At 31.7% G+C, this 57,671-nt stretch carries 41 protein-coding genes, 1 tRNA gene, 2 other RNA genes and 3 pseudogenes (2 of these 47 only partly in view); 26 read left to right on the top strand and 21 right to left on the bottom strand.

The genetic code is table 11. From position 1 onward, the window contains the following. Positions 1–801 carry the 3' portion of a malate dehydrogenase gene (gene mdh / locus WOO_RS02565; protein ID WP_014869118.1) on the top strand. 150 nt of this gene lie to the left of the window's left edge, so the window shows 801 of its 951 coding nt (coding positions 151–951); its start codon lies off the left edge, out of view; it ends in the stop codon at positions 799–801. A gap of 13 nt (positions 802–814) precedes the next feature. On the opposite strand, the gene WOO_RS02560 is transcribed toward mdh, so the two are convergent. The 3 genes from WOO_RS02560 to WOO_RS04280 form a co-directional block, all read right to left on the bottom strand. Then, on the bottom strand, positions 815–1,606 hold the full coding sequence (locus tag WOO_RS02560) for a TatD family hydrolase (protein WP_014869117.1): 792 nt from the start codon (positions 1,604–1,606) through the stop codon (positions 815–817). A gap of 15 nt (positions 1,607–1,621) precedes the next feature. Next, positions 1,622–2,107: an RNA pyrophosphohydrolase gene (locus tag WOO_RS02555; RefSeq protein WP_014869116.1), complete on the bottom strand. Its 486-nt coding sequence runs from the start codon at positions 2,105–2,107 to the stop codon at positions 1,622–1,624. Between the two features lie 149 nt (positions 2,108–2,256). Further along, positions 2,257–2,385, bottom strand: coding sequence for a hypothetical protein (locus tag WOO_RS04280; protein ID WP_255325496.1), 129 nt, complete (start codon positions 2,383–2,385; stop codon positions 2,257–2,259). Between the two features lie 472 nt (positions 2,386–2,857). Between WOO_RS04280 and rsfS the strand changes: the two genes are divergently transcribed. Both rsfS and tyrS read left to right on the top strand, forming a co-directional pair. After that, a complete protein-coding gene (gene rsfS / locus WOO_RS02545; protein WP_044135495.1) occupies positions 2,858–3,175 on the top strand; it encodes a ribosome silencing factor in 318 nt (105 codons plus the stop codon). A 251-nt stretch (positions 3,176–3,426) separates the two neighbouring features. Further along, complete coding sequence (tyrS, locus tag WOO_RS02540; protein WP_014869114.1) at positions 3,427–4,689, top strand: tyrosine--tRNA ligase; 1,263 nt, start codon at positions 3,427–3,429, stop codon at positions 4,687–4,689. A 1,722-nt stretch (positions 4,690–6,411) separates the two neighbouring features. On the opposite strand, the gene WOO_RS02535 is transcribed toward tyrS, so the two are convergent. Together WOO_RS02535 and WOO_RS02525 are read right to left on the bottom strand one after the other, a co-directional pair. Further along, a complete protein-coding gene (locus tag WOO_RS02535) occupies positions 6,412–7,575 on the bottom strand; it encodes an aspartate kinase (RefSeq protein WP_014869113.1) in 1,164 nt (387 codons plus the stop codon). Positions 7,576–8,758: 1,183 nt separating this feature from the next. Beyond that, complete coding sequence (locus WOO_RS02525) at positions 8,759–10,060, bottom strand: bifunctional folylpolyglutamate synthase/dihydrofolate synthase (RefSeq protein ID WP_014869112.1); 1,302 nt, start codon at positions 10,058–10,060, stop codon at positions 8,759–8,761. A gap of 699 nt (positions 10,061–10,759) precedes the next feature. On the opposite strand from WOO_RS02525, the gene ssrS reads away from it, so the two are divergent. The 3 genes and pseudogenes from ssrS to WOO_RS02515 form a co-directional block, all read left to right on the top strand. Beyond that, positions 10,760–10,921, top strand: a non-coding RNA gene (ssrS, locus tag WOO_RS03850) — 6S RNA. Positions 10,922–10,937: 16 nt separating this feature from the next. After that, positions 10,938–11,386: pseudogene (locus WOO_RS02520) on the top strand (type II toxin-antitoxin system RatA family toxin). Between the two features lie 63 nt (positions 11,387–11,449). After that, positions 11,450–12,150 (top strand): annotated as a pseudogene (locus WOO_RS02515) (thioredoxin domain-containing protein); the annotation flags it as partial. Positions 12,151–12,183: 33 nt separating this feature from the next. Here WOO_RS02515 and WOO_RS02510 read toward each other — a convergent pair. Continuing rightward, positions 12,184–12,462 (bottom strand): DUF2671 domain-containing protein, encoded by a 279-nt coding sequence (locus WOO_RS02510; RefSeq protein ID WP_014869110.1) that lies wholly within the window; start codon positions 12,460–12,462, stop codon positions 12,184–12,186. A gap of 236 nt (positions 12,463–12,698) precedes the next feature. Between WOO_RS02510 and WOO_RS02505 the strand changes: the two genes are divergently transcribed. Further along, entirely contained in the window at positions 12,699–13,349 is a 651-nt protein-coding gene (locus WOO_RS02505) for an O-methyltransferase (protein WP_014869109.1), read from the top strand. 1 nt (position 13,350) lies between these two features. Here the strand turns inward: WOO_RS02505 and WOO_RS02500 are convergent, their stop codons facing one another. Further along, positions 13,351–14,004, bottom strand: coding sequence for a glutathione S-transferase family protein (locus WOO_RS02500; protein ID WP_014869108.1), 654 nt, complete (start codon positions 14,002–14,004; stop codon positions 13,351–13,353). A gap of 248 nt (positions 14,005–14,252) precedes the next feature. On the opposite strand from WOO_RS02500, the gene ffs reads away from it, so the two are divergent. The 6 genes from ffs to WOO_RS02475 all read left to right on the top strand — a co-directional run bounded on the left by ffs (position 14,253) and on the right by WOO_RS02475 (position 18,877). After that, an RNA gene (gene ffs / locus WOO_RS03845) (signal recognition particle sRNA small type) lies at positions 14,253–14,345 on the top strand. 23 nt (positions 14,346–14,368) lie between these two features. Continuing rightward, positions 14,369–15,853 carry a DNA polymerase III subunit gamma/tau gene (gene dnaX, locus WOO_RS02495; RefSeq protein WP_014869107.1) on the top strand — a complete coding sequence of 495 codons (1,485 nt, stop codon included), beginning with the start codon at positions 14,369–14,371 and terminating at the stop codon, positions 15,851–15,853. Positions 15,854–15,856: 3 nt separating this feature from the next. Continuing rightward, a complete protein-coding gene (locus WOO_RS02490; protein ID WP_014869106.1) occupies positions 15,857–16,189 on the top strand; it encodes a YbaB/EbfC family nucleoid-associated protein in 333 nt (110 codons plus the stop codon). A 311-nt stretch (positions 16,190–16,500) separates the two neighbouring features. Then, on the top strand, positions 16,501–17,211 hold the full coding sequence (locus WOO_RS02485) for a P44/Msp2 family outer membrane protein (protein WP_014869105.1): 711 nt from the start codon (positions 16,501–16,503) through the stop codon (positions 17,209–17,211). A gap of 282 nt (positions 17,212–17,493) precedes the next feature. Next, on the top strand, positions 17,494–18,387 hold the full coding sequence (locus WOO_RS02480) for an RNA polymerase factor sigma-32 (protein WP_014869104.1): 894 nt from the start codon (positions 17,494–17,496) through the stop codon (positions 18,385–18,387). After that, entirely contained in the window at positions 18,380–18,877 is a 498-nt protein-coding gene (locus WOO_RS02475) for an invasion associated locus B family protein (protein WP_014869103.1), read from the top strand. The genes WOO_RS02480 and WOO_RS02475 overlap by 8 nt, the downstream gene beginning before the upstream one ends. 16 nt (positions 18,878–18,893) lie before the next feature. Here the strand turns inward: WOO_RS02475 and hisS are convergent, their stop codons facing one another. The 4 genes from hisS to WOO_RS02455 form a co-directional block, all read right to left on the bottom strand. Beyond that, complete coding sequence (gene hisS, locus WOO_RS02470; RefSeq protein ID WP_014869102.1) at positions 18,894–20,135, bottom strand: histidine--tRNA ligase; 1,242 nt, start codon at positions 20,133–20,135, stop codon at positions 18,894–18,896. Next, positions 20,132–20,704 (bottom strand): NifU family protein, encoded by a 573-nt coding sequence (locus WOO_RS02465; protein ID WP_044135421.1) that lies wholly within the window; start codon positions 20,702–20,704, stop codon positions 20,132–20,134. Before WOO_RS02465 ends, hisS begins: the two co-directional genes overlap by 4 nt. Before the next feature lie 446 nt (positions 20,705–21,150). Further along, positions 21,151–22,536 (bottom strand): amidophosphoribosyltransferase, encoded by a 1,386-nt coding sequence (purF, locus tag WOO_RS02460; protein WP_014869100.1) that lies wholly within the window; start codon positions 22,534–22,536, stop codon positions 21,151–21,153. Between the two features lie 2,096 nt (positions 22,537–24,632). Continuing rightward, positions 24,633–27,320, bottom strand: coding sequence for a PD-(D/E)XK nuclease family protein (locus WOO_RS02455; RefSeq protein WP_014869099.1), 2,688 nt, complete (start codon positions 27,318–27,320; stop codon positions 24,633–24,635). Between the two features lie 98 nt (positions 27,321–27,418). On the opposite strand from WOO_RS02455, the gene WOO_RS02450 reads away from it, so the two are divergent. Further along, positions 27,419–30,460, top strand: coding sequence for a phosphoribosylformylglycinamidine synthase subunit PurL (locus WOO_RS02450; protein WP_014869098.1), 3,042 nt, complete (start codon positions 27,419–27,421; stop codon positions 30,458–30,460). Between the two features lie 1,187 nt (positions 30,461–31,647). On the opposite strand, the gene WOO_RS02445 is transcribed toward WOO_RS02450, so the two are convergent. After that, a complete protein-coding gene (locus tag WOO_RS02445; RefSeq protein WP_014869097.1) occupies positions 31,648–32,901 on the bottom strand; it encodes a metallophosphoesterase in 1,254 nt (417 codons plus the stop codon). Between the two features lie 190 nt (positions 32,902–33,091). Here WOO_RS02445 and WOO_RS02440 point away from each other — a divergent pair. From WOO_RS02440 to WOO_RS04275, 10 genes are all read left to right on the top strand, one after another. After that, a tRNA-Leu gene (locus WOO_RS02440) sits at positions 33,092–33,179 on the top strand. Between the two features lie 29 nt (positions 33,180–33,208). Next, positions 33,209–34,291, top strand: coding sequence for a GTP cyclohydrolase II (locus WOO_RS02435; RefSeq protein ID WP_014869096.1), 1,083 nt, complete (start codon positions 33,209–33,211; stop codon positions 34,289–34,291). Between the two features lie 62 nt (positions 34,292–34,353). Beyond that, a complete protein-coding gene (locus WOO_RS02430; protein ID WP_014869095.1) occupies positions 34,354–35,037 on the top strand; it encodes a VirB8 family type IV secretion system protein in 684 nt (227 codons plus the stop codon). Then, complete coding sequence (gene virB9, locus WOO_RS02425) at positions 35,024–35,830, top strand: P-type conjugative transfer protein VirB9 (RefSeq protein ID WP_014869094.1); 807 nt, start codon at positions 35,024–35,026, stop codon at positions 35,828–35,830. The genes WOO_RS02430 and virB9 overlap by 14 nt, the downstream gene beginning before the upstream one ends. Before the next feature lie 16 nt (positions 35,831–35,846). Then, the gene (locus WOO_RS02420) at positions 35,847–37,340 is read left to right on the top strand and encodes a TraB/TrbI/VirB10 family type IV secretion system protein (RefSeq protein ID WP_014869093.1); all 1,494 of its coding nucleotides are present in this window, start codon (positions 35,847–35,849) and stop codon (positions 37,338–37,340) included. Next, positions 37,337–38,329, top strand: coding sequence for a P-type DNA transfer ATPase VirB11 (virB11, locus tag WOO_RS02415; RefSeq protein ID WP_014869092.1), 993 nt, complete (start codon positions 37,337–37,339; stop codon positions 38,327–38,329). Before WOO_RS02420 ends, virB11 begins: the two co-directional genes overlap by 4 nt. Positions 38,330–38,356: 27 nt before the next feature. Continuing rightward, the gene (locus tag WOO_RS02410) at positions 38,357–40,396 is read left to right on the top strand and encodes a type IV secretory system conjugative DNA transfer family protein (RefSeq protein WP_014869091.1); all 2,040 of its coding nucleotides are present in this window, start codon (positions 38,357–38,359) and stop codon (positions 40,394–40,396) included. Positions 40,397–40,508: 112 nt separating this feature from the next. Continuing rightward, a complete protein-coding gene (locus tag WOO_RS02405; protein ID WP_014869090.1) occupies positions 40,509–41,378 on the top strand; it encodes a P44/Msp2 family outer membrane protein in 870 nt (289 codons plus the stop codon). 219 nt (positions 41,379–41,597) lie between these two features. After that, positions 41,598–42,929 carry an alanine:cation symporter family protein gene (locus tag WOO_RS02400; protein ID WP_014869089.1) on the top strand — a complete coding sequence of 444 codons (1,332 nt, stop codon included), beginning with the start codon at positions 41,598–41,600 and terminating at the stop codon, positions 42,927–42,929. A 942-nt stretch (positions 42,930–43,871) separates the two neighbouring features. Beyond that, complete coding sequence (locus WOO_RS04275; protein ID WP_255325495.1) at positions 43,872–43,997, top strand: hypothetical protein; 126 nt, start codon at positions 43,872–43,874, stop codon at positions 43,995–43,997. Positions 43,998–44,062: 65 nt separating this feature from the next. Here the strand turns inward: WOO_RS04275 and WOO_RS02395 are convergent, their stop codons facing one another. The 8 genes and pseudogenes from WOO_RS02395 to WOO_RS02365 form a co-directional block, all read right to left on the bottom strand. Beyond that, positions 44,063–44,659 (bottom strand): Maf family nucleotide pyrophosphatase, encoded by a 597-nt coding sequence (locus tag WOO_RS02395; protein WP_014869088.1) that lies wholly within the window; start codon positions 44,657–44,659, stop codon positions 44,063–44,065. Further along, the gene (infA, locus tag WOO_RS02390) at positions 44,637–44,900 is read right to left on the bottom strand and encodes a translation initiation factor IF-1 (RefSeq protein WP_014869087.1); all 264 of its coding nucleotides are present in this window, start codon (positions 44,898–44,900) and stop codon (positions 44,637–44,639) included. The genes WOO_RS02395 and infA overlap by 23 nt, the downstream gene beginning before the upstream one ends. A 114-nt stretch (positions 44,901–45,014) precedes the next feature. Continuing rightward, complete coding sequence (gene nusB, locus WOO_RS02385; protein WP_014869086.1) at positions 45,015–45,497, bottom strand: transcription antitermination factor NusB; 483 nt, start codon at positions 45,495–45,497, stop codon at positions 45,015–45,017. Beyond that, positions 45,497–45,927: pseudogene (locus WOO_RS02380) on the bottom strand (6,7-dimethyl-8-ribityllumazine synthase). The gene nusB and the pseudogene WOO_RS02380 overlap by 1 nt, the downstream one beginning before the upstream one ends. Continuing rightward, positions 45,905–47,623, bottom strand: coding sequence for a membrane protein insertase YidC (gene yidC / locus WOO_RS02375; RefSeq protein ID WP_014869085.1), 1,719 nt, complete (start codon positions 47,621–47,623; stop codon positions 45,905–45,907). Before yidC ends, WOO_RS02380 begins: the two are co-directional and overlap by 23 nt. Positions 47,624–48,079: 456 nt before the next feature. Beyond that, positions 48,080–48,961 (bottom strand): protein translocase subunit SecF, encoded by an 882-nt coding sequence (secF, locus tag WOO_RS02370; protein ID WP_014869084.1) that lies wholly within the window; start codon positions 48,959–48,961, stop codon positions 48,080–48,082. Between the two features lie 795 nt (positions 48,962–49,756). Further along, the gene (locus WOO_RS04270) at positions 49,757–49,882 is read right to left on the bottom strand and encodes a hypothetical protein (RefSeq protein WP_255325494.1); all 126 of its coding nucleotides are present in this window, start codon (positions 49,880–49,882) and stop codon (positions 49,757–49,759) included. A 366-nt stretch (positions 49,883–50,248) separates the two neighbouring features. Continuing rightward, positions 50,249–52,231 (bottom strand): heme lyase CcmF/NrfE family subunit, encoded by a 1,983-nt coding sequence (locus tag WOO_RS02365; protein ID WP_014869083.1) that lies wholly within the window; start codon positions 52,229–52,231, stop codon positions 50,249–50,251. 1,792 nt (positions 52,232–54,023) lie between these two features. Here WOO_RS02365 and prmC point away from each other — a divergent pair. Continuing rightward, entirely contained in the window at positions 54,024–54,860 is an 837-nt protein-coding gene (gene prmC, locus WOO_RS02360) for a peptide chain release factor N(5)-glutamine methyltransferase (protein ID WP_014869082.1), read from the top strand. A 457-nt stretch (positions 54,861–55,317) separates the two neighbouring features. Here prmC and tkt read toward each other — a convergent pair whose 3' ends face one another. Continuing rightward, the gene (gene tkt, locus WOO_RS02355; RefSeq protein WP_014869081.1) at positions 55,318–57,342 is read right to left on the bottom strand and encodes a transketolase; all 2,025 of its coding nucleotides are present in this window, start codon (positions 57,340–57,342) and stop codon (positions 55,318–55,320) included. 117 nt (positions 57,343–57,459) lie between these two features. Here tkt and rpsD point away from each other — a divergent pair, with 117 nt between their 5' ends. Next, positions 57,460–57,671: the beginning of a 30S ribosomal protein S4 gene (gene rpsD / locus WOO_RS02350; RefSeq protein WP_014869080.1), read on the top strand. 403 nt of this gene lie beyond the right edge of the window; 212 of the gene's 615 nt are visible here — the first part of the coding sequence; it begins with the start codon at positions 57,460–57,462; its stop codon lies beyond the right edge, outside the window.

The following is a 57,671-nucleotide window of genomic DNA, read 5'->3' as shown; positions in this document are numbered from 1 at the left end:
GAGTCATCTCCTATTGACAGGCTTAATGTCAGCATTATCGGTACAAATAGGTACGAAGATATAAAAAACTCCGATGCGATTATAATAACTGCTGGCGTTGCAAGAAAACCTGGAATGAACAGAGATGATCTTCTCCAACCTAACGCTAAAGTAATGAAAGAGGCTGGTGAAAACATTAAAAAATATTCTCCAAATGCGTTTGTAATAGTGGTTACTAACCCTTTGGATGCCATGGTTTCAGTGGTGCACAAGTATTCTGGCCTTTCAACTAATATGATTGTCGGAATGGCAGGAGTGCTTGATTCTGCCCGTTTTTGTTATTTTCTTGCAAGAGAACTAGATATTTCCATTGAGGATGTATCTGCTTTTGTGCTTGGAGGACATGGTGACACTATGGTACCTCTAATCAATTGCGCTTCAGTTGCTGGTATTCCTCTTACCCAAATTATCGATATGGGCCTCATTACACAGGAAAAAGTTGATGAAATAGTTAAACGCACTCGCAATGGCGGCAAAGAAATAGTCGATTTACTTAAGTCTGGATCCGCGTATTACTCTGCTGCATCTTCAGTTATATGCATGCTAGAATCATATCTAAAAGATAGAAGACGTATATTACCATGTGCTGCCTATCTTAATGGTGAATATGGTGCAGAGGGCTTATTTGTTGGTGTTCCTATAATTATTGGAAAAAATGGGATCGAAAAAGTCTTAGAAATTAAGATGAACAGTAATGAACAAGAAATGTTCAATAAATCTGTGAATGCAATAAAAGAACTGATGAAATCTTTAGCTTCGTAAGCAGATCAATAATTTATAGATTTTTCTTCTCAGGGTTAAGTTTCACAAACAGCCTAGAAAAGTTATTTGTAGTTATTTCTGCTACTTTATTAGGTGATTCATTCCATAACTCCGCTAGACAATTTATAATATATTTTATCATTGCTGGCTCATTTTTTTTCCCTCTATAAGGCTCAGGTGACAAATATGGAGCATCAGTTTCAACTAAAACAAGTCCACGTAGCACATTTTGTGCAATTTTTCTGAGTGAATTAGCACTTTTAAAAGTAATAATTCCAGAAAATGAAATGTACAATCCCAAATCCATAGCTTGGTAAGCAAGCTCCTTAGAGGAAGCAAAACAGTGCACTACTCCACTAAAAGCACCAATTTTCATTTCTGATTTTAACATATCAATCATCTCACAATCAGCATTTCTAGTATGAATAACTAAAGGTAACCCTGTTATCCTTGCCGCCTCTATGTGCGATGCAAAGCTTTTTCTCTGATTATTTTTATTATCAAGCTCATAAAAATCTAACCCAGTTTCACCGATGCTAATTATCTTTTGATTCTTAGCAAATTCAACTAATTCATCAACATGTATAAATTCGCCGTTCCCTACAGTAGCATCAAGCGGATGTACACCAACAGAGGAGTAAATCTGATTATAGGATAAGGAAATTTTTAGTAGTTTAGGAATATCATCAATGCTGGTACATATGTTATGTAAAATTTTTACACCACTTTGCTTTGCCCTTGAAATCACTTTTGGTATTTCATTATCTTGGAAATAAATCAAATGGCAATGAGAATCTATTATCACGAGTGCATATAAATGTTACTCAATAATAGGGATTTTTATTTGAAAAGAAAACTCTTCTATTACAGTTTTATAAACTTCTTTTTTAAAAGGTATAACATTGGCTACTAAATCATCCACATTTTGCCAATACCACTCTTTAAACTCTGAATGATCAGTATAGTTAATATTAATATCCTTATCTTCTCCATAAAATTTCATTAAAAACCATTTTTGCTTTTGACCGAAATATCTTCCGTCCCAACAAATTGGTATGAATTTCTCAGGCAAATTATAATATATCCAACCCTTATTTTTAGCTACAATCTTTACTTTATCAGTACCAACCTCTTCTAGCAACTCACGCAATGCTGCCTGCTCTAACTCTTCACCATCATTAATCCCTCCTTGTGGCATCTGCCAGTAAAAGTCACTTTCAAAGCGTTTTCCGACAAAAACGTGCCCTTGTTTATTCAATAGCATTATACCAACACAAGAACGATACCTATCTTTCTGCTTAATCACGAGTATGCTTTATTAAATAATTTATTATAATCTTAACTAACTTAGTTATATTATTAAATTTTTCAATAATTCTTTTTAAAACTTCCTTTGCACTCAAATTCGAATTATCAATTTTAAGTGAACCTTCAGGCATAAATAACCTTTTTTCTTTAATCATTTTTATAGCAAAACCTGAACCCAATGATTTTATTTACCTTATACTCCTCTTTTAGTTCAACACACTTTATTAGTCCTTTATTACTGCGATGTAATACTACAGAAAAAATTTCTATACCCATTTCTACCTAAATTTACCATTAAGCTGTATATTTTCTGGCTATAGGGGAATCAGCATCTATCAGCTCATTTACAAATATATATAGTACTTTGGTTTTATATGATATTTCAACAGTATCACTAATATATCTTCTTCAGCTGTAAAAATTTACCATAAGTTATCAAAAACTTCAACACTTAGTAATTTAGCAATCTCAAATTCAATGTTATTAGACGAGTTATTACATAATATCGCTGAATCAGTAATCTTACACAGTTCTTTTATAGTAAGCTTATCACTACTGAAAAGCCAATTAAATAAGAGCCTAGCTTATAATAAACACAATGTTAGAGAAACTACCTTTATAATATATATAAAAGTATATGTATTGTATATACTATTACATCAAAATAGTTCATTTTTAGGAATTTTAGTGTATTATCGTAGGTAAATATATAATTTTGAGGTAGATAAATAATATAATGAATAATAGTATATCCAGTGATACAGAATCAATAAAGAATACAATTGTAAGTGTCATAAGTCAGAATAAAGGTCATGATATAACTACTCTTAATGTACAAAATAAAACTGTTATTGCAAAATATATGATTATTGCATCTGGAAACTCAAACTACCACGTTAAAGCATTAGCTGAGCACATAATAAGAAGCCTCAAACCACATGATAAAATAGACGTAGAAGGTATGAATAAAGGTAATTGGGTAGTTGTAAATTTTCAAGATATAATGGTTCATATATTCAAGCCAGAAGTAAGAGAATACTATAAAATAGAAGAGTTATGGAATTAATTGAGTAAGCATCTAAGTAGTTAATGTACAACTATATAAGTATAGTATCTTTACGGTTAACTCCCCAAGAAGAGAGTTTGTCACCTCAGCGCCTTGATACAGAAAGCTTAGTTATAGATGAACATATTATATAACTTTTTTGATAAAATTGTATGAGAAACTGGATTTTAGCATCACATATTGGGATGACACCATTATCAATGACTCTAATAATAATGTTCACATATAAAGAATAGTACACTAGGAAAATTATGGAGCACAAATCAGAATTCTTAGATTTTATCCGAGAGAGAGGATATTTATACCAATGTACAAACATTGAAGGGTTAGATCAACTATTATCGCAGAATAATTACATAGTCGCATATATTGGGTTTGATTGCACAGCACCTAGTTTACATGTTGGTCATCTAATTCAAGTTATGATGCTGCGTCACTTACAAAAATTTAGTTATAAGCCGATAATTTTGCTTGGGGGTGGCACAACAAAAATTGGCGATCCATCTTTTAAAGACAAGAAGAGAAGCATCTTACCCATAGAGAACATTAAGCAAAATACATCTGATATAAGAAAGATATTAGAAAAAATGGTGTCTTTTAACGACAGCAAGACTGGTGCAGTGATCGTAAATAACGCAGATTGGTTAGATAGCATAAAGTACATAGACTTTTTATGTGACATAGGAGCATATTTTTCTGTAAATCGTATGCTAAATTTTGACAGTATAAGAATTAGGCTTGATAAAGAGCAAAATCTAAGTTTTTCAGAGTTTAATTACATGCTACTGCAAGCCTATGATTTTGTTGAATTGAATAAAAAATACAACTGTCGTCTGCAGATTGGGGGATCGGATCAGTGGGGAAATATAGTAAATGGAATTGAACTTGGCAAAAAATTAAACCTACCTGAGTTGTTTGGTCTTACCACTCCTCTTCTACTAAATTCTCAAGGAGTAAAAATGGGCAAAACAAAAAGTGGAGCAGTATGGCTTGATGATAATATGCTAAAACCTTATGACTATTGGCAATATTTTCGCAATGTTGATGATCAAGATATAGGACGTTTTTTGAGATTGCTCACTGATATACCAATTGATGAGATTAAAAAATTAGAATCTTTGAAGGGTAAGGAAATAAACGAAGCAAAAAAAGTTTTGGCAACGGAAGCTGTAAAAATATGCCATGGTGAAAAAGAAGCAGAACTTGCACAATATGCTTCAGTCTCTGCCTTTGAAAATGGAAACAGTTCACTACTTTCTGAATATACCATAACAAAAGAACAGGTTGCAAATGGCATATCCTTAGTAGATCTACTGAACAACACCAGTCTTGAACCTTCAAAAGGTGCTGCAAAGCGTTTAATACAGGGCAATGGATGCAAAATTAATGACCATACTATTAATGATATTAACTATATGATAAATTCTGAAAACTTCAAAAGTCAGTCATTCATTAAACTATCCGCAGGAAGGAAACGTCATATTAAGATTATAGTAAATAAAGTTAAAAAATAAATTTCATACAAATGAGAAATTATGTATAAAAACAACTGAGAGAATACTAGAAAGTAAAATTTGTTATGCATAACTCCAAGCAAAAATGCGAGAGTCAATGTTTTTGTATTAATCAAGTAGGATATTTAGCTCATGCAGAAAAAAATTTCAGAGTTATTTGGTATATAACTTCAGGCTATTTTGCTGAGCATACAAAAAATATATTTAAACTCAGTAAACTATAGGAGAAAGCGGTTATTTCTAAAATGGAAATAACTGTGCTTTTAATGGTAAAAGTTATCTTACACAATTTTGCAATTTAGATACAATTTCATCTGTTAGTGATAAAGTAAATTCCCAGAAAGCAAAAACATTAGAGTATGTTCTACAAAAGTTTTGAAGAGGTGCATCATTAAAAGGTTCGCATTAGATAGCAAACTACTGAAGAGCGGTAACAAGTTCGATGGATATTATTTTAATGAGCTAACTAAAAAGATTGGAGAAGTGCAAGCTTCATAGTATAGATTTTATAAAAATTACAGATATTTATGCCAAATGCTTCTGCCAATTGCAGTTTGACTTCAGAAATAACAAAACAGTTCTACTCAAAAGTATAAAATAAATTATATTGAATGATTAATAAGTTAGCCATTAAAGCTAATATATTCAAAAGTTAGTCATGAAAAGCCATTTGTAGATTTTACTACATGAACTCCTAACGGCAAGATTTTAAAAAATGGCGTAAATATTTTTTAAAATTATTTAACTGAAGTGGAATTAAGTTAAACTATATTATTTAGATATATCTAAACTGTGCTAAGCTATAAACAAAAAGACAAGCGTTAAAAAAATATGAATGTAAAACCTGGTTGTCAAGTTGAACGCATTTTTACTATTTAATGACTAAAAATTACTCAAAGAGCCAGAAGAATCAATGTTAAAGTCACTAAAATTCTAGCTAAAAAGAAATCTACAAGATACCGGATCATTCAAAGATCAGCTGATAAATCCGACTTTAGAAACTAATTAAAAGCAAACAAAGACAAAACTGACAACAAAAAGAAATGGCCATGTTGAAGTCGTGGCAGATTAGCTTTTGAAGCGAAAGGCAAACTTTCTCTCTACTTTTTCTGGGTAAGATCAAGTATAGGTACACCAGCGTTTCAGTTATCTGAGTACTAAAACACCAACGTCAAGTTAGTGAATTTGAAGTTATTTATTTCTTAAGAAATAGAAAAACCTTATATTACAGCTACTAAAACTAGAAAAGTCAAACATTGCCTCTGGGAGATCTAAAATAACGGCTCTACAACATTTTATTTTTCTCTGACCTAAATGTTCTTTCTATATTTTTTTTTGAGAGCCTTTGTAAGTCCTTTTTACTAACATTTTTTAGAGACTTAACCTTATACCTTTTTGAGTTCTATCTGATATCTTTTAATCTCATTTAGTATCTATTAAAACAACTGTTTTTTGCACCTGAAATATGAAGTTTAGCAGTGCGCTCAATTAATATTCTATCTTTCACATTTTTTAATTTCTCCTAATATCAATTTTTCTGTTAGCTCTTTAATAGATTCATTTTTTATTTCAACTAGTCCATTTAAAACATTCTAATACTTCCTTGTTAAAGGTTATTTTGCTTTTAAAGCTTACGTAAGTTTTACCAAAGTCTCTATTAAAAAGGTTATACAACATTTTTCTGAATTTTTTAACAAAGGAAGTCGCTAATATATAAGATCACTATTTAGTGCTACACATCAACTCAGTATATAAATCTTTAACTAGGGCTTCAGCACATTCTCTCTGAATGATTATACTGATTTTGATTTCAGATGCTGTGATAGCAAGTACTTCTATGTTTTTTTCACTCAAGACCTCGAGTATACGATGCATTACTTCAGCATTAGACATAACACCAATACCAATTATTGAAATTCTAGCTATATTACTGTTTATAACATGATTCTCATTTTTGCTCAGTAATTTTTTCATTAAATCGATATCAAACTCAGGAATCACAAAACCTGACCCGTGTATCATATTAATTTTCATGTTTGTCCTTACCATATCCTTTAAAATATGTAAGGTACTTGCAAGATTAGCAAAAGTCACAAGGACTTCATTAGTACTACAAGTTATTCCAGTAATTGTATACCTCTCCAGCACATCTTTTTCATGCAGTACCACAGTCCCTTCTACCTTTTTAAAAGTAGATAGCACTTGTATTTTAATATTATGTTTCATTGCAAGCTGTACTGAACGATTATGCAGTATTTTAGCACCAGATAACGACATCTCCAACATTTCATCGTAAGAAACAAACTTAAGCTTATGTGCCTTTGGAACAATTTTTGGATTAGCTGTATATATTCCATCGATATCAGTAAAAATCTCACAAACCTTAACATTAAAAGCTACTGCGAGGGCAACTGCTGATATATCAGAGCCTCCTCTGCCAAAAGTAGTGATTCTATTACCATGTATGCCCTGAAAACCAGCAATAATTGCGACAGTGTAACCTTCAGCAAAAGATCTTTTCAAAAGATCGATCTTTATTGTTTTTATTTTAGACTCAGAATGAAAATCATCAGTCATGATTGGTAACTGCCAAGCAAGCCAAGATTTAGCGTTCACTCCAATAGATTGAAGAGTGATTGCTAATAGGCCACAAGAAATCTGTTCTCCTGCCGAAAGTAGAACATCATATTCTGATAGTTCTCCTCTGCAGCTTAAATTTGAGATTTGTCTAGCCTGAAAGACCATTTGGTCAGTCAATCCTGCAACAGCAGAAACAACAACGACTACATTGCAACCTTTCTCAACATCTTTTTTTATTAAGTTTGCAACTCGATTTAAGTCAGTTAATGAAGTCCCACCAAATTTTTTTATGATTATATTGTCCATGGCTACAATATAACTTTCCTCTGGAGAAAAATATAGTTCTTATAGGAAAAATTTATGATAAGAACAATTCTTAAAGACCACTTAGAAAAAAAAGAGATCAATGAAATAGTTGACTAATCTAGAAATATGAATTTATAACTAGTAAACTTGGGGTGTAGTGTATTATAGTATAGACTACCTTATATAAAAAGAGTTTAAGTAAGAATAAATATCGCACTTTAAAGTAATTATTTTTGATGTTTGATATTCAGAAGGAGAATATAGCAAACTCTAATATTGTTTAGTATTGAAGTACTGAGGAAAAGTTCAATACACAATACCATAAATTATCGTTGGAATATCATTCAGGTAAAAATCAAAACAATAAAGAAGTAGAGCAGAAATTTAAGATTACTTTATCAAATAATCTTATTCTTAAAGAATTCATAATAAAACCGTTGGAAAACGATCCTGATAAAAAATACTTTAGTAAAAGAGTTATGTGGTAAATTATTCAATCATGATTACAAGGAATTACAAAACATCTAGACAACGAAAGAGCAAAAGTAAATGCCTTTAATAAGCAGCAGTCAATTAATAGTTATATACTTGCTCCAAGTATTCTGCTTACTTCCTTTTAGGAAGGATTCTGTTATTCTCCTTATCTACTAAATTTTTTATAAGCAATGGTGTTAATTATAATCTACCCATAGCAGTATAGTTTTCTGCTTTCTCATCAGCAAGTTTCGTTTTGAATTCAATTATTAAGAGCATTTATGTTTAAAACAGAAAAATTTTAACCAGGCTAATTGGCTTTTATTATTAGTTAACTTTGATCAAGAATGCAAAAATTTTTTGAAAAGTGATAAAACTAGTGGCTAAAAAATTCAATTATCTTAGGCAAAGTAATTTTACATCTTTAATGTTTTATGATGTGAGATTAAATTTAGCTATTAATGGTTTTTATTTCACCAGCTCCACTTTAGGTATCTAAGTTGCTACTTTTTATTGTCATTCACACTTTTAGTTGTTGTTTTACCTTGTTTTAAGGAGATGCAGTTAATTACATTCTCAAAAAGACAGCTGTAAATTTAATTGAGAAACAGTTTCAAGGTAGTAATTTACTTGTAAAAGCTGATAAAAATTTATCAAATAGTATCTACTATAAGAAATAGAGCTTATTTTCTAAGCTGTAAATTATCGCTTACATAAAATTATAGAAGTTCTCCATAGCAAAATCTCTGGCCAAAAATAATGAACCACAAATTAATATGGTTTTAATATTTTGAACAGAAGCTTTTAGTATGTGATTTAATATAGCATCACTAATTGACTCACATTCGATAGCATTTATTCCTATATTATTGGCTTTTTCTCTAATTAAACCCGTACTTACTGCTTTAGGTTCAGATTTTACACAAACCACACATAATAGTTTAATATATGGTTTTAAATATTCTAAAAACTCTTCCACACTTCTATTACGCGTAATACCGAAAATTACATAGATACCTTCAGCAAAATTATCTTTTATCCACTCAGCTAATACTCTTGCACCATCGTTATTGTGTGCACCATCTAAAAATAATTGCCAATCTCCCGGTAATAAAGAAACTAAATTGCCTTCTCTTATAAGCTCTAGTCGTCCAGGCCAATAGGTGTGTTGCAGCCCTAAAGTAATATCCTCCTTCCCAATATTAAGCCCGTACTTTCCACTCAAAATGCTACATGCTGCAATAGCATTTCCTGCATTAATTATTTGATGGTTACCATTTAAAGATGGCAAAGGAAATTTTACTGATTGAATAGTTGATTGAAAAATCATTTTGCTATTCTGTTTTTTACAACTCCACTCAAAGCCACCTCTAAACAAAGGTGATCTACTGTTTATTGCACAACGTTCTAGCGTATTCATTATCGATTTCTCCTGTGGGGCTATTACACAAGGAACATCACGTTTCATTATTCCAGCTTTTTCACCTGCTATGATCTCTAAAGTAGGACCAAGGTATTCTGTATGATCAAGTGCAATGGAAGTAATGATCGTTAAAATTGGATTATTTATAACATTTGTTGCATCTAGTCTTCCACCCATGCCTACCTCAATTAAAGTAATATCGGCTTCATGGCGAGAAAAGACTAAAAAAGCTGCAATAGTTATAGCTTCAAACAAAGTGATAGATTGATCTGCAATTACACTGCGACACTCTTCTAATAAATCATGTAATTCATTGTCGTCAATATAACTACCTGCAACAACTATCCTTTCATTAAAATTTACTAAATGCGGAGAAGTGTATGCATGTACCTTATACCTTGCTGCTTGCAGCATGTACCTTATAAAGGATAATGTTGAACCTTTCCCATTAGTTCCAGCTATATGAATTACTGGAGGCATTTTTTTCTCAGGGTTTCCTAACTTATTTAGGAAACTTTTTATGCGCTCAAGAGTAAAATCTCTTGTTCTGCTACCAAGCGGCTTAGGCCAATGAGGCATGTATATCATATAGATTGTTATTGCATTTTAATTCACTTGTAACACTTATTATAACATATGTATCAATTTTCTCACTGAATTAGCGTTGATTAATAGAAATACTTATACCATTTATTACACATCAATTATTAATAAGGAATTGTCATCCTTAGTAACTTTAAAATCAGTATTCACAAATTCTTTGTTGCTGTAAGAAAACCTTCTACTAATCAAACAAATTTTATCATCAACTACTCAGCTAATTAGAGTCATCTCGCTATTACTCATGTACTTATACAAGATTTTAATGCACAAACTCGTAAGATACATTTCATATTCTATAAAAAAACTTTCTCTTTTTTTAAGTAATCAAAGTCGAATGTTTCCCCATAACAAATTGGGATATTTTTTGGGGTTAACATTATTTCGAATGATCTCCTGAAGTTTTTTATATACTTATTCTCGATTTTTTTATTTCTCTCCATAAATATGCTACCACTGTTGCTTTATAAAATACACAAAAATTTTATGATCTACATAGTTAATGTAGCTCTTAAAGAAATGATAGTGGAAATAATAATGATTAAAATTTTAGTAAAATTTACAAAATATATTTATTGATTATGACACTTAGGACATAAAATTTAACAAAGGTTAGATATAGTTAATTTTATTAGTAATTATAAATATATCTATAGACACGACTTATAAAAACTAGTTATACTTCATGAGAATCTGTTCTATATGTTATTAGTTGAGTTAAGTTTCCCGAGCGATAATTTTTAGTCAAGGGAATTACCTCTATTGATTTTATTAGAGTTAATATGTGATACCCACCTTAACTTCAGGTCTCAGGAATCTACTAAGACTGACAATAGATACGGATTCTACTCAGTTAGTTAGATTTATGCTCTACCAACACAAAGAACAAGATATTTTTCTCTGTTCACCTAGTAATATATTTCAGGTTGTAATCAATGTTGAGAAGTATCCTGATTTTATTCCCTGGTGCAAAGCTGTTTACATAAAAAAAAAAATCATAACCAGATGGTTGTAGATTTATTAGCAGCTTTTCATCATATCAAAGGCAGTTATACATCAGAAGTAACTTTTCTTTCTCCAAGCAAAACAAATGAAGGTTGGGTAAAAGCTGTATCATCAAATGGAATATTTAAATGTTTATACAACGAGTGGAAATTTATTTTTATAGATGAAAATAAAACCGTGGTGAATTTTTATATAGAATTTGAGTTCAATTCTAGCTTACTTTCAACTTTGTTAAACTCAGTATATAAATATACACAAAGCAAAATAATTGCTGCATTCAAAGATAGAGTTAAAAGCCTTGCTAACTAAAAGTTAGCTTGACATTATTTATGTAAACGTATAGTTTTTTAGTCAATTAATATTTATACTGCAATGATCTTTAGGCTGATGTTTTTTGCATTAATTTTCATAAGTATTAATTCTTATACGGTTGTTAAGGAAGGCTTATCCGATGATCAGTATACTCAAAAAACTAGTGAGATAACACCAAAGGAGCTGCTATCACCTTTAGCTGACGATAAATTATTAGGAGATCCAAAGGCACCAATTCTAATGATTGAATATGCTTCACTTACTTGCTATCACTGTTATCTTTTCCATAAAGAAGTTTTCCCCAAAATTAAAAAGAAATACATAGATACAGGAAAAATGTTATATATATTTCGTCATTTCCCTATGGATTATAGGGGATTAAAAGCTGCAATGCTAAGCCATTGTTACGAAAGAACAGAAGACTATTTTAACTTTAATAAAGCTGTTTTTAATTTAATAGATTCATGGAACTACTCTAATTTAAGTGACTTAACTGTATTACAAAAAGTTGCTGCACTAAGTAATTTAAAGCAAAGCACATTCAATCAATGCATCAATGATAGGAAAATAATGGATAAAGTCATAAACGATAAGTCACTAGCAATTAATAAACTCGGCGTCACAGGTACTCCAATATTTTTTATCAAGCTTAACAACGATAAATCATATGTAGAACATAACAAAATTAAACATGAAGGGTATAAAACACTAGAGTACTTAGCTAACATAATAGATGACTATGTGAAAAAGCCATAGTGAAACAATACCACTGTAGCTTATCACATAAAAGATTACTATGCTGTATTGTCGCTTTTCATCACTGCTTGCTGTTTTTTGCGCTCAAACTCTCTTTTTTTACTGTGCCAGGCATAGTAATACATAGCAATTTTATTTTCTATTAACATTATAGTTCCATCATAAAATTGAACCATATCCATAACTTTCTTCTGAGCTTCATCAAAACGTTCCCTATATTTCTCACGATAAGCTGGGTTATGCAGTAATGCAACCCCTTCGTCTTTATTGGATTTTTTATTTAACGATTCAACTTCACCAGCAATATTATAAGACATATACCCCTCTAATTGATATAAAAATTATCTTTTAATAAAAGAGAAATGCGTGTAAGCAGCCCCTTCAATTCTAGTGTACAACAATTGACCAACTGTTATACTAGTTAATTATAATATTATATATAATAATTTTTGTCACTTAAAATTTTACGCTGTAAAATAGTAACTTAAGGTAAATGTTTTACTATCTCAAGTTGTATATGTATTTTACGTAAGTCAAATTTTTAGTACGAAATATGACACGTAATAACTCCAGCACTAAATCATCATACATAAGAGACTTATTTGTAAAGGAATGCAAAAAAATAGAGGAGCATTGTATACTTAAAAGTAAGAAACATATTCAAATTAGCGCTGAAGAAGGAAAGTTACTTAGTTTATTTATAAAAATTCACAAAGTAAGAAGTATCGTTGAAATCGGCACGTTATACGGTTACTCATCGATTTGTATGGCAAAAGCTATGCCTGAGCACGGCCATGTATACACGGTAGAGAATAACCACAAACACTCAAGTATAGCAAGAAAAAATTTTAGTGCTTTTAATCTGAATAATAAAATTACTTTAATAGAAGGCAGCGCATCGGAAAAATTGAACGAGTTATCAACACAAGCACCATTTGATATGATATTTATCGATGCTAACAAGAGTGATTATCCTAAATACTTAGATTGGGCAGAGCTACATATTAAACAAGATGGACTAATCGTTGCTGATAATACTCTATTGTTTAACACGGTATTTTTGAAATCACCTCCAAAAAAAGTATCAGAAAAATCATGGTATGCTATGAGAGAATTTAATTATCGTCTGTCAGACGAAAAAAAGTATTACTCTGTGTTAATTCCAACTGATGAAGGAATGACTGTAGCTTTAAAGCTGACGTAAGTTAGAAATCAAGATCTGCATAATGTTTAGGAGGAGTTAATCCAAGAACTCTCTCTAATAACATACCACGAAAACAAGGTCTCGATTTAACAATAGAGTACCATTCTTTTAAAATTTTACTTTTTTCCCATGGAAAACTATTTACATAATCCATCACAGAAATATGTGACGCTAAAGTAATATCGGCTAAAGTGAACTTATTAGTTGCAAGCCAAACATTTTTGCTAATTAAGTGTTCAATATATTCTATATGACAAGATAGGTTGTGCTTAGCTGCATGAAGAAACCTAGAGTCAGGACTACGGTTAGTTATCACTTTCTCATTTATGATGTACTTAGTAACCTCATTATAAAATTTATTGTCAAACCAGCTAATTAAAGCTCGTATTTTAGACTTAATAGCAGCAGAAAAATCCAACAGTTTAATACTGCTGTTATAAGTTTCTTCTAGGTATTCACAAATGGCATTGCTGTCTGCTATGGTAAAATTATTGTCTATAAGGACTGGTACTTGTCCAGTTGGGTTAATCTTCATAAATTCATTACGTTTTTCCCATGGATTTTCATATATTAAATCACAACTTAACTTTTTTTCTTTGAGTAGTGCTCTAACTTTTCGTGAAAATGGGCAAAGAGGAAAATAATATAAAATCATAAACTCCCCATTTTGCTGCCTCTCTTCTCTTCACTATTCCAGTGCAGTTCCGCTATCACATACTTAGATGATATAAATAAGCACTGAAATGACATAGATAGATATTGGATTAATAATCCTATGGTGACCTGCATAACAAACTAACCTTTTATTTACCTTAAAGTAGAACTGTAAAAAATTTAACACATTAAACTATAGGGCTAATATAGAATATAGCTTGCCAAATAAAAAAAAAAAGTATAATATTTTACAAGGTATGCAGGCAAAAACTCTGTAACTTGGTCAGATCAGGAATGAAGCAGCCATATCAGGATCTTTTTTGGGTTGCATACCTATTTCATTGTTTTTGGTTTAGTTAAAGGCTATGAATATAGCATTAAAATATCGTCCTGACAGCTTCAAAGACTTGATAGGTCAAGACGTATTAGTACGTATATTAAAAAACGCCTTTACTCTTAACAAAATCCCACAATCTATACTACTCTCTGGCAGTAGTGGAGTTGGTAAAACTACAACAGCAAGAATCATAGCCTTATGTTTAAATTGTTCTTTAGGACCAACTTTTGAACCTTGTGGATTATGTGAAAATTGTTTAGCAATAAAAAACTCAAATCATTCAGACGTGATTGAAATTGATGCAGCAAGTCATACTAGCATTGAAGATATTAAAGTGATATTAGAAAATATTTGTTACTTACCCATAAGTTCCAAATTCAAAATATATATTATAGATGAAGTACACATGTTATCGGGCAGTGCATTTAATGCATTACTTAAAACCTTAGAAGAGCCACCATCTAGTGTAAAATTTATTTTAGCAACTACAGAAATAAAAAAGATGCCAATAACTATTATTGCACGTTGTCAAAGGTTTGATTTGTATAAAATACCTGCTACTAAAATAGTAGGACGCTTGAATGACATTGCACAAAAAGAGAATTATTTAATTGAAAATAGAGCATTAGAGTTAATTGCACACCATTGTAGCAATTCAATGCGTAACGCCTTATTTCTGATGAATCAAGCGATGTTATATAGCAAAAATGGTTCAATATCTACTGAGGATGTAACAGAAATACTTGGTTTAGTAGATGAAGGTATTGTATTTGATTTAATGGAAGCAGTATTAGATAGCGATTTACGGAAGGCTTTATTGGTGTTTGACAAGGCAGCAAAGACAGCAAATCCACTTAGTATCTTCGAAAATCTGTTGCAAACAATCCAATTAATATGCCGTTTTTTGATTACAAAAGAGGTCGACAGTTCATTGCTAGAACATGGAAAAGATAGGATAAAAGACTTAAGTGCAAGGAAATCTCTAATATTTTTCTCGAGATTATGGAAGGTGTTGCTCAAGGGAATTCAAGCTATAAAAGTTTCGTCATGTAATGATATTGCCGCTGAAATGATGCTAATCAGCCTTTGTTATCTCTCTGATTTGCCTTCTCCTGAACAAGTGATCAAAAAAATTCTTGCGCAGAATACACGGCAAAGAGATATCTATAATATAGGAAATACACAACAAGAAAATTATGATTTTGATAAAATTCTGCAACTATTACGACAAGATAACCAAGTTTATCTTTACAAACAACTATGTAGCAATTTACAATTAGTAGATTGCAAGCCTGGATATTTAAGATTAAAGGCTGTATCTCAATTAGATAGTAACTTTTGTAATGATTTAAAAAATTACTTAGATCAGGTAACTCAACAACAATGGTTAGTTACAGTTGATGTAGGTTATATAAATAGAGAGATAAGTAACTTAAATCATGTACCTACAGTCAAAGGTATACTTGATACGTTTAAGGGTGCAAAGATAGTTAATATAGAGAGTAAGGAGTAAATTGTGGATTTTAGTCAAATAATGAAGCAAGCACAAGAAATGCAAAAGAAACTTATAGAAGCTCAAGAAAAATACGTTGGGAAAGAATTTCAAGGTATTTCTGGTGGTGGCAAAGTTTCTGTGTTAGTAGAAGTTGTAAAAATAGGTAGCTATAAAGCTAAGAAAATAAATATAGACTTAGAATTTATAAGAAATGAGGAGAAAGACATAGTAGAAGACTTAGTAGTAGCAGCGTTCAACGATGCCATTAAAAAAGCAGAAGCAGAGATGACGAATGCAACCTCTGATCTTGCAAGTATGATTGGTCTACCCTCTGGATTTAAGCTTCCTTTTTAAAGTTTTTTCGTATTACTGATTAAGTCTCTGATATTTCTAGTGTTACCATCGTTTTTATATAATGCACCTATCACATTATCATACAAAAGTAAGTGGTGCTACAGCAGTAAAAAATAATGCAAAGAGTCAAAAGAGAATACTTAGGATAAAAAGTTACATAATTTCATTTTCATTAACTAAATCTTTACCTTCCTCCAAAAATTAGTTTAAATGGCAAGCATTTTGTGTTATTAAGTTAGTACTTGACTTAACTTTAGCTTTTATTAAAATTGCTAAAGTGAAATTTTAATTTTTTTTTGACGAGGGTAACTATGCATTATAAAAAGTTTTTTTCAGCAACCGCTTTAGTAACGTTGCTAAGTTTATCAAACGCTGCTTTTTCAAATCCTGTTGGTCCAATAGCTGATGAAGAAACTAGTTGCTATATTCGCTTGCAGTACAACAGTGAGTTTTTACCTTTTAAAACAGAGATTGATGGTGTTACAGGTGCTAAAAAGAAGAATGCAGATACTAATGTCACTACTGACCTTTATAAAGCTTCTTTTATGGCTGGTGGTAGTGCTTTCGGTTATAAAATGGACGATATCAGGGTTGATATTGAAGGTCTTTACTCACAGCTAAGCAGGGATACATTTGAAACAGCTCCTGCTCCAGCAATTGCAGATAATCTCAATGCACTTTCAGGATTAGTTAACGTATATTATGATGTAGTAATTGAAGATATGCCTGTTATTCCATATGTTGGCATTGGTGTTGGTGCAGCATATCTCAGCAATCCTCTAGCAATAAAAGTTACAGGTGATAAGGAATATGGATTTGGTTTTGCTTACCAAGCAAAAGCTGGTGTCAGTTATGATGTAACTCCAGAAGTCAAACTTTTCGCTGGAGCTCGCTACTTTGGTTCTTATGGTGCTAAGTTTGATAAACCAGTTGTCGAAAGTGGTCAGCAACCTACCAAAGATGGAATCAAAGTTCTTTACAGCACTGTTGGCGCAGAAGCTGGATTGATGTTTAACTTCTAGCCTATTTTGTAACTCTTCTTTTTGTCCCGGTTTTGTTGTTCAAGTAGCTAGTGCTGGGACTTAGAAAAAAGAAACGTGAAATCCAGTGTTTTTGGACACTGGAACAACAGTATTTACTATATATACTATACTTCAGTTTGTATAGCATAACTAATAACTAATATTGAAGTCTACAAAGTTTCCAATCAGGCGCAAAGCAATAAGTTACATTTTTTTTAAAATAAAAACTTGAATTTTTGCTAAAAATCATCTATACTATATAGAGTTTTAGTTTATGTTGTTATGTTAATCCAAGCATTGAATTTATGTATTAACGGTAGCGCTAGTCTAATGCAATATATTGCTGAGGTACAAAAATTTCCTATGCTTTCCCAAGAAGAAGAAACGCGATTAGCAAAAAACTGGCACCAATACAAGAATATTTCTTCTGCTCATAAGCTAATTACTAGTCATTTAAACTTAGTAGTAAAAATTGCAATGAAGTTCAAAAATTATGGGCTACTACTGATGGACTTAATCATGGAAGGAAATATAGGTTTAATGCATGCAGTAAAAAAGTTTAATCCTAATTTAGGGTTCCGCTTTTCAACTTATGCGGTATGGTGGATTGAAGCTTCAATAAAAGACTTTATATTGAAGTCTTGGTCGTTTATAAAAATAGGCACAACGCAAGCACAAAGAAAGTTATTTTTTAGTTTGCGTAAAATAAAGAAAAGAATTTTACAATATACAAACAGAGAGACCTTAAGCAATGAAGAAATAAAAGCAATATCTAATGAACTTGCTGTATCTGAAGGGGATGTTATACAGATGAGTTACCGTTTAGCTTATAAGGATCAGTCACTAAATAGTTGCCTAAAAGTAGGTGATGGTTCTAAAAAAGAGCTGCAAGATATGATTCCTTGTAATTCTGTTAGTCAAGAAGTAACTTATCAGAATCATGAAGAAAAAGAATTAAAAGAAACAATTCTAAACAATGCATTAGCAAACCTTAACGAAAGATCAAGAGACATCTTTATTAGCAGATATTTGTCTGAAAACACTCAAACTCTAGATGAACTTGGTAAAAAGTATAATGTTTCAAGGGAAAGGATAAGACAGCTAGCTGAACAAGCAATGAGTAAGGTAAAGCAATATATACAATCAGAGAGTTTAAAGCTTAACTTATATGTTTAGTTTTTTCATGTTTTTGATATTTTCCTCAACAAGCGCTCTTGCATCAGTTAATAGTGTGCAGTTAAAGGAAAAGTATAAAGATTGGTTTGTGTACACTGCATTAGAAGATGGAGAAAAAGTGTGTTACATTATATCTTATCCTAAGAAAAAAAGCGAACATTATACAACTGCTCGCAAGCCATATGTGATGGTTAGTTACGTCAGTAAAAGAGCAGATGAGGTGAGCGTCACTTCTGGCTTGCAGTATGACAAAGAGCCTGTAATTCTTGACGTCGATAGAAAAGTTGAATATATGTTGCCCATAATACAGGGAAATTTTGCGTGGGCGGAGCATACAAAAACAGACCAGGATCTAATCCTCAAAATGAAGCAAGGATTATCGATGGTAGTTAGTGGAAAAATAAAGGCAATAACTGTTGATGATACTTATTCTCTACTTGGTTTTCAAAAGGCATATCAAAAAATGCATGGTTCGTGCCGCACGAAATAAATTATATTTATTCAACTTATGTAAACAAAGCTTGATAAACGTTTCCTATTATATCATCACAAGTAACTATCTTTTCTTCACCTGTATCCATATCTTTAATTTTTAAAGTTTTACTACTCAATTCTTCATTACCGAAAATAACTGCAGCTTTAGCATTTGCTTGACTTGCTTTTCTCATACGACTTTTAAGCGTTCCACTATATTCATGGATTACGTATAAACCACTCCTGCGCAATTTATTTGCAAGTATTAAAGCATATTTTTCAGCTTCCCCGCCAATAGGGACTAGATAAGTAGGTCTCTCCTCTTTTATAGAGTAACTAATTAATTCCATTATGCGCTCAATACCTCCAGCAAATCCTATTGCTGGAGTGTATTTTTCACCTACTGAAGACATCAGATTATCATACCTTCCACCTGCAAATACTGTTCCTTGGCCACCCAAATCTTCTGTGACAAATTCAAACACTGTATGGCAATAATAATCTAATCCCCGAACTAATTTACTGTTTACGGTGTAAGGTATATTAAGAATTGTTAATCCATTTAATATTTGATCAAAAAAATATAAGGACCCTTTTGTATAATGATCACTGATTTTAGGTGCACCAGAGATTATTTCTTTATCTTTCTTATCCTTAGAATCTAATATTCTGAGTGGGTTTTTAATCAATCTATTTTGGCTATCTTCTGATAAGTCATTTTGAAACTTTTTAAAATATGATACCAAAGCTTCTCTATATTTTGGCATTGTTTCACTACTACCTAAAGAATTAATTTCTAGCCTTAAATTCTTATCAAGACCAAATTCAGTTAACAGATGTTGAGCAAGTGATATCAATTCAACATCAGTTTTCGGGTCTTCTATACCAAAAACTTCAAAATTTATTTGGTGAAACTGTCTTTGCCTTCCCTTTTGTGGTCTCTCATATCGGAATGCAGGTCCTGTTGAAAACAATTTTATCGGCGTTTGCAGTTTTTTTTCAATCAATAACCTAACAACTGCAGCAGTAAACTCAGGACGCAAAGTTATGCTCTTTCCTCCTTTATCATTAAAGGTATACATCTCTTTATTAATGATATCTGAACTATTACCTAAAGTCTTTGTGAAAACTTCTGTATATTCAAATATCGGAGTTTGAGCAGGCAAAAAACCATATAAATTTGAAATCCTGTTTGCTGTTTGTTCTATATATTTAAATTTATACCATTCATCAAACAGTAGATCTTTTGTTCCTCTAACTGGTTGAGTAGTCATAGTATAGTATCTATGCCTAAAATTTCCGGTATGTGGTAGCACAACATGTTTTGTATCCCCTGCTTAAGAGTAATTGTAGCACTCGGACATCCAGAGCATGCTCCTTGCAGCTCAACATAAACTATTCCGTTTTTGTAACCACGAAATTTGATATCGCCACCATCTTGAACAACTGCAGGTTTGATATAACTTTCCATTAACTCTCTTATCCTACTTACAATTTCTGTGTCACTTTTATCAAAAAATTCTTCTTCTAGTATGTCATTATCATTCGTCCCTTCTCTATTTAGAGCTTTTCCACCAGACGCAAAGTGATCCATAATTGTAGTTAAAACTTCTACTTTTAATGTATTCCAATTAATATCATCAGATTTTGTTACTGAAATAAAATCATGACCAAAAAATACTCTTATCACATGTTCTATTCGGAAAAGATTTGCTGCTAATTTAGAATTTTTTGTCTCATTTGCACTTGAAAAATCCACCGTTTCTCCTTCGTTTAAAATCATAAACCCAGGAAGAAATTTTAGCGTATTTAGGTTTGGTGTTTCTTTGATTTGAATGAACATATTACTTACCATAGGATTATAATTGTTACTATTTAATCATAAAATAATAAAAAAGTATACATATCGTTCATCTTTTTTCTTTTCTTAACATTTATAGTAATTAAATTTACCTTACTTAACGTCATTGTATTTTTCTCTCCCTGATGAAAAGAAATAAAATAAGTTTTACTAAGAATGAAACTGGTAGTAATATATCTACAAATAAGGTGTAAGAATATTGGAGCTAACTAAACCCTAGAGCAAAAATAAAATCAACAAAGCATATCAAAAGCTTAATGCAGTTAGTTCATTAAGATAAAGGAATTTATGGTATTTTATACAAAAGTGAAATGTAGCCTGATATAGGTTGCTGAGAAGATAGTAGTTACCTTAATACTATTTTTTATTCATAAAAATTGTTGACTCGTAAAAACATCTTTCAAAATTATATTCTTTTACTAACTAAATTACCTACCAATTGGGTAATCACCAGTGAAACAAGCATCACAGTATTGAGACATTATGTTATTGCGCTTTTCTTCCTTAACAGCTTGATATAGACCATCAATGCTCAAAAAGGTTAAGCTATTCACTCCTATATCTGCCTCCATTTCTTTTATAGATTGGTTTGCAGCAATTAAATCCTTACGCTCTGGTGTATCGATTCCATAAAAACAAGAGTACTTAATTGGTGGGCTTGAAATTTTTAGGTGAATTTCTCTTACTCCTGCATCTTTTAGCATAACTATTATACTTCTGAGCGTGCTACCACGTACTATACTATCATCTATTAAAACTATATTTTTACCTTTTAAGATGCGCTTATTAGCATTAAATTTCAATTTTATTTTAACTTTACGTACTTCAGCGGTTGGTTGTATAAAAGTTCTTCCTATATAGTGATTGCGAATTATTCCCAGTTCCATTGGTAAAGCTGAATGCCTTGAATATCCAATAGCTACAGGTGTTCCAGAATCAGGTATTGGTACAATCATATCCACATTGTTTTTTGGTGGACTTTCCTCTGCAAGAGTTCTTCCTATTTCTTTTCTTACATTATATATAGACTTATTCTCCATGACGCTGTCTGATCGTGAAAAGTAAACGTATTCAAAAATACAAAAACTTGATTTTTGCTGTGAGAAAGGAAATGCTGAAGCTAAGTTACCATTCCGGTCAAGAGTGACTAACTCACCTGGTTCTATTTCTCTGACAAATTCTGCGTTTACTATATCAAAAGCACAAGTCTCAGATGCAAGCACATAAGAACCGTTTAGTTTTCCTGAAACAAGAGGCCTAATTCCTGCTGGATCGCGCACTCCAATAACCACTTCTTGGTTAATTGCAACAAAGGAATAAGCACCTTGTATTTGTTTTAATGCGTATATAAAACTCTCTAAGAAGCTACTCCTAGTATTGACTTCTACTAAACGCACTACTACTTCTGTATCAATATCTGATTGAAAAACGCATCCTTGTTTGATTAGCTGTTCGCGTATTGAAGAAACTTTAATCAAATTACCGTTATGCGCTATAGCAAAATCTCCAAATTTACTACTTTTGCCAAGCATAGGTTGTGCCCCAGACTTACTGCCACTTGTTGAATACCGAACATGGCCTATTGCATAATCTCCAGGCAGGGATTTTTTTATTTCACCTATTTTATCAAGTACACTACTAACCTGACCTTGAAAGTGATAAGAATGTAACTTACCATTGCTACTTGTCGTTACACCAAAAGATTCCTGACCTCTATGCTGCAAAGCATGAAGGCCTATTATGGAGTCAAAAGCAGCATTTTTGTTGGAGCTTGTACCAAATACCCCACACTCTTCATGCATTCTATCAAGCATAAAAATTATTGAGTAAAGTCTAATTTTACTTTAGCGTAGGTAAAGCACAAGCATTTTATTCTTTTCAATACTAAGTTTTTTACAGCAATTTTAACGTACTCTGGAAAACACTAAATCTTGTTAGATTATGATAAAGAATTTGTAAGAGAAACAGAACCGTAAAGTACTTAGAAGGGGCATAAACAAATTTTAACACAAAAATAGGTTATATAAGAGACCTGATTTTATATAAAACCTTAAAATGGTAAAATTAAGAGAAACACCTACAGCCAGAGCTTTGAGCAAACTTACAAAGTGTTTAATTTGCTTTCATGATTGATATACCCTAGAGTAGGGCTACACTAAAATATACATTACTAATTACTACGACATTGATTTACCACTACATTAGCAAGATATCTTATACTATATATACTATTTACCTTAACACTAGCAACTTCTAATAACACAATAAGTGTAATTGTTTCAATAGCAACAATTTCAGTATAATTTCTATTACAACTAGTGTATCGCTATAATACCGAACAATAGGTTAACCCTATGTGACTGCCAATTCTCTTAAGGAAATTCTTGAAAATTGCTTTCTGTGGAGGGTCATGTTTTGTACCATCTATTATGAGTAGCTAGACACGATGTAAATTATCGTTATTTACATTTTCTTTGTATTCAAGGAAATATTTTATAAGCTCATTTTCCCTTTTTACTCAGTCAAATATAATATACCAATATATAATTCTTTTTTTTTCTACTTAACTATAAAATTCATGGCTAGCACCTTCCTTCAATAGGAATTCTGTAATTTCAATATTGTGATCAATTTCTATATAATTACTAAAAGTAATAGACTGTGACAATCTGTTTTTTTGCCTACTAGGTACATGCAGTAAGAGATTTTCATTGTACTTAACTTGTATTTTACAATACCATCAATAATTAGCTTTTCTTTAGCAGAATTTTTACATCGGTTTTAATTCCATACTCAATAGTAACTTAACAACATTGTTTTCCCTTAGAGGGTAATACAGTAATGTAAATTTTAGTTATCAAATGTATTATGATTTACTCTATATTTTTTTACATTAAGATTATGCCTAGTTCATGACATACGACACGCAAGATAGTCCTACTGTTACCCATAATATTACATTTATGTATGTAAGTTACAATCATGGTCTGATACTAACAATCATGAACCGGTGTTGAATTATATTAATACTATACTTAAATAAAACTCCTTTAAGAAACTTTACCTAACCAAGTTCAGGTTATTAGAAAAATTCTTCACAAGAAATCCAATATTAAGTGCCAGTATATATATTATAAATTTTAGTTTATTTATTGATATCTTGAACTTTTTCTAACAAAGCTTTTATTTCGGCTAGATCTCTATTTTTCAAGAGCCTTAAACAGTCAACCTTTCCTTCACTTAAATGTGAACCATAGCGCTTTTCATAGAGTTTTCTATTAAAGTTTTTATAAAACTGAGTTAAATTATTAACTTAATTATCATTAAGCCGTTGACTAATAAATTTTTCCTTAATCTTATCTGTTAGTACTCAATACTCAATATACTACTGTTGTTTCCTCTATTTCCTTAGTCTTTTCCGTTACTTTACACTCTCTTTTTCACCTTGTAGCTAAAACTATTCTATCATGATACTACTCCAGTATAAATTTGTAATGTGCCTTCTTAATCTCTTCTACATCTATACTCTCTGATAACCATGTCCTTTAAATGCCTCTTTATATATTTTCGAGACTATAACTTTCACTTAGCCAGGATAATTTAACACAAAATATTACTTTAGCAACTCGCTCAAGGGACTAAAGTAAAAATGTGACCCTAAAGGTAAAATTCTTACTTAGTCAACTTGTATCTCATTTCATTTTATAACGGCATTACAAAATTAGCAGACATTCTGAAACCCAGTTTTTAATTTAATGTAATCAAAAATATTGTTTTGCTTTTATATCATTTTCAAAAATTTCAAAGTGAAAATAACATAAAAACCTACCAACACACTGCCATATGTTAACGCTGCAGTATAATAAGCCCACTCTAGCATTAGTTACTTTTATAATACTATTTACTAATTTTAAAACCATTCTTCTACTCTTTCTAACTGTTTATAATTATTAAATCTTAGAAACTTATCGAAATATGGAGAAGCAATAAAAGGAGTGCTCTCCCTTAAATAACTAGACAGAAAACCTGGTAAATTATCTTGAAATTCCTGCATTTTTAGTCTATAATCTTTCAAACGAATAATTTTTATTTTATCATAATCAAGCTTCCAATAAGCAAGTTCTGAAATTTCTTTTTTGGTTGTGTATTCGACCGCTAAGGCTTGTAAAATTAATTGTGGAAAAAACCCTGACATAACTTCCTTGTTGGAAGGTGGTGAACCAAGTTTATAGTCTATAATCGCCACTTGTCCATTTGGTAGGTATTCAACTCGATCACATCTTGCTATCAGTGAAATCCCTTTTGTCATCCAAGTAACATGACTACCGGTATGTGCTGGAATATGAGGTATTGGATAAGAGAAGCTTTTTTCTAACTCAATATGATTGTTTCTAGCCTTATCAAATTTAACGAAAGATTGAATTACTCTCTGCAGCTTTACCCACCACATACTTGAGAAATTAAACTGACTAGTTGAGAATATCTCGCCTGCAATGCTCATAAGTGGCTTCTTATCACATAAATACCTCTCAAGAATATTATGCACCATAGTACCAAATTCTAGTATTGATGGCTTAAAATTTAACTCTCTTAGCTGTCTAAGATTCAGTATATATTCAACATAAAATGAGTAAGGGTTACGAATCAGTTTTTCTACTGCACTAGAAGACATCACTTGCATTTTTTCTTCTCTAACTTTAGCTTGAGGCTTGGGTGTAGGCTGGGTACATGGAACAATGCATTCAGGTGTATTTAATATTCTTAGCCAATCACGATAAGGATATTTTGGTTTTTGTGACAGAACTTCCAAACGACTTAATATAGTTGGCTTCCTGCCGCTCAGCAAGCTTATAATATAAACTTTGCTTGCACCAAATAAATTACGCAGGGTATATAAAAAATACCCCTGTTCCTCTTGTACAGAAGGAAGACCAAATTTTTCTCTTATCAGTGTATTCAAAAATGGATTTTGAAAACTCGGCATATCATAAAATCCAGCAAGTATTACAACTCTATTGTAATATAAACTGAATCTATTTAAGTCACTTGCTACAGAAAAAAACTCCTTCTTCAGGAAGAAAGTTAGAATTTGCTTGTATATTTCCAAAGAACATTTAACTTTCACACCCTCACATGCATTCAAAAAATCACAAATAAAATCACCTATTTCATTATCCATCTTTAAAAGATTTACATTAGAAAGCATATGAATACACTGTAAATGAGCTGTTACTATATCATAAATTGAGTAATTTATAACATTAGTTAATATTTCGTATATAATCTTTAAATTATTGATAATAAGTAATATATCCTTTTTATATTTTAGCTTTTCATGGGTATTGATAACATTTATAATATCACTTAGACTGTTGGTATTAAAACTACGTAATACCTCTATTTCAAATTCAGATAAAATCTGAGCATATTCTTCCTTAGAGTAGCCAAAAGTCACTAGCTCATGTTTGAGAAGTGCAAGCAATGCCACACTATTCCAATTTGAGGTTAAAATCTCGATGCTGTAAAGCAAAAGCATTATGTAAGAGTTATTTTCTGATGTAGGTTTTGATAAACAAGCCATACGGGTTGCAAGTAATTTGTCAAGAACGACCAAAGAAACATTTTCATAACCTTCATTCTCTATAATTAATGATATCACTTGTGCTTCTTCTTCTCTAGAAGCACAAGCGATAACTTCAATATTTTTAATGCACCCACTACTAACTTTGCTAAGATCAGCAGTTGTATCAAAGATATAATCTAAATATTCTACAGTTCCTTGATCACAGATTCCAGCTTCACGTCCTGGAACAACAGCAATGTAAGTTTCATCTAGAAAACTCACATCTTTTCTATCTACATTTAAGTAATCCAACAGGTCTTTTACACTATATTGATAATGTCTTTTGCTGAGTGACTCCCAATCTTTCTCTTTAATTTTAAAGTTTAGGTTAGGTAAGATTATTTTTCCAAATGGCAGGTCATATATAGCTTTGATTAATAACTTGTAGATTTTACCCTTTCCAATTCCGACAAAGATTACATGTTGATCTCTTTGCAAAGAAGTAACCATATTTGCTATATAATCACTCTTATGTTTTGATATATCTATTACTCCTAGAGTTCTTAAAGTTCTACTCCAAGTTTCACCAAGCAAATTTATGAAACTCTCTATTTTTTTTGAGTACCTACCAAACTGATAATAGTCCTTTGTCTTGGTATCTTGAATTTTATCAAGCAATAATGGTAGGCTACAAGCCAATTCAATGGGAAAGTTATCATTATTTTTTTTATTCCACTCCAGTATGAATTGAATCAACAATAGCGTCATTTTTGTCGGCTTGATAACTCTGATTTTATCAAGATTCAATATTAAATCTTCTTCATCAATGTTTTCTAGTGAAACTACCTCCGGTAGAATTATGCATTTTCTAGCGCTGTAGCTCTTGAATGCACTCAGCAACGCTATAACATCTCTTTTACAAGGAAGTATGATCTTTATTTCAGGAATTTTTTCTCTTTCATATTCAAAAAATATATGCTGAATCAGCACATCAAAGAAAGTTTCACATGTATTAATAGTAAAAATTTTCCCCACAAAAGATATCGACTAATAAGATGCTTATTGTATAGTAAAATACAAATGTGTTTGAAGCTTATTATGTTATTATGTATTAAAACTTTTCATAATATTGTATGGTAAATATCAGAGTAGAAGTCCTAAATAAATGTAAGCAGGTTAACCACAGGTGGCTAGTCGATATTTACTCAATCTGCATAAGTAAAGAGTTACCACCAAAGCTGTATAAAGAAATTTGTGAGTTATTTTACAATAGAGTTATACAAGACTACCGTTATTACCTCTGCAATGAAGATTTTGAAGAGGTTAGATACGATTTTATAAAACCGCAAGCCAAGTGGGGTTTAGAGATAAGCTTCCTACCTGGCATGAACGATAATGTAGGTAATACAGTAAAACAAATTGTTAGAGAATATTTAATAAGTAAAGGCCATCTTTATGAAGATATTTACATCAATGCAAGAAGCTCTAAGTTAATTTTAGGTAAAGGAAGCGCACCAACTAAAGACGATATAAAACAAGAATTTAACCCTATCACTGAGTATTGTAAACTTATTTATAAGGAAAACGGCAATTGTCATTGGAAGTATTACGGCAGATCACACATTCACTATAGTATCGTTCCAGCACAAAGCCATATAATAACAGAAAAGGAAACAACTGCAGATAGAAATCGAGCTAAACCTATCGATTTAAACGTAAGTAACCAAGAACTTAAGAAGATCAGCAGAGATGGAATCGATGGTAATGGCCCTTTAGGGCTTTCTCTTATGGCAATGAAAACTATAAGAAATCACTTCAAAAAACTTGGCAGAAATCCATACGACATTGAACTTGAGTCCCTTGCACAAACTTGGTCTGAACATTGTAAGCACAATATCTTTTGTTCTCCTATTGACAAAATAAAAGATGGTCTATACACATATTATATTAAGCGTGCAACACATGAGATAGATTCTAAAATATGCGTATCAGTTTTCTCTGATAACGCAGGAGGAATAATCTTCGATGAAGATTACTTAATTGTAGATAAAGTTGAAACCCACAATAGCCCTTCAGCTCTTGATCCGTTTGGAGGAGCAATGACTGGAGTACTTGGAGTTAATCGCGATATAATAGGTTTTGGCAAGGGCGCAGAACCTATAATGAATACCTATTATTTTTGCTTTGCTAAAGAAATAAAAGACAGATTTTATAGGGATAAAGAACGTATCGATGAGATTTTACGGCCAAAATATATAATGAAAGAAGTCATTCATGGTGTTAATGTTGCTGGCAATTCCTCTGGAATTCCAACACAACTTGGATCAGTATACTTCGACGATAGGTTTTGTGGCAAACCATTAGTCTTTGTTGGAAGTGTTGGAATTATCCCGCGCAGTATAAATAATGTACCTTCACATATTAAGAAACCTAAAAATGGTGATAAAATCGTAATTATCGGTGGAAAAGTTGGAAGAGATGGAATTCATGGTGCAACGTTTTCTTCAGAGGCACTATCAAGGAGCAGTTCTTTAACAGTTGTACAAATTGGTGATCCTATTACGCAAAAAAAATTATCAAATGCCGTAATGGAAACAAGAGGTCTTGGTCTTTATAATGCAATAACAGATAATGGAGCAGGTGGCCTATCATCATCCATTGGTGAAATGGGAAGAGATGGATTTAAAGTTGATTTAAGCAAGGTTTTACTTAAAAGCCATGATATGGCTCCATGGGAAATATGGATATCAGAATCACAAGAGAGAATGACTTTAGCAGTACCAAAAGAAAACCTTCCTGCATTTAGGCAAATCATGAAAAAACATGATGTAGAAATCAGCGTAATTGGAGAATTTAACAACAGTGGCAAAGCTATTGTCGAATATCCAGGAGGGATAGTAATAATGGACATGGAAACTAAGTTTCTGCATGATGGCAACCCTAAAATTTATTTACAAACAAAGCCATGGTCTATAAAAACTAAACCTGAATCCTTGTATCAAAGTGTACATGATGGTAAGTTTAAGCACAAAATGGATCCCAGAGTTAAGTACTGGGATAATACCCCTCACATATCATACACTAGAATGACAACAGACCTTACTTTTCTAGAAGTTGAACTAAAAGAAATGCTAAGCAGACCAAATATATGTAGTAAAGAGTTTATAGTGGTGCAATACGACCATGAAGTTCAAGGTTCATCTGTGTTAAAACCACTGCAAGGAAAGGGAAGAGTGTGTAGCGAAGTTATTGTTTCAAGGCCAATCCTTTCTTCAAATAAAGGAGTTGTAAAATCGCAAGGGTTTGGCTCTAGCTACGGAGAAATTGATACTTATCATATGGCAGCATGTGCAATCGACACTGCCATACGCGGCTGTGTGGCTGCAGGAGGAAATATAAATCATCTAGCGTTGCTAGACAATTTTTGTTGGTGTGATGCTTATAATCCAAAAAGACTATGGCAGCTAAAGAGAGCTGCAGAGGCTTGTTACAACTTTGCAACTGCATTTAAAACTCCATTCATATCTGGGAAAGATAGTATGTTTAATGATTTCAAGGGATATGATGAAAATGGCAAGAAAGTGATGATCTCTGCGCCACCCTCACTACTCATCTCAGCAATTGGAGTTGTAGAAAATATCGAGAGCGTGGTATCGCTTGATGTAAAAATGCCAGGGGACTTGATATATGTGCTTGGCACAACCTACGACGAGCTTGGTAGATCTGAATATCAATTATACAGTGGAATAGGCGATAATAGGGTACCAAAGGTTGATGCAAAGAGCGCTAAGAAGTTGTATCAGCGTTATAATCTTGCAATAAAAAATGATATGATTGTCTCCGCGATCACATCAAACTTAGGAGGGCTAATTATTGCTCTGGTAAAATCGCTGATTGCAGGAGACCTAGGTGCTGAAATTGATCTTTCACTAGTACCAATTGGAGAAACGCAAAATAGGAACATAATAAACAAGATAATAATGTTTTCTGAATCACAAAGTAGAATTTTAGTTACTATATCACCGCAAAATCAACAAAAGTTTGAAGAATTATTTAGAGGTATAGTTTTCTCATGCATCGGCAAAGTGACAGAGGAAAAGATTCTAAATATAAAAGATACCTTAAAAGTAGATCTGAAAGATTTAGAAAACAGTTACCGCAGTATGCTAATGTAAAGTTAAAGTATTTACTATTATACTAGAAACCTTTTCATTGTGGACAACGTTTATTTGGAATAGATATACGATTATTATTTTAAAAGTAGGTAATTATATCTGTTTTTATTGCTTCTTCTGTTTATTAATCTTTTTTTTACTTAATATTTCAAATAAGTTAGCTATAACTATGAACTAGAAGGGGAATAGAGAAAAGAAGAAAAACAGGGTAACTTCCAAGCATAGCTATAGCAGAAGATTACTCAATAAGTAAAATATAATAGAGTTGTCTTATAGATAATAATTGCGAAATAATAGATGAAAGTTTCACAAGTAGGCTATTATCCAATGACAAGGGAAATACAAGAGTACTAAAATAATGTATTCCGAAATTATAATAACAATTCTACTATATTGAAATTAGATACGAAAATTTCAAATTGTTTTATCAACTATTACTTAAAAGGTATTGCATAAGTCAGACTTTCTAATATTCCTTCATATGTAGGTTTATTGAGCTAAAGCCGATTATATTCGATTTTGCTACAATGGCTATGCGAGCATAGTAAGAAATACGTATATCCTATATTAATTCGATACCTAATTGCACAATAAGCTATAGAAAAAGAGTCCCAAAAAATAAAGTTTTTGCTGAAATTACAAAGTTAAGCAAAAGCACTTACATTACTGGTTTACAGTTCCAAACTGCATATGGTAATCAATAAAAATAGTGAAATTCAAGGGTTCACTCTAGCAAAAAATAATGTTAAATAGTAGAGGATTAGTTTTAGATCTAACTCGAAAATCAATAGGTTTATACTTTAAAGTAAGGACTATATTAAAAACTGTTTAATAAAAACCTCAAGCCTATTAATTAACATAAAAATATAAAGACCACATTAATTTTATTAAATGGAAAGTTTTTTCTGAAAAAAAGACCTATTATAAGATAGCTTCTATATGCCTCAAAGGTAGACTTGAGATAGAACATATTTACCTAATCCCATATTAACTTCCTAGTCACATTTTTTCTACGCTTATTTCATATCCTTTACACCACAAAAAAACCTTCCATTTCTAACACTTTCTTTACTGGCTAATTCATAATTAGCAGATCTTAATACTATATACATTAAAGCAATAAGAAAAATAATTAATATTTTCATTATTAAACATAAAAGAGAGCCATATTAAGCTAAATGATAGCTTTAATATACCATAAGCTTAAAGTCTTCCGTCAATTTTACAGAATGCATTTTTTTATTATCTTGATTATAGAAAGTAAATTCGTGATCATCCAAGTCTAATATTGCAAAACCGAAGCCAAAAAAGTTTCTAACTTCATATGCTAAATAACTTTTATTATTTGGATAACTAAACTCTACATTTCGGTAAACCGGCTTCTGATCTTGAGCATGTAGTAATGCACCACCGTTCCCAATTATGATCTGATCTGGAACACTGTCCATTAATAATATCTGAGCTATATGAATGTGTCCAGAGACTATAGTAGTTACGTTACTGGGAAATTTATCTCCAAAAGCTTCAATTTGTGTAAGATTGCCATGGCTCTTTAATGTTAGAAATTCTTTCTTTGGGGATCTCCAAAGCGGTTTGTGAGTTAAAAACCACGTAGGCTTATCAGAATTATCTTGCACTAATTTATTAAATTGTTTTTTAAAAGTATCAGTCATCTTTTGATTTGAAAAAACATCCTTACCAGAAGAAGAGTCAAAGACGAAGAATCTAATCGGTCCAGCATCTAAAGACCAGCTAGGAATGCAATCTACACACTTTTCAGATGAAATGGGATATGGATCTAGATACCTAAACCATCCCTCATAAGCTCCATTACAATCTTCATGATTTCCTCTAACAAAAAGAAAGGAAGATTGCGATAAAATATCCTTTGCAGGATTAAACCAATCAGCGTACCAAACTTCTTTATTATATCCATAAACATTACCACACTTTTTTGCCTTTCTACATTTTGTTTTTCTGTAATGATAGTCGCCAACATGAATAGTTAGATCTGGTTTATGGAGAGCAATAGAATCTAAATTTTTTTTTAAAGGCCAGCTATCTTCCGAATTGCATTCCTGCTGAAATAATGCACTTGTTCTACAGCCCGTGTCACCAATAAAAGCAATTTTACTAATCTTTTCTGGTAGTGTGGGAATTTGTGTATTATCAATACTAATGTTTTTAGCACTTGCCTTTATTATCAGTTCACAAACCGTTTCGGTGTGATTGCCACTGTTAATTGAGCTGCGATTTAGCATTTCTACTTTCTCACCATCAATATAAGCAATTGGACATATATTATTACCTATAATTGCACGTACACTTAATTTGTTTCCTGGAATAACTTGAGACCAAGTATACAATATTTGTGCGTAAACAGAATAGAAATTGGTTATAAGGAGTAAAGTCAAAAAAACAAAAATATTAGCTATATTCATTTATATAAAAACCTAAGTTAAAAGTTAGTAATGTAATCACCTTAAATAGGTAAAGTTTATAATCATAAAATCTGCTACTTAATCGTATAGACAATTTTTAAATTATCCTAGTATCAGATTGACACTTCAGATAAAAAATCTTAAAGTGATTAAGTAATTTAAAATAATTATATAAAAACTAGAATGAAGTGCGGTCGTGGTGGAATTGGTAGACACGCAGTGTTGAGGTCGCTGTGGCTTATAAGGCCTTGGAAGTTCAAGTCTTCTCGTCCGCACCAGTTTTCTTATTATTGTTTATATAGGTAAGATGTTTATAGAAAATCAAGGTAAAAATAAGGTAGAAAGAGCAATTAGCGAAATCAAGCGTGGCTTACCAATTTTAATATATAATAAAAATGATTATCTATTGTTTACTGCTGCTGAAACTTTGGAGAGAGATTTATTTAATCAACATAAGCTTATATCAGAAAATCTGTATATCACTTTAACTTCAAGCAAGATGCGGCATACATTAAAGAATGGAGAAAGTGGTAACAAACGCTTGCAAGTAAGCAACTTTAATGAAGTGCTCCATTTAATAAATTGTTCGATAGAAGATTATACAAAGAGGTTACAATGCTCAAAAACAATAGATAAATATGCTACCACTTTGCTTAAGTTTTCAGAGTTATTGCCATATGCGTTGGTGGTTGATATGACTTTTAAAGATGAGAATGAAATGCAATATTGGTGTGAGAAGAATGATGTTATTGCATTGTATACATCATTCGTAAATCATTACCAACAAGATTATGATATATATGAAGTATGCAAAACATCTCTATTTTTGAGGCAAACCAAAAAGGCGAATATCATATCTTACAGAACTAAAAATCGCGGAAAAGAACATTATGCAATTATTATTGGCAATCCAAATAAAGAAGGTGAACCATTAGTGAGAATTCATTCTTCATGCTACACAGGTGACTTGTTAGACAGCTTATCATGTGATTGTGGAAGCCAGTTACATCAAGCAATCCAGATAATGTCTGACTCTGTGGGCGGAATTATATTATACTTGATGCAAGATGGAAGAGGTATTGGTTTAACTAATAAGTTGAAAGCGTATGCTATGCAGAGAAAATATAACCTTGACACTGTAGATGCGAATAGAATACTGGGTTTTGAAGATGATGAAAGAAACTTTACTGTTGCAGCTAAAATACTTGAGAAATTAAGCATCAAAAAAATCCAATTACTTACAAATAACGATAAGAAGTTATTAGAGTTGAAAAGTAGTGGCATAGAGGTTACAAAGTGTCTACCACTTATTATGGAACGTAATAAATATAATGATTCATATATGGAGACAAAATTTAGTAAGCTAGGTCATAGATTAAGAGTTTTTTAGTTTTAACTACTTCGTTAATTTATTGGATTCATTAATATAAGTTAAGATTTTAGACAATTAAGATGCTAAAGTTTTTTAAGCAAGAAAAAAATAATAAGTTGTTGGATAAAGATATAAATTGGAATTCGAATCGTTATAGCATAGTTGTTGCTCAGAGAAATACTCTACTTCTATTTACATTAATATTATCGGTAGCAATTTTTATAAGCATATTAGCTATATTCAAAATTAGCACTAGTAGTACTATTGAGCCATTCGTTATAGAAATTGAAAAAAAATCAGGAATAGTGCAATGGGTTGATCCTATTACGGTAAAACAATATTCCGCAGATGAAGTGCTAAATAATCATTTTATTGCAGAGTATATAAAGTCAAGAGAAATTTTTGACCCATATAACTATAATTATAACTACTACACAAAGGTAAGATTATTTTCCTCACCCAGCGTATATAATGAGTTTAAAAATTATACAAAACTACAGAATATGGATGATCTTTTTGGTTTATATTCAGACTTTATTAAAAATGAGTTTAAGATTCGCTCAATTCAGAAATTACATGATAATACCTTTCAGGTGAGGTTCACTGTGGAATTTACACAAAAAGATGGAAACTCTATAAGAAAAAATAAAATAGCTATTATGTCATATAGATATGCATCACTTGAAATGAATGATCAGCAAAGGTATGTTAACCCGTTAGGATTTCAGGTTACTTCTTATAGAGTAGATGATGAATATGTATAGAACATTATTAGCTTTAGCTTTACTGATAAGTAATAATTTAAATGCATCAGTCAATTATAGTACGCCTATTTCTGTAGACAGCAGAATAAAAACTTTTGTGTATAGTCCTAACGAAGTATTTACAGTTGTTTTCAGTCAAGGTTACTATTCTTATATACAGTTTGCAGAAGGAGAGAAAGTCAAAAATATCGCCGTTGGTGATGCATCTAGTTGGAAAATTAGTCCTTATGATAATAAATTACTTATTATGCCATTTGAAGTTAGTGGTCGTACTAATATGATTATTACAACTACAAAAAAAAGGGATTATATTTTTGATTTAATCTCAAGACCGAATTATGATAAACACCCAGATACTAATACTGAAAAAACAAGCTATGATTATTCTACTGAAAAAGATATATCTTATGTAGTACGTTTTTATTATCCTCAAGAAGAAGATGAGTTTGACGTTGATTTAGATGAAATATCTACTCCTACTCAAATGCAATATGTTGTAGATAATCTTGAAGATGTAGTACAGGAAAATGCCACAAAGTACAATTATACGTATATCAATGAAGGTGTTAAAACTGATCTAATACCAATAGAGTTGTTTGATGACGGCTATTTAACCTATTTTAAATTTAAGGATGGTAACAAAATACCTCAGGTTTTTGTAGAGGAAAACAAAGCTAAATTGCCTTGTAAAAGACTGTTATTTGATGGTTATGTTATAATAAAAGGGGTACATAGGAAGCTATTCATACGCTACGAAGATGATGAGATCGAAATTATAAATAGATCACTTTAGCTTTGGTACATATAATATGAACAAAGAGATGCATAATAATTCGGACAATGAGTCAGAAATAGAGAGCAAAGTAGTAACAGTTGGCTCTAATCAAAGCCATAGAATATTAGTGATTATTATTTTAGTATTTCTAGTTAGTGGAGTGTATTACCTATATTTTAATCCTTCTTCTAATAAAGAGAGTGTAGAAGTCATTAAAAAAGAAGAAATAAAGCAAAATGTTCAAGAGTTAAAAGAAAAATTGGAAAAAGTTCCAGATGATACGACTTTTCATGAAAGGTTAATAACTGATTTGCCGTCTTTACCTCCTCTTTCTACCCCACAAGTTATACCAGAAGTAAGGCAGATTAAAAAAGAAAAAGTAGTAAAAAGAGAAGAAGAAAAACCAAAAGAAGCTCATCTGTCAAATATACCTGTCCTGCCGAAACAAAACTTCCCTTACAGCAGTATTAGTAGTAGCAATTTACCTACTTCATTGCCCACAATAGGAAACAGTGGTTATCCTAAAGATAGACGTAATACACAAATGTTAGCAGTTTTAGATAGTGGAAAAGAGAAGAAGGCTGCCAATGCTACTTTATCCAACACTTCAGCGCAATTAAGCACAGCTAACAAAGTAGGAAAACCAGAATTTATGATTACTCAAGGTAAAATTATTGATGCTATCCTTGAGACTGCAATAGATTCTGATCTGCAAGGTGTGTTGCGTGCTGTAGTTAGTGATGATGTTTATGCAGAAGCTGGTGATACAGTTTTAATACCTAAAGGTTCGAGATTAATAGGCAGTTATTCGTTCGATTCAGATGTGGCAAGAGCCAGCATAAATATAAATTGGAATAGAATTATTCTTCCTCATGGAATAGATATTACTATTTCATCACTTGGTACCGATAAACTTGGTAGAGCGGGAATCACTGGCATAATTGATAACAAAATAGCAAGCGCATTATTTTCTTCAATATTACTCGCAGGCGTCTCAATTGGTTCAGCTGTTATAGCACAAAAAGCTTCCAATCTTATTAATGTATTTACTGTCATGAATCTAGTGAGATCTATCACTGCAACTGAAATAGATATCTCTCCTCTTAGGGATATTATTGGCAGAAAGAGCAGTTCCCAGCAAGATGAAGAGAAGGCAAAAAATGATGAGTGGAAACTTAAGATTGGAGCTATTAGGAAAATTAAGAATGCATCTAACGAGCGAAGTCTGGTTGAGATATTTAAGCAAGTAGTAAAAGACTTAGGGTCAAATTCGATTGACAGTAATAAAGTTGATGAAGTTAATTTAGAAGATATAAAACTATTACTACAAAAGCAAGAAAACAAGTCTGTTTATGAAGAAGCAATTGGAAAATCAATCAACGATTTTTCTAGAGATATGCGAGATATAGTTAACAAATATACAGATAAAAAAACAACTATTTATGTTGATCAAGGCACTGCGTTGAAAGTATTTGTTAACCAAGATATAGTATTTTCTCCACAGGCAATATTAAAATTAATAAGATGAACTATGCTGCACTTGACACATATTTAGAACCCTTACAAGGCCTTTTTAAGGAAGAAGGTGTAAATGAAATATCAATAAATAAGCCAAAGGAAGTATGGATTGAAAATCGTGGTGAAATGAGGTGTGAAAAATTAGAAGTATTTGATCTTGACCATTTAAAATCTCTTGGCAGATTAATCGCTCAAGCTACAGAACAAAAACTGAGTGAGGAAGAACCACTGCTTTCAGCAACATTGCCAAATGGTTACCGTATACAGATAGTATTTCCTCCAGCATGTGAGCATGATAAAGCGATCATGTCAATTCGTAAACCTTCCACCATGCAATTGGTATTAGACGATTATGAGAAGATGGGAGCTTTTTCTGAAACTGCTATAGAAGTAACTGATAATCCAGTAGATCTTCACCTGGATTTGTTATTAAAGCAAAAGAAAATAAAAGAGTTTTTAGAGTACGCTGTAGTAAATAAGAAAAATATCATAATTAGTGGTGGAACTTCTACTGGTAAAACTACTTTCACTAATGCTACTTTGCGTGCTATTCCAGCTAAAGAAAGAATCATTACCGTTGAAGATGCAAGGGAAATCATTTTGAATGATCATCTCAATAGAGTACATCTAATTGCCTCCAAAGGAGGGCAGGGCAGGGCAAAAGTAACTACTCAAGATTTGATAGAAGCGTGTTTACGTTTAAGGCCAGATAGAATAATAGTTGGCGAGCTACGTGGAATAGAAGCTTTTAGTTTCCTTAGAGCAATAAACACTGGTCATCCAGGGTCAATATCAACCATTCATGCTGATAGTCCAACGATGGCCCTTGAGCAAATAAAATTGATGGTTATGCAAGCAAACCTCGGTATGTCTCCAGATCAAATCATGCCATACATTAAGAATGTAATTGATATTATCATTCAACTAAAAAGAACCAACGGGGGAAGAAGAAGTATTTCTGAAATACTATTTACTAGATCTTTAAATAAAAACTTATAAATTTATATGAATAAAAGAAAGTAGTTTATGAGTCATAGTGGAAACCATCTACGCAACATTTTGATAGGAGGTGTTGTAGTTTTCAGTATACTGGAGTTTTGCTTCTATTTATCTGGAATATTGTTCCATCTATTTGTTGATGGTCCAGATGGTGTAGATTTTAAAGCAGTTAACCCTAGTTTAACTCCTTTTCCTCAAGCTCTCTGGCCAACAATTTTTGATCACATACAATATTGTTGGCATCATCCAGAGTTATATAGCTCTGAACTCACAATTAAATTAATTGCATCTTCCGTACTACCTATCATTATTTTAATAACTGTTTTGTGGAATCTAAGAGAGAGGATAATTGAATGGCGTCCATTTAAAAAGAAAGAATCGCTCCACGGAGATTCAAAGTGGGCATCAGAGAAAGACATACGAAAGGCAGGGTTAAGAAGCAAGAAAGGATTATTGCTTGGTAAAGATAAAAGAGGCTACTTTATTGCTGACGGATATCAACACACATTGTTGTTTGCACCTACAGGTTCTGGTAAAGGTGTTGGTTTTGTAATTCCTAATTTATTATTCTGGACTGATTCGGTAATTGTACACGACATAAAATTAGAGAACTATGAAATAACAAGCGGTTGGCGAGAACGACAAGGACAAAAAGTATATGTATGGAATCCAGCACAGCCAGATGGAATTAGCCACTGTTATAACCCATTAGAGTGGATTAGCGAAAAACCTGGACAAATGGTCGATGACGTGCAAAAAATAGCAAACTTAATCATGCCTGAGCAAGATTTTTGGCAAAATGAAGCAAGAAGCTTATTTGTTGGAGTAGTATTATACTTACTTGCTACACCAGAGAAGGTGAAATCTTTTGGCGAAGTTGTACGTACAATGCGTAGTGATGACGTAGTTTATAATCTTGCTGTTGTTTTAGATACGATGGGTAAAATTATACATCCTGTAGCGTATATGAATATTGCAGCCTTTTTGCAAAAAGCTGACAAAGAAAGATCAGGTGTTGTTTCAACAATGAACTCATCGCTCGAATTATGGGCAAACCCTCTAATTGATACTGCAACTACAACGAGTGATTTTAATATTTTAGATTTTAAAAAGGAGAAAGTTACAGTTTACGTTGGTTTAACTCCAGATAACTTAAATAGGTTAAGACCTTTAATGCAAGTTTTCTATCAGCAAGCAACTGAGTTCTTGTGTAGAAAATTACCTTTGGATGACGAGCCTTATGGCGTATTATTTTTAATGGATGAGTTTCCAACACTTGGAAAAATGGAGCAGTTTCAAACTGGTATTGCATATTTTCGTGGGTATAGAGTTAGATTATTCTTAATTGTTCAAGATACTGAACAACTCAAAGGAATATACGAAGAAGCAGGAATGAACTCTTTTTTATCAAACTCAACTTATAGAATAACTTTTGCAGCCAATAACATTGAAACGGCTAATTTAATATCGCAGCTTATAGGAAACAAAACTGTACAACAGGAATCATTAAATAAACCTAAATTTTTAGATTTGAACCCCGCTTCAAGGTCGTTACATATCTCTGAAACACAGAGAGCATTGCTGTTGCCTCAAGAGATTATTATGTTGCCGCGTGATGAGCAAATAATCTTGATAGAATCGACTTATCCAATTAAATCAAAGAAAATTTTATACTATAATGATAGTACCTTCAGAAGAAAACTACTTAAGCCAACCCGTGTACCTACACAGGAACCATATGACCCAAATAAAGTCTTTTCTACTACTAGCAACGGTAGAGTCAATAACGAAGAAAGTAATGCTGTTGAAGAGAAGCCTAACATTGTTGATTACCCTATTGAAGCTCAAACTAAGGATGCAGCATACGATAAATCAAATATCAACGATAAATTTGAAGATGAAGATATCTATAATGAAGATGTTGACGGTAAGTTTGAAGATGAAGAAGATGACGATGAATTCGATGATGAATTTGAAGAAGAAAAAGATCATGACAGGTTTGATGACGAAGAGGATGAGTTTGAAGATGAAAATATTAGCGATAAGCTAAAAAACAATGAGAAGTAAAACCAACTTTACCTATTTTCTGACTCAAAAAATAAGTTATATTAAGTTTTCTACATTAAGCCATTTTTAATTAATTAGTATTAAATTAACTATTTTAAATAGAGAAATAATAATGAGTAACAAAAAAACATTAGCGGTTACAGTATTTGCTTTATTGTTACCGCAACAGTCTTTTGCAAGTAAAACAGAAGGGTTTTACTTTAGTAGTAGATACCACGGTCAATTTTTTAATAACATAGGTTTACTGAAAGTGAAAAAAATAGAGAATAACCCTAGAAAACACATAACTATAAACAAGATGTATATTTCCAATAAGATTAAAGATAAAAAACTAAGTGAGTATAAAAAAGACTACAATCCACCCTTTGCTGGAGGTATAGCATTCGGTTATGAAGGGAAATTAGGTAACAGTAGCTATAGAACTGAATTAGAAGGAATATATTCTTCTGTAAAGGCAGGCAATTTTAGCCAAAAAGGTAGCTGGACGAGTATATTATACTTCAAAGGAATTGGAGAAGGTGCAAACAGAAAAACTTATATGTATGCTGCTAAAGCTGATAGTGACCAAATTGAAAATGTATCTGTAATGGTAAATACTTGCTATCACTTAAAAAGTAACAGTTTCTCCTTTTCCCCTTATATTGGAGCTGGAACCGGTTTAACAAGAATGAAGATGTTCGGGAAAACATTAATAGGACCTGCATATCAATTAAAAGCTGGTCTTGATTATCGTATAAGCAAAGATGTAAATATGCGTGTTGGATATAGACATTTTGGTACCTTTGGCAAAGGCTACAAGCTAAAAGTAGATTTATTAGGAGAAGTAAAGCCAGGTACCTCAGGAGTAAAATCGACACTTGATGATAATGTTAAAGAAGCTTCATTAATAGGAGTTGAAAAACAAGAAGATATAAGTACAGGTAGTGGATTATTGACTACACATGGTATAGAGGCTGGTCTTATTTTTCATTTTGCTAATTAAAGCCTAAATCCTTAAAAAAACAATAGGCACCTCCATTGATATCATTCTAACGTTCCTTCCTCGTCACCCTAGCACGCTGGGTTGTCTAGCTTATACTAAAGAAGCCATAAGATGATAGAAACAAGCTTGTTAATTGCATGAACTCTTACAGAAATAGCTTTAGGTGTTTTTAACTTTTGTTTGTATACTCAACTCAAAACACTTATTTTCAGCCTGTAGATGGATACAATAAAATTTGTTTTATTAATGCTGACAATATTACTGATATTAATTACCAGTATTTACTTATCGGTTAGACTAAAATGGTTACAAATATTTAGATTACCATACGCGCTTTCACTCATTGGAATCAAAAGAAGAGAAAATAAGTTTTCTTCTATAGCTGCCCTATTTACAACTTTAGGGGGAAATTTAGGAGTAGGAAATATTTCAGGAACTGCCGTTGCTCTAAAAACCGGTGGACCTGGCTCCATTTTATGGATGACAATAATTATTGTCATCACTTCTGTAATAAAATATGTTACTTGTTATCTGAGTATGAAGACCAGAAAGAAAAAAAATGGAAAGTTTATAGGTGGTCCTATATCTTGTGTGGCTGATGCATTTAACTCTAAGAAAGCTACAGCTATGTTCCTAGCCATTATGATAATGACTTCCATAACTGTTGGTAACCTTGTTCAAGTAAATTCTCTATCAATACCGCTTAGCATAATAGATGTTCCTATGGTTGTTGGTGGGGTCATAATAGCTATAATATTTTTTGCTGTTGCAGCTTTTAATTTAAAAAAAATCAAAATTTTTATATCGGCTATGATACCGATAATGACGGTAAGTTATCTCACACTTTGTGGTATTATATTATTTAAGTTTAGCAAAAATATTCTCCCTTCTTTGAAACTAATAACAAGCAGTTTCCTTACAACTAGTAGTTTCAACTCTGGTTTATCTCTAGGCTTAATTTTGGAAGTGTTAACCATTATTCGAGTAGGAACTTTACGTGGTATTTTTGCAACAGATATAGGACTTGGCCTTGAAGGTACTGTACATTCTTCAATTGTTCCTAAAAAAAATAGCAATAAATTTATCATTGAACAGAGTCTGATTACAATAATATCACCTTTTATAGTTGCATTTATAGTGTTTGTTACAGCAATGGTACTACTTGTTACAGATTCTTGGGTCACTGATTTAGAGAGTACTAATATGTGTATATTTGCTTTTAAAAGAGCTATGAGTTGGCCTTATATTGATTATTTAATCATGGTCATAATGTTTTGTTTCGCTTTTACTACTATTTTTACTTGGTTTTTTTGTTCAAAACAAACAATACGCTACGTATCTATGAATGATAAATATATTAAAATCTGGATTGTAATTTTTACTGTGATTATTCCGGTTGGTGCAATAAATAGAGTTCAATTACTTTGGGATATTGCTGATATTTCGATTGCTGCTTTATTGTTTATTAACATACTTACTATACTCAAACTAACTTCTAGAAACCCAGAAGTATTTACTATGAGTAACAGATATTTAAAATTACAAGCATAACTAAAATGCAGCAGTCACCACCTAAGCAGCACAATCCTTTTATAAAAACTTAACTAATTACCGTAATAATTATACTAGCTAAGAACTAAAAGGTAGCAGTCAAAGGTAAACAGAGATCTAAAAATAGGTGGTTTATTCTTACATAAAATCAATTCAAGAAAGATGAAGAAAAGCAAAATGAAATAAAACAAGACAGTAGACAATCATCTAAAGCTTTTATAGAAATAATATAAATAATAACTGTGTTAGTATTGTTCAAGCTGCTCGAGACTGAAGGTTTAGGTTTTCAGACCACTAGATTACAGTCTATTAGTGAAAATGATTTAAGTGACGGAAAAAACTCTCAGAAAAAAGAAACTCCTCTACCATAGCTACCTAAGAACTAGTTCACTCAGAGGTGAATAAAGAAATAAGCAAAAAAATTTAACACCTGAGCTCCGGAAATTAGGAGAAAGGAAAGGTTTATGGCAAAATATTAAAAATTTTAATAAAAAATGATTTACGGCATGTTGATGTTAGTAATAGGAAAGTATCAATCAAAAAAAGCGACAAAATGACAGTTTAACAAATATAAAAAACGGCAGATCAACTATTGATATTTCTGCTTCAACACCAAACAGTAGAAATGATTTAGGTGTAGAAAAGCGCACGCACATAGTGTGCCTTCTATAGCGATAGTAGTAGAATCGATATCTTCGTTACTACCGAGGAAAATGTAGATATTAGGCAAAATAATAAAGCTCAATTATAGAAAAGTTCTTATAAAAGAAATAAAGAATTTGAGAAAAAAGAGAAGAATCTTCAAAAAATAAGTAAAGCATTTAAAAAATAGAAGGAAAAAAGAAGAAATGCTGACAAAGTAAATCCAAGCTATTCATTTCCAATCCACAATAATCAATCATGTATAATCTCAAGTAGACCATGAACATTTAACTAACAAGCTTGAGGAAGAAAGAAAGGTTAAGTCTTCAAAAGAAAGGCAAATTATCAGGAGAACGTGGAAAAGATATAAAAATCACAGTGGTAAAACGTATAGTAGAAAATGCTGATAGTAGTGATTATGCATAGAATTGTAAACCAGATTGCCTTGGATTAAACGTCTCAAGCAGCAACAAGAAAAAGATAAAAGTGTATCAATATAAGTTGAGGTTAAAATAATTACTTAGTAAACAATAAGTTTCATGTAATGGTAGCCCTATAACAGAAGAGTATGAGCCACGTAAAAACAATACGAACATTTCAGCAAGGCCTTGTATATTGCACCCTCCTACTTTATTTTTCCACTCTTCTGATGCTAAATAAAATTTAATTTCTTGTACACTGAGACGTTTAAATTTCACTATTGTAACTACAGTTCTAATATGCTGTTTAAATCGATTAGGGGTTAATAAACACACACTGGTATATACTCTGTGTCTTCTTCCCGACAATAAACGAATGTATTTTTCTGCTTGTTCAACGTTTTCGGCTTTGAGCAATATTCTCCTGCCACAGGCAACAACCGTATCAACACCAAGCACAAAATAACTTGGATTTAAACTTTGTATCTTTTCAGCTTTACTTTTTGCCATGCGGATTGAATAATCTCTTGGAAGTTCTTTCTTCGAAGGAGTTTTGTCTATATCTGCTGACAAAATTAAGCCTGGTTTAATATTTATTTGTTTTAGTAAAGCTATTCGCCCTTCTGATGATGAGGCAAGAATAAGACTATTTAGAGATAGTTCTTTCACTTATACCTTTAAGCCTTCTAATTATCCGACCTTTCTTTGCATTCCTATCGTAAATACTCATTTCAACTAGCACCCTATCTCCGATAACAATGCGTATTTTGCTTCTTCTTACTCTTCCTGACACATGACAGATGATTTCATGTTCATTATCTAACTTTACTCTAAATTCTGCCGCAGGTAATAAGACAGTCACTATTCCTTCTACCTCAAAAATTGTTTTCGACTTTTCGTCTTTTATCATTTATTATACTATAGTTAATAATCTTTGTCAGTCTACCATAGATCTTAAAGAAGATAAAAGACCTTTTTCACTAACTTCTTTTATTCTTCCATGCTAATACCGTTAAGAGAATTATTAAGAACACTTATTTAGCTTAACTGCATCTTTCGCTTTATCTAATAATCCATTAATGAAACCAATTTCGCTTGATTTATTAAGCAAATCAGATGCGATATTAGTATATTCATTAATAACAACTGGAGCCGGCGTATCACAATTAGTTAACTCACATATTGCAACACGCAAAATAGATAAGCTTATGAGATTCAACCGCGCAATAGACCAGCTTGGGTGTAAATAAAGTTCTATTATTTTATCATACTCTTCACTGTTTCTTATAACTTTATATGATAGCTCTTCTAAAAATTGATAATCAAACTCTTGACATTCAAATATATCTACTAACTTATTTACATAGCTCCTAAGCTCACAGTTTTCTAGCTTAAAGGTACTTTTGTCGTAGTCTATAAAAATATTTGAGTAAGCAATTTGTATAGTAAAAAATCTCGCTGTACTTCTCTTCATACACCACTTTCTTTCTACAAGCCTTTCCTCCATTAGCTTAACTTTTTGTATAAATCTATCATATACAAAACAGTCAAGGTTGCATAATCACCTATATTCTTTTTGTTTTTACCAGTTCTTACTAAAGCTTTATCTTTGCTATCAACAGTAATTATGCCCATGCCAAAAGGTACTGCATAATACATAATAATAACTCCATTTCATCCTCCGATTTCTCCTTTACAAAGGTATTGATAATAATCAGTTTCACCACAAATTACGTATCCAAAAACTAAATAACCTTCATATTAATATGCCTATTTTTGACCGCAAAAAGAATTGCAGCCAGCATTTCAAATACACCAAGAACCTTAACTAGGTCATAACTAGTATTACCATCTTTCAACTTATCAGTCGTACCTTTAAGCAAAAAATCTGCTATTTTATCATAATAAACTGAATTAACTATTAGTATTTTCAATATTTACACCCACTTTTCTCGTTAAGAAGAATTTCATTAAAGATTGTTGAATTAAAGTTATAATGTTGCTAAATATCCAATATATTACTAAGCCTGTAGGAAAAGAAGAAAAAATAAAGATGGAGATATAAGGTAAAAACCTCACGATATTTACTTGAATGTCATCTTTATTATTCTGATCTTTTTCACTGATTTTTTGCTGAACTACCATAGTAATGCCTAAAATTACTGGTAAAATTCCTATAGAAACAGGAAAATTGTAATTAAACAATCCGAATAGTGTGAAGATGTTTGTCGGATCAGGAGCTGAAAGGTCCTTGATCCATAAATAAAAAGGAGCATGCCTCATCTCTATGGTAACAAATAATACTTTGTACAGAGCAAAAAATACTGGTATTTGTACTATTATAGGAAGAATGCTTGACATTGGGTTAACGTTGTTTTTTTTGAACAGTGCAACTACCTCTTTATGCTGCTTTAAACTATCGTTTTTATATAATTCTTTTATGCGATTCACTTCAGGCTGCAGACTTCTTATTTTAAACATTGAAACATATGACCTGTTAGACAAAGGAAGCATCAAAAGTTTTATTACTAAGGTTAGCACCAATATTGCTAAGCCAAAATTTTTTAAGATTAAGTTAAAATATTCAAGCAGTAAAAATACTGGCTTGGTTACGAAGTAAAGGACACCAAAATCTACAGCTTTGTCAAACAAAGGTATATTGAGAGCACTTTTATAATAATCTAATAGATTCAATTTTTTTGCTCCAGCAAAAAAATAATTTACATTAGAAACACTTGTACCAGGAAATATGCTCTTGTAAGGCTTGACAAAATCTACTTGAAATTTATCAATGTTATTAACATTTATATGTTTGATACTAACGTTTATTTTGTCAGGTTTCTCAGGTATAATGGCTGTAAGCCAATATTTATCAGCAAAACCAAACCAACTTTTTTCACTTGTACTTGTTTTTATTAAACGTTTCTTGGCAATATCCTTATATGTCCATTCCTCTAGCTTATTATCAAACGTACCTAGTACTCCTTCATGCGATATCCAATAAGATTCGTTAATATTATCACGTTTACGATTAATTTTACCATAAGGAACTAAGATTACATTGTCCTTTGTATTATTTTCAACAATTTGCTCAATCTTAAACATGTAGCTGTCATCAAGGCTAACTTTTGTTCTGAATACGATGCCATTTTTATTATCCCAAAACAAATTAACTATTTTCCGATTAGTTAGTTCAGCTTTATCAGTTTGCCAAATTGTTTTAGAATCTGGAATTTTAATTTTGCCACTTGGATCGAGCCAACCAAATTCTGCAAAATATACATCTTTTGATTCTGCAGGTGACAGCAATACCACCTGTGAAGAAGGAGAATTTAGTTCTAAGTAGTAATTGGTTAAGATTAAGTCATCAAACCTGACACCTTTTAAGGAAACCGACCCTTTAACCATATTATTGGTTAGGTTAATCCTTTGTCCTTGAGTAGAATTAATAATTTCGGAACGATTTTGGTGTATCATAGAAGCAAGATCATTAAAAGATTCTATATGTTCAATATTTTCAATTGATTGGTTATTTTGATCTACATTAAGAAAATTATCGTAAATAACACACCACGATACTATAATTGATACAGAAAGGATAGCTGCCAAAATTAGATTTCTTGCTTCTGACATAAATTTGAGCTAAATATACTTCCTTAAAGTGTATATTAAATATTGTACTGAAACAATAAAGTTTGCCTATTTTTAATAATAACTTTTAACACTAATCTTTTATTACTATCTATTATAATAGCTTCACATTTTAACAATATAAACACAGTAAAAAACCCATTTATTTAACTACTAATAATAGTTATCACTAGAATGCTTATATTTATAAAGGAGTAGATTAAAAAATAGATTTCTCAGTACTTTTTCACCATATAAAGAAAAGATTCAAAATAAATTGTTCTATCTAAAAAAATACACTTATGCTTACCTTAACTTACAAAATATTCAAAATTTAAAAATGCATGAAGCTGTAAAAGGTCAAGTAAGAGCTAGAATGGTTTAAGTATCTTAAATGAAAATAGGATTTTGAGGTATTTTTGTTTCTCTGTAAGAGAGAATAAGCTAATATTATGCATATTATATTGTGAATCTCCTTATTAAAACTCTGCAGGTTAATATAGGAGCAGAAATAAATATTGCAGAGCAAGTGCCAATTAAAATGCCAAAGAAGATGATCAAGCTGAAGTCTCTGACTATACCTGTACAAATCAACATCAAAGGAAGAGCAGCAAGTAAAGTTGTACCTGAGGTTAAAACAGTACGAAATAATGTAGCGTTAATACTTGCATCTACTATTTTACTTATATTCCTCTCTTCACCATTTTTTTGATATTCTCGAATTCGATCATACATAATTACTGAATTATTGATTGAATAACCAATTATAGTAAGAAGAGCTGCGATTGATGAAGTATTAAACTCAATGCCAGTCAGGCTAATAAAACCAACAGTTAAAATTATGTCATGAACAAGTGCTATTATTCCACCAAACCCACATTGCCAGTTAAATCTAAGCCAGACGTAAAAAAATATTCCAACAATTGCAACTAACATTGATAATATTCCTTCAAACACCTGTGATGAGCCTATTTGTGGACCAACATAGTCTACTTTACGATAGCTTATCGAACTACCTAGCTTTTCTTCTAGTATACTTTTTATCTTCTTGATTTTATCTTCACTTCCTTCTTTTTTAAAGCGCATAACTAAATTATCACCTGCTTTTGAACTCTGCACCATAAAACTGTTTTCTTTTAATACATTAAGAATAACATGATCTTCATTTAAAGACTTTATCTCTATCAAAATTCCTCCTGTAAAATCTATGCCTAAATTCACTCCACGTAACATGACAGTAAATATTGAAAAAATAACCAGAATAATACTAATTAGTATAGTTAACTTTCTGTATTTGCTAAATTCGATATCGAAGTTACCTGAAACGAGTCTGACTGCCATACTCTTTACTTAAACTCTAACTTTATATATTTTTCAAAAGATTTACTAGTTTATCTTGTGATTAAACTATACTAAGCTTTACTTTTTTTACAGTTAAGTAACATAATTTTTAGATCACATAATTTCATCAATTAATAAGCTATAGTTACTTAGAATATAATATCAACAGAAATACCTAATATGAGTAAGTCACTAATAATTTAATTTTTACTTTGTTAACCTTTTCTTTGTGAATCTACATTCTTTTGAATAAAAAAACTATATCAACACATCTAATTCATTTTGTGAGTCTTGGTTACTAATTTTTTGCACTCTCGCATGCTCTATTAAACTTAATAGCTCTTTTTCTGTTTTACGATCTCCAACTTTTAACGATTTTCTTTTACATTAAATATTATAACTTCAACTATCGTTAATAGTTTCTTTGCTATAGCATCTAATTTGCAATTCGCAAAAGATTGGTAACTTTTTTATATCTTGATATTTGCTGTTATAACACTCTGGCCTTGCTTGCTAAATTTGCCTGAACATACTTCTTATCCCTTATCTTTTGTCCTATAGTTTATACATAAGATCTTACATACACTTTTTTCTCTTTAATTACCTATTCATCGGCTAATAAGTCAGTTGCTTGATAAATAATATTAGCAGAAAATCCTGCTTTAAGTAAGATCTCTGTTATTTTTATTCTCGCTGCTTCTGCATTACTTTTCTCTTCAGCTTAGATAAATTTGATTAGTTCAAGAATTGCTTTGTGTACTTTTCTATGAGATTATGCTTCCTTTGTACTTACTTTTAATTAAAATAGCTGTTTTCTCTTAGAATTTTTAGTCCAAGAAGCAGATCTTCAATATCAATTGAATAAAACACTTTTACTCTAATATGGAAAGCGTATAGATAAACGTCTTCTACCCTTGTCATATTTTAGTACTTGCTGTTTCGGTACTCTAATTTTGTTTATCAAATTTTTCTGAATATATTTCCGCATTAGCCTCCAATGTTTTATCTTTTGCTATATTTTCTAATTTATAGAATCAGTACGTTTCTTATCATTACCATCATTGATATTGCTAATACTATTTTTTATATAAATAAACTATATCCTGCCATAAGGCTTTACCATAATATATTAATTTCTATAACTTTTTATACATTCATAATACAGCTATCTCTATGGTATCAGCTGTATAAAATTTCTATTGCAAGCTTTTATAAAATACCTATATTTCTCAATTAAATTTAATATAACCTTTTCCAAGATACAGTAGTACTAGCTACAACCTGTTGCTAGATAACCTTTGCTCGTTTATAAGAAGAAACAGCAGCGAAAAACGAGCCAAAAGCAATGAGAAAAGATCCAAGCCAAATTGTAGACATTCCAGGTTTGTAATATACTTTAGTAGCAATCTTGTTCTTATTCTTATTGATTTTGCCGATTATAACGTAAATATCAAAAAATAAATTGTGATAAATGCTACTTTCAGCATTCCTCTGACCTTCCACAAGATAAAATCTGTATTCAGGAGTTACTTCACCTAGCACCCTGTTACTCAATAGATTCCTAATATCCATTGTGCCTCTTACTGCTTGGAAATTTTTCTCTCTTATTAATTCGATATTTCGTAAAGTGACCTCAAATTTATTGACTGTTATGCTATCCCCTATTTTTAAGTAGTTCTCTTTTTTCTCTTGCCAACCAACTGAACAGGTTATACCAAGTACTAGAATTGCTACTCCAGCATGAGCGAGCATCATAGCATAGTAAGACCCGGAAACTCTCTTTGCTAATAAAATTGATTCTCCCAGTGCCATCTTAAATAAACGGATTCTTTTACTATATGCTTCCAAAATAAAGACTAATAATGCTATAGAAATGGTAATTGATAATACGATCATTAACTTCATATGAAAAATAAATGGTAAAATAGCTGCAGCACTACAAAATGTGAATTTATATTCACGGAGTATTGATGATAAACTATTTCCTTGCCAACGACAATATTGTCCTACCATAATGAGCACTAGAACGACTAGCACAATAGGGTTAAATAAGGAATTGTAATATGGTGCTCCAACTGAAATAAGTTCACCAGTCAAATATTCGAGCATTACAGGGTATAAGGTACCAACAAAAACAATAAAAAATGCTGTAATAAACAACAAATTGTTTATTAACATCATTGTAAATCGTGAAAAGAATCTTCTACTCCCTGGTATCTGATCAACTTGACCACCAGGTTTTATATTTTCTTTCTCTCTAGATTTCAGTGTTAAATACTGTAATGACAACAAAGATATATGTTTTTTTCTCGCACACACTACAAATATTACTAAGCTGCTAATTACAATTACACTAAGTAAAGCTAATATATATAATCCATACCTTGGATCATCTGTAAACGTGTGCACTGAAGCAAGTATTCCTGAGCGAACTAAAAATGTTCCAGCCACACTCAGTGTAAAAGTTGTAAGTGCAAGCAAAGTAGCAAAATTCCTTAAAACATTAAAATTTTGTACTACAAGTAGCAAATGTATCAGTGCTACTGCAATTAACCACGGCATCAAGGAAACATTTTCTACTGGGTCCCAAAACCAAAACCCGCCCCAACCAAGCTCACGATATGCCCACCAACTGCCAAAGCTAATGCCAAAAGTAAGCAATGACCAAGAGACAAGTACCCAAGGCCTGATAATCCTAGCCCAAAGGTTTCCTTTAGTGTCTACAATTAACCCAGCTATAGAAAGCGAGAAGGGAACACTAAACCCAAGATATCCCAAATATAATATCGGTGGATGGATTGCAAGACCGATATCCTGCAATATCGGATTAAAACCAAGGCCATCCGTTTCAATACTTGTCATTTTAACAAAAGGATTAGATTCAAGTAAAGTAAACAACAAAAAACAGAAGCAAATCAAGCTTTGAGTAATTAAGGACACCCTCTTCAATTCACTGCTATTATCAATGAAAGTACCCATCAGAAACAGGTAAAAGGTAAGCACTAAGGTCCAAAGCAGCATTGACCCTTCCTTATTCCCCCAAACACCACAGATTTTATAGATCAAAGGCTTTGTTGTATGAGAGTGGTAATATACATTTTCAAGTGAGAAATCGTTTGTAATGTGGCAGTAAATCAAAATAGCCATTGACGCTGATACACAGAAAAATACAGCAATAGTAATAAATCGGTAAGAACTAAGCGGTAAAAATAAATATATTAATGATAATAAGCAAGCTGCTAGTAGCAATATGTTTCCAAGCTCAGACATAAGTTATAGATATTTATACAATGATATTACTAATAATAAGTTGAAAGTTAAAGTTTTAATATAAAAATAAAACTAGCATGATGCTTCCATACTTTACTGTATCAATCACGGTAACAGTAAGTAAAAATTAAATATTAAGTTTTACACTTTTATTCTTTAGGATTGGTGTTGAAGTAATATCATAGGTACAATCAAGATTAGCAAATCTTTATATTAGTAAAAATAATAAAATAGAACAGTAATAACAAGTCAGTAATTGATTTAAAAAAATCTCTATACTGTTTTGGGATTTTAAAAGTAAGAAGATTTCAAATATAAGAAAAGTAAATTATTAATAAAGAGATTTAGCGACTATTTGCTGATTGGCTTGCAAAGAAAATAAATTATATGTAACTAAGTAAGTTGTAAAATATATTATTTATAATGTTACTAGAAGTGTTTATGGTAATGTTTTCACGGAAGTTAAGTACCTAATAATCTAGTGCTGAATAAGAACCAAGGCAATAAATAGAGAAAAAACGATTAAAGAAGCTATTGGTGTTTTCAAAAAGGTTAACATAAAAAAGCCTTTCATAAACTCTCAGTAGCAAAAAAGCAAACCAGAAAGTTTTCAAAAAATGTGAAAGAAACTCAAGAAAAGATTAAAATGAAGAGAGTAAAACTAAAAAGACTTACTGATAATAGACAATCAATAGTAAAAACAATTAGAAATTTTTATAGAAGTTAAGGATAGCCTCTTTATCTATTTAAGTTAGTTGAGCTCAACTTTTTGTAATAATGTTGAAATGTATTAGAATATTAGAGAAATCGTTTTAGGTAAAAAGAAAAGAACCAATTAAAGACTTCCTATTAAACCATGATAATTCGTTCAACGAAACGTATTCTAAATTACATGGTAAAAGAGACAACGTTACAGCAGTACTATCAAAGTAATGAGTTAAAGAGTTTTTACGACAAAGGTATAGAGAAAAAGAAGTATTGCAACCAATAGTACCTTATATAAAAAATATGGAAATTTATGTGATAAGATAAATCCAAGAATGCAATCGAAAAAAAGAATAACGGAAGAAAAACTTGAGGAAAATAGGTAAGTTAATGCTAGTATAATTAAATGACATAAAAAATATGGTTAGGCAGCCCTTAATTGTAAAAGCTTTCAGAGTTCTTGCATAAGAAAAAAGTGAATATTCATTTAGGGATAGCGCATACTAAAAAATAATTAAACTTATATATCAGTAAAAGATTGCTGGATATCAGAAAAATTCGTCAAAACTTATCTTAAATAAAAAAATATTCGAAAGTATGCTACACGAAATTAAGCAGTTATGCAATGTAGAAGGATTTAAGAAATTAGTAAGTAATATACGGAGCAAGATAGGTTAATAAAAATTTTGATTCAGCTTTACCAAACAAAACATACATAACAATTTAGGCACTCTCAGCTGAGAAAAATAGAGAATCCTTTAACAGAACTAAGAAAAACTTCACAAACTGACGGTGAAACTGAAGTAGATCAGGCTATAATTTATTTGACACTAAAATTTAGTACAGTTACTCTAACTTAGGCTTTGCACTTATGTATATCTACAAGCTGTCATTCAAGTGGCACTGGCATTTGAGATCTAGAAAACTTAATTGCAAATTGGTGTACTGTTTTTAATAGAATTATGTAATGAAAATTAGGTCCTAGTATTAGTTACCTGAAGATGATAAGCAAAAAATGTAATGTTTTCCCTATCGGACTTAAATCATAACGTTCGCATACAATTAAAAAGGTCAAACTTTTAGAACAATGAAAACGATCAGCACTTTAATTCAAGAAGGATCAAAACTGTTATCGTCACATAAAGTTGAATCACCATGTTTGGATTGTGAGATCATAATGCAGCATGTTCTTGAAGTAGAGAGATCATACATAATTATGAACCGTACCGATCAAGTACCGATGGAGAAGGAAAAGTTATTTTGGAAATTAACAAAAAAAAGAGCGAAAAGGTATCCAATATCACAAATAATAGGTAAACGTGAATTCTGGAGTAAAAATTTTATAGTCAATCAGCATGTTTTGGATCCAAGACCAGACAGTGAGACAATAATTTTAGCAGTGTTAAAATGCTATCCAAACAAAAAGCAGAGATTAAAAATTGCAGATTTTGGCACAGGTACAGGTTGCTTACTAATATCCTTACTTAGTGAATATGAATATGCCGTTGGTGTTGGTTTTGAGAAGAGTTTAAAAGCATATAGAGTTGCTTGCCGGAATGTAAAAAGACATAATTTACTTGACAGAGCTAAAATACTTCCAAGTTCATGGACAGAGTGCAGAGGCTTATTTGATCTTATAATTAGTAATCCTCCATATATCAAAAGAAATAAGTTGAAAGATCTGCAAGCCGAAGTACAAAAAGAACCGAGAATAGCCCTTGATGGTGGTATTGATGGCTTAAACTGTTACTTAAGTATTTTTCCAATATTGAGAAAATGCCTTAAGAAAAATGGGTTTGTGATATTAGAAGTAGGTGAAGATCAAAGTGACATTGATAAAATAATTCCTTCATATGGATTATTTTTGCAAGAATATGTGTATGATTTAACGGGAACAAAAAGATGCATTATTATTAAGCAATAGACTTTTCTTATATAACTTGGAAAAAGAGTGTACATTTTAACATATTGGTGCTTTTTGTAATACTATATTGCCCTTAAACTATCTTAAAAAATTTACAAGCAAAGAAGAAAGGCAAAAGAAATTCCAAATAGCTAATTACTCACTGCTTATCTTAATAATATAGATTTTTTTGACGTCTTGAACATTTCATAAGCACATTTCAACTTGTATAAGCAAAAGACACAGAAGCTTTTAAAGATATACGGTGCATATGGTGCACCAAATATGCTAAATTTTTCTGCTATTTAATCTGCACAGAATAAAGATAAATGAGCATCTTCGATACTCTATACCAAAGAGGCTAGTGAAATTTGTTAGGCAGTTCTGCTCTCCTATTCTCAAATCATAATATTTATACAGTTGTACATCACATACTAACACAGTAAAAAAGAATAGGGTTTCATATAGTTACATAAGCTTACTCAACATAAACCAGTTTCTCACACACACATTTTACTACATAATCAGCATTAATGTTAAAATATTTGTAAAGTACTTTATAAGACGCCGATTCTCCAAAGCTCTCCATGCCAACAAATATACCGTTTGAACCTATATATTTGTGCCAACCAACTTCACTTCCAGCTTCAATTGCAACTTTAATGCTGTCATTACCTAATATTGTCTTTTTATATTCATCACTTTGCTCATCAAAAAGTCTCCAGCATGGCATAGAAACAACTCTTGTACCTATCCCTTTCCCCTGTAATTTTTCCCTTGCTTCAACTGCAATTTCAACTTCAGATCCAGTAGCAAATATCGTTACTTGTAATTTTTCTAAGTATTCACATAAAATATATGCACCAAGCTTTGATAAGTTAGCGGATTGATCAATGTCAAAGTGGAATTTGCGTGTATAATTCACACTTTGCCTTGAAAGTGCAAACAACGTAGGTGATTCTTTTTTTTCCAATGCAATACTAACGCATTCTAGAGTCTCAAGTGCATCAGCCGGCCTAAAAAGATACAGATTCGGTATAGCTCGAAAAGAGGATAAATGCTCTATCGGTTGATGAGTTGGACCATCTTCTCCTACTCCAATTGAATCGTGAGTTGTTATATATATAATCTGCTGTTTCATCAAAGCTGAAAGGCGTATAGCGGGACGATAATAGTCAGAAAATACCAAAAAAGTGCCTCCATAAGGAATAATACCACCATGAAGAGCCATGCCATTCATACAGGCTGCCATAGCATGCTCTCTTACTCCATAATGAAGATAAGAACCATTGCGATTATCTCTATCTATTATCTTCATATGCCCATACTTAGTACAATTTGACCCGGTAAGATCAGCGGACCCGCCAATTAATTCTGGCATAGAATTAGTTAAAAATTCCATTACCTTGCCGAAAGAAAATCGTGTAGCTTCACTTGGCATTCTTTCATGTATTTGTTTCTTTAAGTTTGCTAAATCACTGTTAATATTATCTGGTAAACGTTTATCTAGCCGTCTTTGAAGTTCTGCATGATATCTTGTCGTTCCAGTATCATATACTGGAATCCATTCTTTTTTTTCTTCACTATCCATACGCTTAAATAACACTGAATTATAGTTTTGCTTTGCTCTCTTAACTGCCTTCATCCAAGCATTTTTTATATCTTCTGGAACATAAAACGGTTCATAGTTCCAATTTAATTTTTCTCTTATTTGCTTTACATCTTTCTCTGTAAAAGCACCACTGTGAGCGGAAGCTGTGCCAGCACAGCTTGAAAATTTCCCAATGATAGTTTTGCAACAAATTAATGTAGGTTTATTAGACCTTTGTGCTTGCTCAATTGCGAGCGATATAGAGTCGAAATCATGCCCATCAATTTTATTAACGTTCCATCCATATGCTAAAAAACGCTTTTCTACATCATCAGAACAAGAGATGCTAGTAGCACCATCTATGGTGATATCATTATCATCAAAAAAGGCTATCAACTTATTCAATTTAAGATGCCCAGCAAGTGATGCTGCTTCGTGACTTATTCCTTCCATGAGACAGCCATCTCCTAACACTACATAAGTGTAGTGATTAATTCCAAACTGCTTTTCAAGAATCAATTCAGCAAGTGCCATACCTACTGAAATAGCGAACCCTTGCCCTAGTGGACCTGTTGTTGCGTCCACCCCAGGAGTTAGACAAAATTCTGGATGACCTGGAGTTTTAGATCTGAATTGCCTAAAATTTTTTAACTCATCTATACTAATATAACCTGTCAGGTATAATATGGAATATAGTAACATTGAACCATGACCATTTGATAAAACAAAACGGTCTCTATTGAACCATTTAGAATCATCAGAGTTGTGATTGAAGTATTTGGTAAATAAGATAGTTGCAATATCTGCCATGCCAAGTGGCATACCTAAGTGCCCAGAGTTCGCTTTCTGTACTGCATCAATTGACAAAAAGCGGATGGCATTTGCCATAGATTTCAAAAGTAGATAATTCATATGTCGATAGATAAGAGAACTTAAAAGTAAAGTGTAATATACTATATTAGCAAAAACAAGTTGACACTTAATACTAAAATCTTTAATAATCTAGAGTTATATTGTTAAGATTTTGATATGACAACTGTTGTTAGTAGAAAGTATAGAATCAGCCGTAGGCTTGGCATGAATTTATGGGGTAGGGTAAAAGACCAAGTAAACAAAAGGAAATATCCCCCAGGACAACATGGTATTCTTGGGTTCAAAAGGTTATCTGATTTTGGTAAGCAGTTTGCTGCACATAAGAAATTTAAGTTTTATTATGCAATTTCAAGTAAACAACTCAGGCG

This window comes from Wolbachia endosymbiont of Onchocerca ochengi (assembly GCF_000306885.1).
Taxonomy (GTDB): Bacteria; Pseudomonadota; Alphaproteobacteria; order Rickettsiales; family Anaplasmataceae; genus Wolbachia.
The sequence above is the reverse complement of the archived record's forward strand: the minus strand, read 5'-3'. Positions and strand labels throughout refer to the sequence as shown.

Coding starts and splice junctions, on each gene's coding strand:
- WOO_RS02445 (WP_014869097.1), bottom strand. CDS start 32,901: ATGAATATAGCTAATATTTTTGTTTTTTTGACTTTACTCCTTATAACC.
- WOO_RS02400 (WP_014869089.1), top strand. CDS start 41,598: ATGGATACAATAAAATTTGTTTTATTAATGCTGACAATATTACTGATA.
- WOO_RS02485 (WP_014869105.1), top strand. CDS start 16,501: ATGCATTATAAAAAGTTTTTTTCAGCAACCGCTTTAGTAACGTTGCTA.
- WOO_RS02435 (WP_014869096.1), top strand. CDS start 33,209: ATGTTTATAGAAAATCAAGGTAAAAATAAGGTAGAAAGAGCAATTAGC.
- tyrS (WP_014869114.1), top strand. CDS start 3,427: ATGGAGCACAAATCAGAATTCTTAGATTTTATCCGAGAGAGAGGATAT.
- WOO_RS02510 (WP_014869110.1), bottom strand. CDS start 12,462: ATGTCTTATAATATTGCTGGTGAAGTTGAATCGTTAAATAAAAAATCC.
- WOO_RS02420 (WP_014869093.1), top strand. CDS start 35,847: ATGAACAAAGAGATGCATAATAATTCGGACAATGAGTCAGAAATAGAG.
- WOO_RS02465 (WP_044135421.1), bottom strand. CDS start 20,704: ATGTTCATTCAAATCAAAGAAACACCAAACCTAAATACGCTAAAATTT.
- yidC (WP_014869085.1), bottom strand. CDS start 47,623: ATGTCAGAAGCAAGAAATCTAATTTTGGCAGCTATCCTTTCTGTATCA.
- hisS (WP_014869102.1), bottom strand. CDS start 20,135: ATGACTACTCAACCAGTTAGAGGAACAAAAGATCTACTGTTTGATGAA.
- WOO_RS02405 (WP_014869090.1), top strand. CDS start 40,509: ATGAGTAACAAAAAAACATTAGCGGTTACAGTATTTGCTTTATTGTTA.
- WOO_RS02450 (WP_014869098.1), top strand. CDS start 27,419: ATGGTAAATATCAGAGTAGAAGTCCTAAATAAATGTAAGCAGGTTAAC.
- virB9 (WP_014869094.1), top strand. CDS start 35,024: ATGAATATGTATAGAACATTATTAGCTTTAGCTTTACTGATAAGTAAT.
- virB11 (WP_014869092.1), top strand. CDS start 37,337: ATGAACTATGCTGCACTTGACACATATTTAGAACCCTTACAAGGCCTT.
- WOO_RS02525 (WP_014869112.1), bottom strand. CDS start 10,060: ATGATATACATGCCTCATTGGCCTAAGCCGCTTGGTAGCAGAACAAGA.
- prmC (WP_014869082.1), top strand. CDS start 54,024: ATGAAAACGATCAGCACTTTAATTCAAGAAGGATCAAAACTGTTATCG.
- WOO_RS02505 (WP_014869109.1), top strand. CDS start 12,699: ATGACACGTAATAACTCCAGCACTAAATCATCATACATAAGAGACTTA.
- purF (WP_014869100.1), bottom strand. CDS start 22,536: ATGCTTGATAGAATGCATGAAGAGTGTGGGGTATTTGGTACAAGCTCC.
- WOO_RS02475 (WP_014869103.1), top strand. CDS start 18,380: ATGTTTAGTTTTTTCATGTTTTTGATATTTTCCTCAACAAGCGCTCTT.
- WOO_RS02410 (WP_014869091.1), top strand. CDS start 38,357: ATGAGTCATAGTGGAAACCATCTACGCAACATTTTGATAGGAGGTGTT.
- tkt (WP_014869081.1), bottom strand. CDS start 57,342: ATGAATTATCTACTTTTGAAATCTATGGCAAATGCCATCCGCTTTTTG.
- WOO_RS02430 (WP_014869095.1), top strand. CDS start 34,354: ATGCTAAAGTTTTTTAAGCAAGAAAAAAATAATAAGTTGTTGGATAAA.
- WOO_RS02500 (WP_014869108.1), bottom strand. CDS start 14,004: ATGATTTTATATTATTTTCCTCTTTGCCCATTTTCACGAAAAGTTAGA.
- WOO_RS02480 (WP_014869104.1), top strand. CDS start 17,494: ATGTTAATCCAAGCATTGAATTTATGTATTAACGGTAGCGCTAGTCTA.
- nusB (WP_014869086.1), bottom strand. CDS start 45,497: ATGGAGGAAAGGCTTGTAGAAAGAAAGTGGTGTATGAAGAGAAGTACA.
- secF (WP_014869084.1), bottom strand. CDS start 48,961: ATGGCAGTCAGACTCGTTTCAGGTAACTTCGATATCGAATTTAGCAAA.
- infA (WP_014869087.1), bottom strand. CDS start 44,900: ATGATAAAAGACGAAAAGTCGAAAACAATTTTTGAGGTAGAAGGAATA.
- WOO_RS04270 (WP_255325494.1), bottom strand. CDS start 49,882: ATGACAAGGGTAGAAGACGTTTATCTATACGCTTTCCATATTAGAGTA.
- WOO_RS04280 (WP_255325496.1), bottom strand. CDS start 2,385: ATGGGTATAGAAATTTTTTCTGTAGTATTACATCGCAGTAATAAAGGA.
- dnaX (WP_014869107.1), top strand. CDS start 14,369: ATGAATATAGCATTAAAATATCGTCCTGACAGCTTCAAAGACTTGATA.
- WOO_RS02535 (WP_014869113.1), bottom strand. CDS start 7,575: ATGGACAATATAATCATAAAAAAATTTGGTGGGACTTCATTAACTGAC.
- WOO_RS02365 (WP_014869083.1), bottom strand. CDS start 52,231: ATGTCTGAGCTTGGAAACATATTGCTACTAGCAGCTTGCTTATTATCA.